The 57,671-nt window shown below is 34.9% G+C and carries 46 protein-coding genes and 1 pseudogene (1 of these 47 cut by a window edge); 27 read left to right on the top strand and 20 right to left on the bottom strand.

Annotation, left to right across the window (positions count from 1 at the left end; genetic code table 11):
- The 5 genes in view from B4F31_RS03340 to B4F31_RS03320 are tightly spaced (at most 21 nt apart) and all read right to left on the bottom strand, a layout consistent with a single transcriptional unit that may run on beyond the window.
- A protein-coding gene (locus B4F31_RS03340; protein ID WP_286760613.1) for an HNH endonuclease crosses the window boundary here: on the bottom strand, window positions 1–892 show its 5' portion. The gene continues 410 nt to the left of window position 1, outside the view; the window shows 892 of its 1,302 coding nt (coding positions 1–892); it begins with the start codon at window positions 890–892; its stop codon lies off the left edge, out of view.
- A 21-nt stretch (window positions 893–913) separates the two neighbouring features.
- Window positions 914–2,794 (bottom strand): Eco57I restriction-modification methylase domain-containing protein, encoded by a 1,881-nt coding sequence (locus B4F31_RS03335; RefSeq protein WP_286760612.1) that lies wholly within the window; start codon window positions 2,792–2,794, stop codon window positions 914–916.
- Window positions 2,791–3,564 (bottom strand): hypothetical protein, encoded by a 774-nt coding sequence (locus B4F31_RS03330; RefSeq protein ID WP_286760611.1) that lies wholly within the window; start codon window positions 3,562–3,564, stop codon window positions 2,791–2,793. The genes B4F31_RS03335 and B4F31_RS03330 overlap by 4 nt, the downstream gene beginning before the upstream one ends.
- The gene (locus B4F31_RS03325) at window positions 3,551–4,669 is read right to left on the bottom strand and encodes a hypothetical protein (protein ID WP_286760610.1); all 1,119 of its coding nucleotides are present in this window, start codon (window positions 4,667–4,669) and stop codon (window positions 3,551–3,553) included. Before B4F31_RS03325 ends, B4F31_RS03330 begins: the two co-directional genes overlap by 14 nt.
- Window positions 4,662–6,983: an ATP-binding protein gene (locus tag B4F31_RS03320; protein ID WP_286760609.1), complete on the bottom strand. Its 2,322-nt coding sequence runs from the start codon at window positions 6,981–6,983 to the stop codon at window positions 4,662–4,664. The genes B4F31_RS03325 and B4F31_RS03320 overlap by 8 nt, the downstream gene beginning before the upstream one ends.
- A gap of 265 nt (window positions 6,984–7,248) precedes the next feature.
- Here B4F31_RS03320 and B4F31_RS18190 point away from each other — a divergent pair.
- Window positions 7,249–7,518 (top strand): annotated as a pseudogene (locus B4F31_RS18190) (IS256 family transposase); the annotation flags it as partial.
- A gap of 290 nt (window positions 7,519–7,808) precedes the next feature.
- On the opposite strand, the gene B4F31_RS03315 reads toward B4F31_RS18190, so the two are convergent.
- Window positions 7,809–8,267, bottom strand: a complete 459-nt coding sequence (locus B4F31_RS03315; protein WP_286760608.1) for a HEPN domain-containing protein — start codon at window positions 8,265–8,267, stop codon at window positions 7,809–7,811.
- 2 nt (window positions 8,268–8,269) lie between these two features.
- Complete coding sequence (locus B4F31_RS03310; protein WP_286760607.1) at window positions 8,270–9,322, bottom strand: DUF262 domain-containing protein; 1,053 nt, start codon at window positions 9,320–9,322, stop codon at window positions 8,270–8,272.
- A gap of 338 nt (window positions 9,323–9,660) precedes the next feature.
- Between B4F31_RS03310 and B4F31_RS03305 the strand changes: the two genes are divergently transcribed.
- On the top strand, window positions 9,661–10,626 hold the full coding sequence (locus tag B4F31_RS03305) for an IS110 family transposase (RefSeq protein WP_286760606.1): 966 nt from the start codon (window positions 9,661–9,663) through the stop codon (window positions 10,624–10,626).
- A gap of 63 nt (window positions 10,627–10,689) precedes the next feature.
- Here the strand turns inward: B4F31_RS03305 and B4F31_RS03300 are convergent, their stop codons facing one another.
- The gene (locus B4F31_RS03300) at window positions 10,690–13,596 is read right to left on the bottom strand and encodes a TrlF family AAA-like ATPase (protein WP_286760605.1); all 2,907 of its coding nucleotides are present in this window, start codon (window positions 13,594–13,596) and stop codon (window positions 10,690–10,692) included.
- Window positions 13,597–13,750: 154 nt separating this feature from the next.
- On the bottom strand, window positions 13,751–14,131 hold the full coding sequence (locus B4F31_RS03295) for a hypothetical protein (protein ID WP_286760604.1): 381 nt from the start codon (window positions 14,129–14,131) through the stop codon (window positions 13,751–13,753).
- Between the two features lie 75 nt (window positions 14,132–14,206).
- On the opposite strand from B4F31_RS03295, the gene B4F31_RS03290 reads away from it, so the two are divergent.
- The gene (locus B4F31_RS03290) at window positions 14,207–14,440 is read left to right on the top strand and encodes a hypothetical protein (protein ID WP_286760603.1); all 234 of its coding nucleotides are present in this window, start codon (window positions 14,207–14,209) and stop codon (window positions 14,438–14,440) included.
- Here B4F31_RS03290 and B4F31_RS03285 read toward each other — a convergent pair.
- Entirely contained in the window at window positions 14,431–14,688 is a 258-nt protein-coding gene (locus B4F31_RS03285; RefSeq protein WP_286760602.1) for a helix-turn-helix domain-containing protein, read from the bottom strand. The two genes, B4F31_RS03290 and B4F31_RS03285, sit on opposite strands and share 10 nt — an antisense overlap.
- Window positions 14,689–15,406: 718 nt before the next feature.
- Here B4F31_RS03285 and B4F31_RS03280 point away from each other — a divergent pair.
- The 3 genes from B4F31_RS03280 to B4F31_RS03270 are packed head-to-tail and all read left to right on the top strand — an operon-like array spanning window position 15,407 to window position 22,668.
- Window positions 15,407–18,403, top strand: a complete 2,997-nt coding sequence (locus B4F31_RS03280; RefSeq protein WP_286760601.1) for a SusC/RagA family TonB-linked outer membrane protein — start codon at window positions 15,407–15,409, stop codon at window positions 18,401–18,403.
- A 10-nt stretch (window positions 18,404–18,413) separates the two neighbouring features.
- Window positions 18,414–19,805: a RagB/SusD family nutrient uptake outer membrane protein gene (locus B4F31_RS03275; RefSeq protein WP_286760600.1), complete on the top strand. Its 1,392-nt coding sequence runs from the start codon at window positions 18,414–18,416 to the stop codon at window positions 19,803–19,805.
- A 10-nt stretch (window positions 19,806–19,815) separates the two neighbouring features.
- Window positions 19,816–22,668, top strand: coding sequence for a M16 family metallopeptidase (locus B4F31_RS03270; protein WP_286760599.1), 2,853 nt, complete (start codon window positions 19,816–19,818; stop codon window positions 22,666–22,668).
- A 64-nt stretch (window positions 22,669–22,732) separates the two neighbouring features.
- Here B4F31_RS03270 and B4F31_RS03265 read toward each other — a convergent pair whose 3' ends face one another.
- The 4 genes from B4F31_RS03265 to B4F31_RS03250 all read right to left on the bottom strand — a co-directional run bounded on the left by B4F31_RS03265 (window position 22,733) and on the right by B4F31_RS03250 (window position 24,865).
- Window positions 22,733–22,999 carry a DUF6520 family protein gene (locus B4F31_RS03265; protein WP_286760598.1) on the bottom strand — a complete coding sequence of 89 codons (267 nt, stop codon included), beginning with the start codon at window positions 22,997–22,999 and terminating at the stop codon, window positions 22,733–22,735.
- 69 nt (window positions 23,000–23,068) lie between these two features.
- Window positions 23,069–23,533: a MauE/DoxX family redox-associated membrane protein gene (locus B4F31_RS03260; protein WP_286760597.1), complete on the bottom strand. Its 465-nt coding sequence runs from the start codon at window positions 23,531–23,533 to the stop codon at window positions 23,069–23,071.
- Between the two features lie 77 nt (window positions 23,534–23,610).
- Window positions 23,611–24,477: an AraC family transcriptional regulator gene (locus B4F31_RS03255; protein WP_286760596.1), complete on the bottom strand. Its 867-nt coding sequence runs from the start codon at window positions 24,475–24,477 to the stop codon at window positions 23,611–23,613.
- Window position 24,478: 1 nt separating this feature from the next.
- Complete coding sequence (locus B4F31_RS03250; RefSeq protein ID WP_286760595.1) at window positions 24,479–24,865, bottom strand: hypothetical protein; 387 nt, start codon at window positions 24,863–24,865, stop codon at window positions 24,479–24,481.
- 226 nt (window positions 24,866–25,091) lie between these two features.
- Between B4F31_RS03250 and B4F31_RS03245 the strand changes: the two genes are divergently transcribed.
- The 13 genes from B4F31_RS03245 to B4F31_RS03185 all read left to right on the top strand — a co-directional run bounded on the left by B4F31_RS03245 (window position 25,092) and on the right by B4F31_RS03185 (window position 38,319).
- Entirely contained in the window at window positions 25,092–27,515 is a 2,424-nt protein-coding gene (locus B4F31_RS03245; protein WP_286760594.1) for a bifunctional aminotransferase class I/II-fold pyridoxal phosphate-dependent enzyme/GNAT family N-acetyltransferase, read from the top strand.
- Window positions 27,516–27,618: 103 nt separating this feature from the next.
- Window positions 27,619–28,452 (top strand): RteC domain-containing protein, encoded by an 834-nt coding sequence (locus tag B4F31_RS03240; protein WP_286760593.1) that lies wholly within the window; start codon window positions 27,619–27,621, stop codon window positions 28,450–28,452.
- A 270-nt stretch (window positions 28,453–28,722) separates the two neighbouring features.
- Complete coding sequence (locus B4F31_RS03235; protein ID WP_286760592.1) at window positions 28,723–28,995, top strand: helix-turn-helix domain-containing protein; 273 nt, start codon at window positions 28,723–28,725, stop codon at window positions 28,993–28,995.
- A 164-nt stretch (window positions 28,996–29,159) separates the two neighbouring features.
- The gene (locus tag B4F31_RS03230) at window positions 29,160–29,717 is read left to right on the top strand and encodes a hypothetical protein (RefSeq protein ID WP_286760591.1); all 558 of its coding nucleotides are present in this window, start codon (window positions 29,160–29,162) and stop codon (window positions 29,715–29,717) included.
- Complete coding sequence (locus tag B4F31_RS03225; protein ID WP_286760590.1) at window positions 29,701–30,354, top strand: ATPase; 654 nt, start codon at window positions 29,701–29,703, stop codon at window positions 30,352–30,354. The genes B4F31_RS03230 and B4F31_RS03225 overlap by 17 nt, the downstream gene beginning before the upstream one ends.
- A 3-nt stretch (window positions 30,355–30,357) precedes the next feature.
- On the top strand, window positions 30,358–31,485 hold the full coding sequence (locus B4F31_RS03220) for a hypothetical protein (RefSeq protein WP_286760589.1): 1,128 nt from the start codon (window positions 30,358–30,360) through the stop codon (window positions 31,483–31,485).
- Window positions 31,486–31,612: 127 nt separating this feature from the next.
- On the top strand, window positions 31,613–31,900 hold the full coding sequence (locus tag B4F31_RS03215) for a hypothetical protein (protein ID WP_286760588.1): 288 nt from the start codon (window positions 31,613–31,615) through the stop codon (window positions 31,898–31,900).
- A gap of 270 nt (window positions 31,901–32,170) precedes the next feature.
- A complete protein-coding gene (locus B4F31_RS03210) occupies window positions 32,171–34,576 on the top strand; it encodes a TraG family conjugative transposon ATPase (protein WP_286760587.1) in 2,406 nt (801 codons plus the stop codon).
- 2 nt (window positions 34,577–34,578) lie between these two features.
- Complete coding sequence (locus B4F31_RS03205; RefSeq protein WP_286760586.1) at window positions 34,579–35,166, top strand: conjugal transfer protein; 588 nt, start codon at window positions 34,579–34,581, stop codon at window positions 35,164–35,166.
- A 5-nt stretch (window positions 35,167–35,171) separates the two neighbouring features.
- Entirely contained in the window at window positions 35,172–35,996 is an 825-nt protein-coding gene (locus tag B4F31_RS03200) for a hypothetical protein (RefSeq protein WP_286760585.1), read from the top strand.
- Between the two features lie 10 nt (window positions 35,997–36,006).
- Window positions 36,007–36,621: a conjugal transfer protein TraK gene (locus tag B4F31_RS03195; protein ID WP_286760584.1), complete on the top strand. Its 615-nt coding sequence runs from the start codon at window positions 36,007–36,009 to the stop codon at window positions 36,619–36,621.
- Window positions 36,611–37,528: a conjugative transposon protein TraM gene (traM, locus tag B4F31_RS03190; protein WP_286760583.1), complete on the top strand. Its 918-nt coding sequence runs from the start codon at window positions 36,611–36,613 to the stop codon at window positions 37,526–37,528. Before B4F31_RS03195 ends, traM begins: the two co-directional genes overlap by 11 nt.
- On the top strand, window positions 37,525–38,319 hold the full coding sequence (locus B4F31_RS03185) for a DUF4138 domain-containing protein (protein ID WP_286760582.1): 795 nt from the start codon (window positions 37,525–37,527) through the stop codon (window positions 38,317–38,319). Before traM ends, B4F31_RS03185 begins: the two co-directional genes overlap by 4 nt.
- 154 nt (window positions 38,320–38,473) lie before the next feature.
- Here the strand turns inward: B4F31_RS03185 and B4F31_RS03180 are convergent, their stop codons facing one another.
- From B4F31_RS03180 to B4F31_RS03165, 4 genes are all read right to left on the bottom strand, one after another.
- Window positions 38,474–39,319, bottom strand: a complete 846-nt coding sequence (locus B4F31_RS03180) for a M57 family metalloprotease (protein ID WP_286760581.1) — start codon at window positions 39,317–39,319, stop codon at window positions 38,474–38,476.
- Between the two features lie 310 nt (window positions 39,320–39,629).
- Window positions 39,630–41,204, bottom strand: a complete 1,575-nt coding sequence (locus B4F31_RS03175) for a type IV secretory system conjugative DNA transfer family protein (RefSeq protein ID WP_414706118.1) — start codon at window positions 41,202–41,204, stop codon at window positions 39,630–39,632.
- Between the two features lie 12 nt (window positions 41,205–41,216).
- The gene (gene mobB / locus B4F31_RS03170) at window positions 41,217–42,227 is read right to left on the bottom strand and encodes a MobB family relaxase (RefSeq protein ID WP_286760580.1); all 1,011 of its coding nucleotides are present in this window, start codon (window positions 42,225–42,227) and stop codon (window positions 41,217–41,219) included.
- Complete coding sequence (locus B4F31_RS03165) at window positions 42,211–42,750, bottom strand: BfmA/BtgA family mobilization protein (RefSeq protein WP_286760579.1); 540 nt, start codon at window positions 42,748–42,750, stop codon at window positions 42,211–42,213. Before B4F31_RS03165 ends, mobB begins: the two co-directional genes overlap by 17 nt.
- 506 nt (window positions 42,751–43,256) lie before the next feature.
- Here B4F31_RS03165 and B4F31_RS03160 point away from each other — a divergent pair.
- Window positions 43,257–43,415: a hypothetical protein gene (locus B4F31_RS03160; RefSeq protein WP_286760578.1), complete on the top strand. Its 159-nt coding sequence runs from the start codon at window positions 43,257–43,259 to the stop codon at window positions 43,413–43,415.
- Between the two features lie 125 nt (window positions 43,416–43,540).
- Here B4F31_RS03160 and B4F31_RS03155 read toward each other — a convergent pair whose 3' ends face one another.
- Both B4F31_RS03155 and B4F31_RS03150 read right to left on the bottom strand, forming a co-directional pair.
- On the bottom strand, window positions 43,541–43,990 hold the full coding sequence (locus B4F31_RS03155) for a JAB domain-containing protein (protein WP_286760577.1): 450 nt from the start codon (window positions 43,988–43,990) through the stop codon (window positions 43,541–43,543).
- Window positions 43,991–44,057: 67 nt separating this feature from the next.
- Window positions 44,058–44,405, bottom strand: a complete 348-nt coding sequence (locus B4F31_RS03150; RefSeq protein ID WP_286760576.1) for a single-stranded DNA-binding protein — start codon at window positions 44,403–44,405, stop codon at window positions 44,058–44,060.
- 868 nt (window positions 44,406–45,273) lie between these two features.
- Between B4F31_RS03150 and B4F31_RS03145 the strand changes: the two genes are divergently transcribed.
- The 7 genes from B4F31_RS03145 to B4F31_RS03115 form a co-directional block, all read left to right on the top strand.
- Window positions 45,274–46,008 (top strand): LytR/AlgR family response regulator transcription factor, encoded by a 735-nt coding sequence (locus B4F31_RS03145; protein ID WP_286760575.1) that lies wholly within the window; start codon window positions 45,274–45,276, stop codon window positions 46,006–46,008.
- Between the two features lie 240 nt (window positions 46,009–46,248).
- Window positions 46,249–46,425, top strand: a complete 177-nt coding sequence (locus B4F31_RS03140) for a hypothetical protein (RefSeq protein ID WP_286760574.1) — start codon at window positions 46,249–46,251, stop codon at window positions 46,423–46,425.
- A 47-nt stretch (window positions 46,426–46,472) separates the two neighbouring features.
- The gene (locus B4F31_RS03135; protein ID WP_286760573.1) at window positions 46,473–48,476 is read left to right on the top strand and encodes a tetratricopeptide repeat-containing sensor histidine kinase; all 2,004 of its coding nucleotides are present in this window, start codon (window positions 46,473–46,475) and stop codon (window positions 48,474–48,476) included.
- Window positions 48,473–49,147, top strand: a complete 675-nt coding sequence (locus tag B4F31_RS03130; RefSeq protein WP_286760572.1) for a response regulator — start codon at window positions 48,473–48,475, stop codon at window positions 49,145–49,147. Before B4F31_RS03135 ends, B4F31_RS03130 begins: the two co-directional genes overlap by 4 nt.
- Window positions 49,148–50,133: 986 nt before the next feature.
- Window positions 50,134–51,075, top strand: coding sequence for a TauD/TfdA family dioxygenase (locus B4F31_RS03125; RefSeq protein ID WP_286760571.1), 942 nt, complete (start codon window positions 50,134–50,136; stop codon window positions 51,073–51,075).
- An 84-nt stretch (window positions 51,076–51,159) separates the two neighbouring features.
- The gene (locus B4F31_RS03120; RefSeq protein WP_286760570.1) at window positions 51,160–53,547 is read left to right on the top strand and encodes an outer membrane beta-barrel family protein; all 2,388 of its coding nucleotides are present in this window, start codon (window positions 51,160–51,162) and stop codon (window positions 53,545–53,547) included.
- Between the two features lie 134 nt (window positions 53,548–53,681).
- Window positions 53,682–57,671 (top strand): amino acid adenylation domain-containing protein (locus tag B4F31_RS03115; protein WP_286760569.1); only part of this gene is annotated, 3,990 nt, incomplete at its 3' end.

Genomic DNA, 57,671 nt, shown 5'->3' with positions numbered 1-57,671 from the left:
GTTGTGATTTAAGAAAAAATAACCTTTCCCGGTACTCTTTTCCGGAGGAATGTTGAATCTGGTACTCCAACTGAGATTCTTCAGCCGAATCCTGGTCTTTTCTGTAATTGGTTTGGGAAGTATTAAAAAACTGTTGTAACAAATGTGATTCGAGGAATTCAGAGATATGCGACTGTTGTAATAGCAGAAATAATTCGGGGTCGATTTGGGCAAAAGCCACTGTTTCCTGTAAGTTTTTGAAACTCCTGATACTTCCCGAGCGGGTTATTCCTATTTCCATTCCCGGTTTGGCCACCAGCTGCCAGAAAGGTTCTGAACGCATATGGAAGAAGGGGAGCGCGAAATTCTCTGTATGACCCGTATCCACTAATTGGTTCCAAGTCTCCCTAAAGTTTAAAATAAGTTCTGGGGTAATAAATATTCGTTTATTTTGGATTTGGTTTCTGCGTATTCCTCTAATGACGGCGAGAAGCAAAACCGGCTTATGAGGTGCTTTACCTAAGTGCCCGCTTACACCACGTTTTAGTTTCCTAAAATAACTGAAATATTTATCGAAGTCTTCGGTTGATACAGCATCAGATTCAACTATTTTTTTTGGAGGTGAAAGTTTATTTTCTTTAAAAGAGGTTTTATTTATTAATTCTATTTGATGTGGTGTAAAATATTGATATCCAGCCAAAGAACTAATTCCGTTTTTAATATGAAGATCCTTGGTAATTTTTAAATATGGATTTGTAATGTAATCTTCCTTCGTTTTAAAAATTATATACCCTTTCAGATCGAAAAGTACTCCTGGGAATTTTTTTAAATTATGATACCATTTCCCATCTTTCCTGTATAGAGCATGAAAAGCTTCTATTTTAAGTAAATTACTTAAAGATTTTCCTGTCATTAATCTTTATATCTTGAAGATTTAAGCCGCCTCAGATTCTAATTTCTGTCTAAATTTATTAAAATGATCTAGATTTATTTCATACAGTCTTTCAAGAAATAAATCGATCTCATGTTGATCATCTGTATCAATTAGGTAATTTATTTGTTCTTCTGTAAAATCATAAATGCCAAAATTTTTGATATAGTTTCTGCTTAAGGAATAATATCCAGAACCATAAGGTTTACTTGTATTTACTATATAGAACCAAAATATTCTGGAAGACAAAACTTTCCTTAGATATTCTAAATCTCTTAGATCTTCCGATACGATTGCCAAGCCATTTACAAATAGCAAATTAGGTTCATTATTGATTACATAATTAGGAATATAGGGAGAGATATGTGGGAATAAAAGTTTATAAGAGAACGGTTCTAAAGACTGATTTCTTCCATATTGAAACCAAGTATTATATTCTGCACCTTTACCTTTATCTCTCTTAGCTAATTCATCTTTTTTCGATACTAAATAACGATAAGCATTCGGATAATTATTTGAGAATTGATTTTCATCAATAATATTTATTTGGTTATTGTTTAATGAATAGGGGAGTATTATTTTTTTTCGAAGTGTTTCAATAGAATCAAGTTTAATTAATTTATTAGGATTTACGATATCAACGCAACAATTCTTCTCAATTCTATATTCGATACCTTCCGACATTAAGTAATAAAATTGTTCATCCTCATTAATTGGGTTAAAAATATAAACCTTATTTTTTAATGTGGCTATTCCGTTACGAGACTTAAACTTTTTACCTAAAGGTTTGCCGATACCTTCAATTTTATCAATCAATTGTTGCTCCTCTAAATTCCAACCATTTTCTGAGCAAAGAGATTCATATGAAATCTTTTTTGAAGTAAAATTATTTTCTAGTAACTCACCAAGGTTTTTTAGTTTTACATAATTTAAATGAGTTGATGGAGTGTTTTTAAATAAGCATATACAAGTGTAGGTGGATTTAGAATCAAACACCTGGAAGGCTCCAAAATCTATAATATTCAAGCTTGAACTTATTTCCTGAAAATAACTTCTAAGTGCTCTTCCATTGACACTTTTAAAAAAAGTATTCATGGTGATATAGCCTAATTTTCCGCCTTCTCTTAAAAGAGATATCCCAATTTGAAAAAATGGAATATATAAATCAGGATGTCCAGTAGAGCATACCGACCAATTCTTAAGTAAACTCTTGGACTCGTCATCAATATTTCTAGAACATACATATGGAGGATTTCCAACTATCGCGTGAAATCCTTGAAAATTATCGATATGATCAGGCCACTGGAAACTAAGGGCGTTACATTCAAATAAATTAAATTCAAAATTTTCTTCCACTTCTCCCTGAGATATTGCAAAAAGAGTCAGTAGAATTTTAGATCGCATGATTGAATATTCTTGAATATCTAAGCCATAAATATTATCACGAAAAATTTCAAAATAAGTTTTTTTAGTTCTCTCATAGATGAATTGAGAGGCAGTTAATAAAAAACCAGAGCAACCACACGCGGGATCACAAATAGTAATATTTTCTATATCATTAGTATCATTTAAACAATTTTCAACAATATTTTCACGAATCTGCTTTGGCGTGTAAACAGCACCAGTCACAATTTTCTCTTGAGGTGAGATCACAAATTCAAAAACCTTGATAAGATCTTCGAACTCTCTGAATTCACAAATTTCCTTGAAATCCTTTAGGACATTGAAATCGTTATCATTTTCACGTATGTAATATTTATTAAGAAATAAATTATTTAAATTTTCTAGGTTGAACGAATCTAAGAAAGCTGAAACAATTAAACGGTCAACGTCAAATGGATCAGATGAGTAAGATTTTAGATATGATAACAAATCACTTTTCATGTATATAGTTGAGGACAGATTTCATGAGTATTCCATGTCGAAGCTCCATTAAGTTCACCTCTCCAATGGTTAGCTAAGGAGCAAAAATAAGGTTTTAATAGTCTATTTCTGTATTCTTTAACTAATGAAATATATTCTCCATTTTTCTTAAGTTCAGACCATATTTCTGGAAAGAAATTTGAAAGAACAAAATCAACTCCTAAAATAATATCCATTGGATAGTGCATCAAACGTGGGCTGTCTAGAATAATAGATTGACCGAAGTGGCGCTTCCCCTTATTTAATTTTCTGCCCCCGAATTGGAAGTGATATTTTGGATGTGAGGATAAGGGTTCTTTTTCTCCTTCAGGATGTCTATCTAGATGATATGAAATTATATGATCCTTATCATCTTTATATCCAATTACAATAATATTAAACTCTAAATGTTTCAAAGGGTCAGAATGAGAATAATCTTTTTGATAGGATGCAATTAGGTTTATATCAAATGAAAGTGTCATGCCATCAAGACCCTCAGGGTGTGTATGTTCCGGGGTTGACGTAAAACTAAATTCTATTGGATCAATCTTGTATCCATAAAAGGAATAATCAATCTCATCTGATTGTTTTACTTTGCTTACTTTCGTTTCATCTTTCAATTGGGAGGCGGCATTCCTAATTTGACCTGTATTAATATAGTATTTTTCTAAAAGCTTAGATAAAGTCAATAAATCTTCCGCCATTTCCAGCCTATGAATTTTCACATCTTTTGGAACTTTATTTTTTTTCATTTTTAAGCTCTTCAATTAATAATCGATATCTTTCATATTCTGATGGGTGGACATCCAGTCCTTCGTCAAAACCTATTCTATTTACGGCACCATGCTTAGAAATATAAGAGTAATCTTGCCAGGGTTTTGGTTCTGTTTTCATTGCAATTCTAAAACCTTCTCGAGGATCAAGAGGTTTATTAAAAGATTTACATAGAGTCCAATAGCGATAACTTTTGCAGGTTTCTATTCGCTCAGAAACTGAAAGATTAAGACCGGTATTTACCTTAATTCCTTCTAATCTTTCCAGAGCATCCAATGAAGCAAGGTTAGATCCTGTCAAATCCTTAAAAATGTTATTTACTAGATTCATCCACCATCGATTCCAACCATTTGCAAAAGCTCCCTTGAATTTAGCTTCGAAAAAAAAATCCTTTAATAATGAATTCCAATCAGGAGAAGATCGATCGATACCCAACCGGGCAGCTAATATTTCTTCACTAATTAAAGGACCTTCTATATATATAAGATCTTTTAAAATTGTTCTAGCTAATTCATGGGCAGGAGCATTTGGATTATTTATGAATCTTGAGAAAATACGATCATCTAAACTTGTAAGATCAGTATTTAAAACGTCACTTAAATCTTTTGATTTTCTTATTTTGTCATACCCTTCTATTAAAGCTACAATTTGGTCAGATACTGTTAAAAAATTTTCTTTGTCTTTTCTGAATCGAAGATCGAACAAATCATGGCTAGTATGATCGGCAGTATAAGATTTTTGGAGTTTATCATCAGTGGAGCAAAGAATAAATGGTACGTCCTTTATTTCCTTTTCCGTATTTGTAGCTTCAGTCCTCAAGTGTTGTGCTAAAACTGGTGCCTTCACATTTCCTGTCTCTCCGTCATCATTTGCTCGATCATCAAGTTGGTAATCAAATATTACTGCATCATAATCCCCAATTACTTCTAGAATTTTTTTAGAAATTTTGTCAAATGGGCCACTTTGAAATGGTTTGATAGACAAAGTTTCATTTTCTTCCAGTGTATCAATCATTGGCTCTATCTGAGAAAGGCCATGCTTTGATGCATCATCGTCAATATATAAAACATTATATTTACTCATTCTCAAGTTTAATTTCTGTTTTTGGTATTTCAATTCTAAATGTAGTTACAAAATCGCTGTCAGAATTTGTGACAAATACTTCTCCACTATAGCCTGATACAATATCCTTAACTATTTTAAGACCAAGACCAGTACCAGTGGTAATTTCACTTTCAGCAGCATCGGAATTTGAAGGTGAACTTGTAGTATAAAAAACATCAAAAACTAATTCCTGTTTATGCTCTGGGATCCCGTCTCCATTATCTGAAAACTCAACGAACACATCATTCCCAGATATCCCTGCTCGTACTCCAATTTTTCCTTGAACACCTTTTCGTTTGATAGCTTTTTTTGAGTTTGTATAGAAATTAAAAAGAATAGAAGCCCATTCTGAATTATGCATTGGACAAGTAAATAAATCATAACCTTCAAACCTAGGTTCTTCAAGTTTTATTCCAGTGCGTTCGGCGTCAGGCCTTATAACCTTATAAAAAGACCGTATAGCATCCTTCAGTGCTACTGGTTCTAGTTCTCGATTTACATTTTCAGATATGGCTTTATCGAAATAAGATGTATATGTGCTAAAAGAATTTAAGTTTGTTTTAAGTCTATTAGTACGTTTAGCATAAATATCTTGAGTTAATTTACGGTATAAGAAATCAATGTCCAGATCAAAAGCTCTTAAATGATGTTTTATTTCGTGGACAAACTCCCCAATTGTTAAACCTAAACTAGCTAATATTCTTAGCAATTGAACTTCTTGTAATAATTGTTCTTTTTCTTCCTCTTCACGTTTAGCACTTTCTCGTAATCTATTTGCAAATTCCTTATAATCTTCTGAGGAAAATCCTTTATTCTCCTCATCTGCCTCATGACTTGATTTGGATTCTTGAGGATCTTTTTCCTCACCTTTATTTTTATTAGCAGCTTGTTCGAAAATGTCTGCTACTTCATCAATAACCTGTTTTGGTTTTTTTTGATCCCAATCTTTTTGAGAGGAACGTTTCTTTCTACCTCTTATAGCTCCAATTTTGATTGTAGCATCTGTCAAAACTTTATAGGCAAATTCTTTTAGCTCCCCGAATGCTTGATTTTCTAGAAGCCCCTCTCTACTAGATAATTCTTGAAAAAGCTCACCTTCTTGATCAAGGACTTCAATAAAGCCATAGAAATTGTTGTTGCCGTGGGGAGTTAGAATTATCCGTCTTCTTACAGATTTATCCAACCCTAACCAGTCGTTATCTTTTTCAGCGTAAGGTAGGACTCTGAAACCATTTCTATAAAGTCTTATTCCCCCGAAATCTTCTGCGTTCTGTCTTATAGCTGTCTCTACTTGCTTAGGCACCAATCCCTTATTGTAAATAAAATAATAAGCCTTAATATGGATATTTTTTAAACTAGTAAACTTTTTATAGTCCTCATTTTTACTATTTGCTCCTATAGTATAGAGCTCATCCTCTAATTCAAAATGTTTGCTCGTTAAAGAATAAAAACCATCGCCTGCGTTATCTACGTAGCCTTCAATTTCGGCAGTAGCGTTTTTATAAAAAACATTTTCCTCATTAACTATCGCTTTATCATTTTTAAAAAAGTTTACTTTGAATCCTGGATCATCTTTACTTTCTTCAAGCCGTTTTGATAAAGGAAAAGGTTGTAGCAATTCTGATATATAGCGAAAGGCTCTTTTAATAGCAGGAATTGACCAAACATCTCTTAGATCATCAATTATTAATGTAGTTCCCTCATCCTTGACTTTTGGAATTTCTTCTATTTTATTTGAAATAAGAAGAAGATTAGAATCCATTTCAAATTTATCCCATTCGATTACCACTTTCAGAGCTTTATCTGAATTAAATGTTTGAGTAATTACTTGAAGTTTAGATCCGAGCCGTTGTGTAGCAAATCTTCCAATTCCTTTTTGCCCTGCTCTGGTTCTTTCATATCGTGTAGAAAAAGGGTTGTGAAATTTGTCGCTAGAGGAGATAGTCATAAAACCTTTTATGAGCTGGTCTTTGGTCATTCCAACTCCATTGTCTTCAATAATTAATCTGCCACCAGGTTTATCACAATCTGAAAAAGATAAGTTTACAACTTGGGCATCTGCATCGTAGGCATTTTTCACTAATTCCGCAACTGCAGTTTCATGTCTGCCAACTAGCTCTTTTCCTAATCTGTTTATAACTCCCGCATCTACAGAAAAACGAACATTCTCATTATCTAATTGAGCAATCTTATGAGAAAGCTCTAAAATTAGGTTATTATCAGATTTATCTTTAAGGAGCTCCTTGTTTAAATCGTCCTTCAAAGCTTTTAACTCGGAGGCAATATTTTTCATGGAATTTATGCTATTATTTATCCGATCGGAATGATCATAGTTTTTATATTCTTCGAATATAAGTATGTTCATTGAATAATTTGATATTTGGTAAATCTACCTTTAAAGAAAAAGATAACTAATAAAAATTAAAGTAAAAAAGCTAACTCATTAAATCATTGAAAATCTTTTTTCGATCTGAGATGCAAGAGGATATGCATTGCTGTGTTCTAAATAGGATATTGGAATAGAAGAATATTCCGGTATTCCTTAAATAATTATTATAGATTGGAAGCATGTCTACAATCCACTTAACGAGCACGTTCCTAAAGCTGCTCTGAAAGTTTTGACAGAACTTTGGGAAAGTAAATATTCTTATGCTGTTAAGAGTTAGAGCGTAACTGGGAAGATCTCACGGTATTTTTTAGGTTTTCCCTAGAAATAAGAAAAATCATTTGTAAGAAAAGCCTCTAAAAAGTGGTCAAAGCTTATACGGAACTGGGGTGTTATCTTGAATCAGTTCCTTATGATCTATTATAAAAGCGTCAGGCTTTAAAAAGTCCAACCCCTAATATTTTAACTTTATATAGTGTCTTTAAAAAACGTCCCATCTTTAAAAGGAGTCTAAATTCACCGTCGAAAGCCTTATTGCTACTGAGTCTTTCCAGAAGAGCTCAGTAACTCTTGAGACTAAAGTTTTGAATATAGGAATAAAGTTTTATGAAATTTGATATACCACATAGAGTACGCGAATTTGTCGGATTAGTATTTTTTTGTATGTCAAGTAAATTATTTTTTTACTAACGGTGCCGCTTATTGGCGATGAACCATCTTTTTTGGCGGTAGTTATCTTATAATAATAGAATCAAGTAGTTCAATAATTTTTTTCATATTTGAGTAATGAGTTTTCATATTTCCAAAGGTTATACTATCAGGATTGCCATGCGCTATATTATTTCTATTTGATATTACTGAATTCAAGGAGCTTTTCAGATCCGGAGTTAATTTGCCTTCAAATTTTTGCCACCAATCTGGAGAAAATGAATTTAAAAACCCATCCAATTTTCTATAATCAATATTTGTGAAATTCTTGTTTTTAGCTTTTACATGTTTAGCAATTGGTTGTGCAGAAGTTGAATCAGCAAAATCACCAATTTGAGATTTAATAAAGCTTTCAAACAGACCTGAAGTTTTAACACATAGGTATTTTGCAAAATGTCCTTGTATTTCCTCATCAGTTAAATTTTCTGCTGTATCAAATAATGCATCCAATGAGGAAATTTGGTTTCTAATCCTGTAATGCATATTTATATACTGTTAAAGGCTTCAATACTCTTCGATATTCTTCCTTTTACTGAACTTTCGCTTGAGGTTCCACTTTCAATAAAGGCTTTGTAATCTTCCTGCTCTAAGAGCCAATTGTATTGTTGTTCTAATAATTCAATATCAGGATCAGGATTGTCTTGAAGTCTTTTGGCAACTCCAATCATAACGGAATCGTATATTGCAGCATTCATTCTATTTCCAGTTCTGAAAGCATTTTCACCGAGCGCATCGTGAATTTTTTTTATAGAATTAGTAAATAGGGCTCGTAACTCTTCTTCTGAATGAGTTTCTAAATTTCGATTCATTGACATGAAATTATTCATATAAGATTTCAAGATTTTTTTGTAATCAGTATATCCAAAATATAGAGTGTAAAAGCGAAGTATAAGTTCTTGCTCTTTCATTCTTCTATTTGCTTTACCAAAAATTTCTCTCCATTCTTCGATTTCCACCAATTCGGAAAGTAATTCATTAAAACTACCATAGTAAATACACGCTCGTATCTCTTGTGGTTGAAGTGGTGTGCCACCAGTATTTAATCTTTCAAATATCATGTAGATACTACTTTCCTCTTCTGAAGGAGTATCTTGTTTTACTACAGTAGCATGAAGAATTGAGTCGTCTAATCTATTTTGATCAGCTTCTTTCAAATTATCATATGTAAGTCCTTCTAAATCTGCCTGAACTCCCTTTAACCTGAATTTTTTCTCTCCAAATACACCTTTATAAAAATTTGCGATACTTAACATTCTCTGTTGTCCGTCAATTATTAATAAACGTCCTGTTTCCTCTTCTTTTGAAAGAAACACGCCTGGTACGGGCAATCCTAAAATTAGTGATTCAATAAATCTTGAGGCTTGTAAATGAGTCCAAACATATTTCCTTTGAAAAGGAGGTACGAAGATTTTTTCTTTTTCTATTCTAGCGACAACGCTATCTACTGTATAATCAGCTCCATAACTTGTTATTGAATACCTGAATTCTTCATTTTCCTCAGTAGTTTCATCTATAATTTCAAATTCTTCTTCAGTCATAATTTTTTTGTTTATAATTACCGCCAACGGCTGCGATTATCGCAAGTTTCGGGAGTAGGAACGCGGACTTGTCGGCTTAAGCATTTTTATTTCTTGGTTTCTAAAATTATAATCTTTTGACTAAACCCGTCTTAAGTTTGATTTCCTAACTTTAAGATATTAATAGGAAAGAACAAAAGAGAGGAGTAAGGTTATAAAACCCGTGGGAACTTGAGATTCCGTAAATATTGATAATCCCCTCTTTTTTCTACTTCAATTTCGTTTAGTTCTATGAGACCTGGATCTCGTTTTTAAGTCGATGAAAACCAAAGTAGTTGTCCTTTCTCAATCATTTTTCTATGAATAAAAATAATGAAATTTATGGAGTGGACATCAGTAAAGGAGTATTTGATGTGGCCAACTCAAAAGGGAAGCATTTTCAGTTTAAAAATTGTGGTTCGGGCTTTAAAGGCTTTTTAAAGATTTTAAGTAAAGAAGACCTGGTAGTTATGGAAGCTACAGGATATTACCACTATAGATTAGCACAGTTTCTTTACGAACAAGAAATAAAGGTCTCGGTAGTAAATCCTTTATCGGTGAAGCGTTTTATACAAATGAAGCTCTCTAAGGTTAAAACCGATAAGTCTGATGCCAAATCGATATGTGAATATGCAAGCGTCAATGAAGTTCCATTATACACGGCAAGAGACAAGAGCCAGGCTGAAGCCCTCCAGTTACTTCGTTTAATAGATATTTATACCAAACAGAGTACTGCGCTGAAGAATAAAATTCATGGTGAGAAGGTACTCGGAAAACCCTCCAAAGTCGTTTATCATTCGCTAAACCGATCGCTTAAAATGCTACAAAAGGAGCTTAAAACTCTTGAGGATCGCTTATGTGAGATAGTTAAAGAGGAGCAACAAAAGATGCTTACACTTCTAAAAAGTATTCCAGGAATCGGCAACAAAACAGGTATTATGTTATTAGTATTAACCAATGGTTTTACCAATTTTGAAAATGGGAATCAGTTATGTAGCTATGCTGGAATTACTCCAATTATTCGTCAATCAGGATCCACTGTCCGGGGCAAAAGTAGAATCAGTAAAATGGGTAATCCAAAACTTAGAAACTTACTGTTCATGTGTAGTTTTACCGCCTGTAAACATAATAAGGCCTGCAGGGATATCTATGAACGAATAATCGCCAAGGGTAAAAGTAAGAAGCTCGCGCTAATTGCCGTATGCAATAAACTGCTAAAACAGGCTTTTGCAGTAGCTACATCAGGTTTACCATACGATGAAAATTATGTGCCAAAATTGGGATAAAATGCTTGGAAATTAGCTTAGTTCTTTATTTGCGATGAACCGATGTTGGCAGCTGCTTTTGTTCTAATTTTTTAAGGCATATTTCTTCTCTCTTTGTCTGAATGCTTCATCGCCTCCTTCTAAAATATCGCAGACATGTTCACGTATTCCTTGGCTATAGAGTATAGACTTTTCGAGTTCATTCTTTTCAAATGAATGTTCTAAAGAACCATTCACATACTCAAATCTATAATCACCCTCTTCATCTTCATTAGTTTGACCTTTTTGATTGGCAACAATTATATTTTCTGTATCAGTAGCAACAACTAGGTTAGCATTATGGGAAACAATTATTATCTGTCTTTCTTTCTTCTTTTCTTTAATCATTTTGCAAAGCAGATCGTATATCGTTCTGTTATCTAAGTTATCTTCTGGTTGATCAATTAATATTGGGAATTCAGAGGAGCTAATTTGGAGAAAAAGTATGAGTAATACTGTTCCTTTTTTTCCAGGTGACATATGTAAAAGGTTATCATTTTTATAAGTAACGTTGTAGTCAATTATAAATGAATCTTTAATAATCCCTCGGAGAACTTCTTCTAAATTGATATTTTGCTTTAATGGTAAATATTCCTCTTTAGAGTAATATAATTTTTGATCGGACACTCTCAATTGATTTTCAAAGAAATCGCATAATTCGGTATAATTAACTAAGTTATCGTTATAAAGAGTGTTGAAGAAGTGGTCTGAACCTATTGATGCTTTATTAATCTGATTGTATAGTTTCAAATCTTCTAATCTGTAAACTAATTTTGCGTTAAGTTGAATATCGGAACCAATACTATTCTTAGTGGAATTAACCTTATTAACTATTTCTTGATATTCGTTGTATCTTCTTTTAATTAGATTGGCTATTTGTTTTCTGGTGTTCTTATATTCCTCTAATAAATTTTTAAATTGTTGTTCTGAGGCAATTGCAGACTGAAGTTTTATTTTTTCTTTTTCGAGTTGTTCAGTAAGTTTTTTAAGTTCTTTTTGTCCATCTATTTTTTGAAGATATGGAGCTAGTTCTTTATTAACCTTATTAAGAATTTCATCATTAGCTTCTCTTTGTTTAGGTAATTGTAATTCTTGAATTTTGGATTTAAGATTTTCTACTAGTTGATCATAGTCTTTTTCAATTTGAGATTTTATGATTTTTAGATCTTTAGAAATTTCACCATTTTCTTCTAATATTCTATCAATTTGTCCTTTTAGAAATACATCTTCTTGCTCATCCATTTTACCGAGTAAACTAGCTCGATTATTTAAAATCTCATTTAGTACTTTTTGTAGACTGTTGTTTTTAGTGATTAAATTTCTTTGTTCTGCTTCCTTTAAAGATTTTGTCTCTAATAGATCATTATATTTTTTGAATGCTTCCTCGCTTAAATTAGAAGCTTTCTGGCCTTTTGCAATATCTGATTGAATTTGAGTAATGGATTTTCTAATAGTAGCAGAATTCCCTAACTCTTTTGATTTTTTTTGAACTTCTAAAGCTTTAGATCTAATTTTTAAATATTCACTTAATAACCTATCTGCTTCAGAATTAAGATTTTCAATTTCTTCTACTTTGTCATCGTAAAAGCCTTTAAATTCTGAATCCTGCATTAATATATTTTTGATCAAAGAATTTAATTCTTCTTTATTGTTTTTTTCGACCAAATAATTAATGTATAGCTGCGGAATGTATGTGATTTTATGAAGTTTATTCGTTGGTTCTAAGTCTGTGAAGAAATCCTCGTCCCCGTTTTTCCATTGAACTTTGAAATCAAAATTTGAATCAAACTTATATCCTTCAAAGGATAATCTTTTTGATGCTCTCTGAACTTGTTCTGGGTCAATGCTCTTTGCCATTGAATACATAAGAAGAGACTTTCCTGAAGATTTTCCTCCGATAATTGAATTTAAATTTTCATTTAGTTCAATTGTTTTCGAGCCGAATAAATTTCCTTGATCTATGAACTGTACGTTTGAAATTATATGCCTCTCATTTTTAACATCAGGCTTTAAAGCTTGAATTCTAACTCTATCCTCTGGTTCAAATAGTGTTTGTCTCAAACCATCAAAAGTTGGGTCTGCCTTAACCCAGCAAAACCTGTTATCTACGGGATTAAAAATACGATCATTGGAATGAGCATCACATCCATGAAAACATGGCTTAATTGAACCACATTTTCTGATTACCGTTTTTACATCATCTACGCTCTGGCCTATAAAATAATTCTTATCTCCTTCATTAGATGAAAATATTGCATCCGAAAATTGATAAAAACTTTGTCTCGTTGCATCTAATTGTGAGACAGTTTTATTTATAAAAAAATCTTTGTGTTTAATTATTCCGGTAACACCATCATTACTTTTGTTTGAAACAATGATTATAGTGTTCTCTTTTAATTTTGGATCATTTTTTAAAACTTCAGAAAGTGTATCCAATGTAACTACATATTGCTCAACACCTCTTTTATATGCGTTTTCTTCATCCAGGAGTTGATCATTTGTATGGTCTCTTCCAAATCTTATAAGTTCATTTTTAGTAGCAGAATAACTACTATTTGAATTTGAAAACTTTAATTTTCCAAGAAATCTATTTTCAATTTCTTGATCAATTGCTGGATTAAATAGACAATGCAGATTTATTGGTGTAGCTGATCCCGTAACAGGGAGAACTCTCATTTCTATGTTAGGTATTATTAAATCAAATTTCTTTGTTATTGATCCATTAGCAACTAACTGTTTAAAGTTGAAATAATTTTCAATACTTAAATAATCTGTTATTCCAAGAACTGATATTGGTTCAGTGGATTCATTTATGGAAATCACATAATTGTTCCATTTCTCTTCTAAATTAGAACCTACAAATTGATCATTTTTTTTTGTTCCTGGAGTGTGTATATGTAAATCCCATTTTCTCCATTCGGAGCCTTTTTTAAATTTATTGTAATCCTTCATATTTGGTTAGTAGGTTATTTTCTTAAAAGTTGCTGCCAACTTCTTATACCAGCCATATTATAAGCCTTTATAAGAAATATTTCGGGATAAACGCAGTTTTGCTAAAAATAGAGCATTCAATTAGAAAGATGTTACGGTAAACCGTAAAACATACCTATTCCAACATTATTTTAAACTCTTTTGTACTAGCTCCATCCTTAGAAGGTTCAAAAATGCTTAATTGTTTAGGGTTTTCTTGCTTAGGAACAATAATGAGTTTCTCCGACCCAGAGATATTCTTAGTGTTACAATAATACCAGAAACAAACACCGAAGTTTCCAAATTTCTTCTCTTCTATTTCAACTACGTTCAATGTTTGAATATCTTTATATTCCTTCCCTTGCGAAATAATTATAATTTCATAATCATTAATTTCTATCGTTCTTTTCATAAATTCAATCTCATAGGACTCTATGATATGGGCTGTTGCCGAACTCTTAAAAGTTTGGCCATTCATAATGACGGGGAAGAGAAGAAAAATTATTAATTTAAACACTTTAATCAGTTTATTGGAAAAGTATTGATAGTATTTCCAAACTACCAGGTGGTTTTTCCCCTAATTAAAAAAGTTATGACACTTTATGAATTTAAATTATTGCCAGAGCAAGAGCAATATCGCAAACTTTTTAATGAAGGTGATTTTATAACCTATAGGCTGGAACCAACCGCAAGGTTCTCCTTGTATGCCTTAGATAAATTCTTTGTAGAAGTTGAGTATGATCCGAAAAGCAATAAAATTATAAAAATGGTAAGTTTTGTAAGTGGTAAAAAGTTAGATGCTTATTCATCTAAATTCTACTTTTGACTAAAATCATTTTTATCTATATCGAAATTAAATAAATCACGAGGGTGAACCTCGAGTCCTCTAGAGAGTTCAATTATCGTGGAGAATTCAAAACTTTTTAATCCTTTTTCTATTTTTGAGATAGCACTAAAATCAACATCGCATTTTTGGGCAAGCTGTCTGTAACTAAGACCTAATTCGATTCTTCGTTTAAGAATATTTTCTCCGAATTTTTCGAGATAAAGTTGATTTAGTTTGATACTATCCATTTACTATTCCTTATAAATAGCAAGCTCATAAAATTTAACAAAAAAAGTGTAGGTCGTTTAAGCTACACTGTCAAATCTTTTATATATTTACCATAAATAATATATTTGCGAAACTTCTTAAAGTAAAATATTAGAAGCATTCGCTTTGAATCTCGTACTAGAAAACTGGTAATTTTTAAGCACACGGGAGAATAAGCAGATTGCTCACGACCCGGGCGTGGGCTCTCTTATTTGTGTGTGGGTATACCAGTACCTCTAGTACAATAAGTTGAGCTTTCACGCCCTTTTTGGTTTCAAACTCTTCTTAATTTTCAAAGTAATCTTCTTCAATTTATAAACTATAAGTCTCGCTTTTTTGTCCCTACATAATAATAGGCCAAAGTGGCCGGCAGTAACTAATACTGTATTCGCTAATTCTTGATTGCGGGATCAAGGAATTCTTATAAACAATCCCGTGGGTTGCTGTTATGTGCCCTATTATTAATAACAGCTTTGGGTGGGGTCTCTTTGAGGCACTGGGAATAATTATTTGGGTTAATAGGTGTTAACGGATAGGGCGGTTAAGTTTTAAAAAAAAAAGAAATTGATTATGAAAAGAAAAGGGAATTAGCCTTAGTTAAAGGTGTTAAGCCAAAAAGCCTTCCCCTAAGATTGCCGTCTGGTGGGGAAGGCCTAAGCTTAAATAAAACAATGTTTCATTTAAATCACACGTAAAATTATGAAAAATAATTATTCGCGCCTTAAATGGGTGGCGCTAATTATTCTTGGCGGGATATTCTTCTTCCTGTCCATGGCTGCAACTGCGGCAACCACTACTATATACTCTTTTCAAGAACAGGAAGTTTCCGGGATAGTTAGGGATCAGAACGGTCTACCTATTCCAGGGGTTACCATCACGGTTAAAAATACCAATAGAGGAACAGTAACTAATCTTGATGGTGAATATGAAATTTCAGCTTCATCCAATGGAACTTTGGTCTTTTCCTATTTAGGGTTTAAAACTTTTGAATTGGAAATAGATGGTCGGGTTGAAATCAACATCCAACTAGAGGAGGATATAGCCTCTCTGGCAACCGTGAAAATAAATGCGGGATATTACAATACAACCGAGCGCGAAAGCACTGGTAATATTTCAAAAGTTTCCGGGGAAGAAATTGAAAAACAACCACTGGTTAATCCATTGCAAGCCTTGCAGGGTAGAATGGCCGGGGTGGAGATTCTTCCAAGAGGGGATTTGCCCGGGCAGGCCTCAAGAATTCGTATACGGGGAACCAACAGTTTACGGGAGGAAGGTAACTTTCCATTATACATTGTAGATGGAGTTCCTATAAATTCAACCCCTCTGGATAGTCGATCTATAGCGGGATCGGGAACAAATGGATTTGACCCTTTAAATACCCTAAACCTTTCCAATATCGAAAGCATAGAGGTTTTAAAGGATGCTGATGCTACTGCCATTTATGGATCAAGAGGTGCCAATGGAGTAGTTCTTATTTCAACAAAGAAAGGTACTGAAGGAGAGACCAACTTTGAAGCAGCATTGTCAAGTGGTGTTTCCCAATTACCTAATAAGATGGATTTATTAAATACATCAGAGTATTTACAAATAAGGAGGAGAGCTTTTGAAAATGATGGGGTAGAACCAACTCAATTCAATGCGTATGACCTACTTCTATGGGATCAGGAAAGATATACTGATTGGCAGGATTTTTTTTACGGAGGAAATGCGCCGGTTACAGATTTAAATGTTAGTGCAACTGGAGGCAATGCCAATACAACCTTTAGGGTAGGTGGTTCTTATTATACTCAAGGGTCTATATATCCAGGAAGTTATGATTATAACAAAGTAACAGGCAGCTTAAATTTAAATCATATCACTAATGATGAGAAACTGAGAATTAATCTCTCGGTGGGTTACGGAGTAGATGATAATCAACTTGCCGGCAGTATTGATGTCTCATCAGCTCCTTTTAGACTACCTCCAAATGCTCCCAGGGTTTTCAATTCAGACGGTAGTCTGCATTGGGAAGAATGGGCGGCAGCCGGACAAAATAATCCATTAGCTGGTTTTTTTAACCAAAGTGATACGAGGGTAAATAATCTAATTTCCAGTTTGAGCCTTACCTATAAACTGGCAACTGATTTCAATTTTAAAATTAACGCAGGTTATACCAATCTTCAGAGCAAAGAATTAGTAAAAAGACCTTCACGCTCCTTTAATCCGGCCTGGAATTACAATGATGATTCCCAGCATCTAGATATCAATAGAAGTTCTTGGATTCTAGAACCTCAGTTAACTTATAGCAGATCCATTGGAGACGGAATATTGGATTTGATAGCCGGTGCTACTTTTCAGCAAAATCGCGACTCAAATTTAGAGTTAATAGGATCGGGTTATGTCTCAGAAGCTTTAATTGGAAATTTAAATGCGGCAGAGGATATAAACAGTACTTTGCATTTAAACACTCAATACAGTTATAATGCAGTGTTTGGTCGTTTGGCCTATAATTTTAAAAGTAAATACCTGGTGAATCTTACAGGGCGCAGAGATGGCTCTTCTCGTTTTGGCCCCGGTAAACGCTTTGCCAATTTTGGCGCTGTGGGTGCCGCCTGGATTTTTACGGAAGAACCCTTTATAAAAAAGTCATTGCCATTTTTGAGTTTTGGAAAACTAAGGGGAAGTTATGGTACTACCGGTAATGATCAAATAGGTGACTATGGTTATTTGGATGCCTACGAGGTTACGCCAGGACCCGGCGGGTTATTTCCTACTCAGTTATTTAATCCTAATTATTCTTGGGAGGAGAATAAAAAACTGGAAGCCGCCTTTGAAGCTGGTTTTTTCAAGGATCGACTGAACTTTGGTGTTAGCTGGTATAGGAATCGTTCTTCGAATCAATTGGTAGGCTTTCCGCTTCCTGCAATGACTGGGTTTAATTCTGTTCAGGCAAATTTACCGGCTACGGTAGAAAATTCAGGTTGGGAAATAGAATTATCATCATTGAATTTCAACGCTCCCAACTTCCGGTGGAGGACTTCTTTTAATATAAGTATTCCTGAAAACCGGCTGGTAAGCTACCCTGGAATAGAATCTTCAAGTTATGCCAATAGGTACAGGGTGGGAGAGCCTTTAAATATCGCTTTACTTTTTAAATACGGTGGTCTGGATCCTGATACCGGTTTTTATACCCGAGAGGATATTAACGGGGACGGCAGGTTTGATTATGAAGATCGCGTAGTTACAAAGGATTTGGGCAGGCAATATTTTGGGGGGATTAATAACTCCATTAGTTATAAAAGTTTCAACCTTCAGTTTCTTTGGCAGTTTGTGAAGCAGGAAGGCAATTTGTTCAATTTTAATGCCGGAAATTTATCTAATCAGCGCCAGGAAACTTTGCAAGCTTTGGAACCCGGAAGCAGATATCAAAGGGTCTCCCAATCCATCCAAGGCTTAATAGGTTACGCCTATGTTCAGACCACCCCATTTCCATATACAGATGCTTCTTTTCTTCGGCTTAAGACCCTGACCTTAGGATATGAAATACCTACAAAGGTTTTAAACAAGGTAGGTGTTAAAAAAGGTTCCTTGTCTTTACACGGTCAGAACTTGCTTACTATAACCGATTATAAAGGTGTAGATCCTGAAATGCCAATAGGCGGAACTTCATTCGCCGGTCTTAGAACCATAATTGGCGGAATTAAACTTAACTTTTAAAAACTCGCATATGAAGACTTCAAATTTTATAAAATTAGGTTACGCTCTTTTTATTTACGCTTTCTTGGTTTCCTGCGAAGATTTTGTTGAAATAGACACCCCTACACACAGAATTGTTGGAGAAACAGTTTTTAATGATGAAGCAACGGCAGAAAGTGCCATGCAGGGGATTTATAATCAATTAATGAGGGCAGATTTTAGCGGTGGTTGGCAAAACAGTATCACTGCACTTGCAGGCTTATCATCAGACAATCTTGAGGCTCTAAGGCCAGCTAATGTAAGTTATCAAGAATTTGATCAACACGAAATTCTTCCTGAGAATACAGGAAACCTGGCATTGTGGTCTAGTGCTTATAATATCATCTATATGGCCAATTCTATTATTGAAGGACTTCAAGACTCAGAAATTGAAACAGGTGTCCGAAACTCCCTAATGGGAGAAGCAAGGTTTATAAGGGCTTTTACCTATTTCCACCTTACGAATTTATATGATGAGGTACCTCTATTACTAACCACTGATTATAATCAAAACGCTAAAGCTTCAAGAAATTCATCAGAAGCGATTTACGCGCAGATAATTCTTGACTTAACTGAAGCCCGGGAGCTTCTCTCAGAGGAGTATAGAAACGGTGAGCGTACTACAGTAAACAAATTCGTCGCCACTGCTTTATTGGCCAGGGTGCATTTGTATCTGGAAAACTGGCAGGAGGCTGAAGAGTTGTCCTCGGAGGTTATTTCTGAAACCGGCACTTATGAAATTTTAGACAGTCTAGATCAGGTATTTCTTCCTAATAGCAGCGAAGCTCTTTGGCAAATTTCGCCAATCGGAAGAGGAAATAGCCTTACGCATACCAATGAAGGTTCCATTTTCATTATCCATCCTAACTCTCCGGCATCCTCAGATTTTAAACTTAATGATTCTTTAGTCGCAGGATTTGAACCTGGCGATTTGAGACTAAGCTCATGGATCGGTTATCATCAGGAGCTGGAAGTATATTATCCATTTAAATATAAAGATCAAAATAGCAATAATAGCATAACAGAATATTCAATGGTAATGCGGCTGGCAGAGCAGTATTTGATAAGGTCAGAAGCCAGGTTAAGACTTAATAACGCTGAGGGAGCCGTTTCAGATCTAAATGTCTTGAGAAAAAGAGCAGGGATGGAGCCTATATCAGCGCAAGTAACAGATGGCGAAACTTTACTGAACCTAATAATGATTGAGCGGCGGCATGAATTATTTTCTGAATGGGGGCATCGATGGTTTGATCTTAAGCGTACCGGAACATTTGCGGATGTTTTTGCTTCCAATCCATTATGGGAACCTACTGATGTATGGTATCCAATCCCTGACCAGGAGCGCATGAACAACCCCAATCTAACACAAAACCAAGGTTATTAAAAAAAGAAAAATGAAAAATTTATTCAGTTATAGTTATTTATTCCTACTGGTTTTAGGGATGTTTTCCATTGAAACTTATGCTCAACCAGGAAGAAATTTAAAACAGGATTCTACTCTTATAAAGAATACTTTGCCAAGTGGATTTACTTATTATATCAAGGATGTACCGGAGGCAGGGGATAAAATTTTTATGCGATTTTTTGTTAATGCCGGAAATCGTGTAGAAACACCAGGCCAACGTGAGGTTTCTCATGCGATTGAACATTTAGCGTTTAGAGAAACCAAAAACTTTCCGTTAGATTTTCACAATTATACTGAACTTTTTAGAAAAGTTGGAATGAAAGGACTTGCACGGGATATTTATGCTTTTACTGGGACGACGGGTACAGAGTATACCTATAATGCAAACTCTAATTACCCCGAAAGTGTCGATCTTGGAATTCTGTGGTTTGAGGATATTTTAAATGGTTTAGCACTCACCACGGAGGATATCAACATTGAACGGAGGACATTAATACAGGAAAGAGAGGGGAAGTCAGGTATGAAAAGAAGGATCGAACGTACAACCCAAAGTAGACTCTTTGAAAAGTTATTTCCTTGTGAAATTAGTCAGGAGATGTACCGAGAAAAAGTAAATAGTTTCGATGCTGATAGTCTGCGGGCTTATTACCGGGACTGGTACCAACCACAACATGCGGGGCTTGTATTTGTTGGAAATATAGACGATGTTGAAAGTTTAGAAAGAAAAATAAAAGAACGTTTCTCTGGGATAAAAAGCGAAAAAACATCTCTAAAAAAACCTAATTGTAATTCTCAATATTTTGAGCTTCCGCGGCAGTTCGAAATTATTGAACGAACTGCGGATCCAACCGGTCATTATGTAAATAATGAAACGGATATACACTTGTTTTATCGAGATCCATTGGTTTGGTCTAATGAAAACTTTCGGGGTACCAAACAACAAATGTTATGGGAGTTAACAATTAAAGTATTGAGAAATAATCTGCAAGAATTAACCCAATCGTATACGAATAATTTTGATGTGGAAGTGGTTAATACTTTAAAATATAAGAATTTACCAGCTGTAACTTCAGTAAAAATAATATCAGAAGAAAAAAATATAGGCTATGCAACTGCTGAGGTTATGTCCCGAATCAATGAAATTAAAACCTATGGTATTAGTATGCAGGAATGGGAAAATTTAAAAGAGAGCCAAATTGATTATCTGGAATTTGTAGGTAGAAAGCTTGATGAAAACCCTCAATTCTGGATCAATGAAATCAAAGAAAATTTTTGGAATGATCAGTCGCTCTCCCCTGAAAAGTATGAATTATTAAAGTCCTGGATGAAACAATTGACGCTTAAAGATTATAACAAAATTTTAAAAAAAATCTTAGGGGAGATGCCTCAAGATATAGGTGTAATTATTCCCAGGGATGGGAAATTCAGCTATTCCGAGTCAGCGTTTAGATCCTTAATCAAGGAAAATTTAGACAAAGAGGTAGAAAAAAGTATTGTGAAAACACCAGGACAGCTATTGAGCAATGAGGCACTGAAAAATTTAAAAATACCCAATACCTCTTTAGAAGGAACAAAAATAAAGGGAGGAGCGAAGTATATTCTAAATAATGGAGTTCGTATTTATTTAATAGATGATGGGGGCTCTGGGGAGAAAATAAATTTATGGGGTTTTTCTCCAAAAGGTGCTTCTGTTTTACCCGATTCTAAATTATTTACTGCAAGTAAAGCTCCTGAAATGATTAAACATTCTGGAATAGGCAAGTTCAATAAATTTGAAGTTGACAGGTTTCTTGATTCTGTTAGGGATTTAATACAGGTAAGACCTTATATAAATTTTAATGAGAGTGGAATCAAAGGAAAAGCTGACTATCAGAATTCAGAGATCCTTTTACAAATGGTTTATCTTTATTTTTCTGATCCCCGCAAGGATAAAGAGGCTTTTGAGCACTGGAAGCGAAAAGAATTGCAGAATTATTTGTACCCACCATACAGCCTTCCTCAGGCGGATTTTAATAATTTTACGGATCTGTTTTTTGGAGGATCGGAAGCTGATTTTCTTTCAGGTACTAGCCACTTTGAAGGGACAAGAAAGACAAATTTAGATGAAGCTTTTGAATCGTATCAGACCTTATTTAACGATATCACGGATTTCACCTTTATTATCAGTGGTAAATTCGATGAAGAAAGCTTACTGCCGGAAATCCAGAAATACTTGGGAAATCTGAAACCTCTAAAAACTAACGCTCTTGATCTTGTACAAAGAAGCAATAAGAATCAATTTCCTGAGGGGCCAATTTTTGAAAAAATCAATAGATCGGATGACTATGAAATGAAGAATGTAATATACTCCATCAAGTATGTTCAAAAACCGGCGGAATATGACTGGAAAAAGCATCTTCAGGTGCAGTTAATTTCTGAATTGTTATGGGAGATGGCTATTCAATTACGTACTGACCAAGATTTTGCGCTCTATGAAATTTTCAATGGGGGAGACTATAATCACGATCTGTCTCTTTTTAAGGTTTCTTTAAAATTAAGTTGTTTACCGGAGGAGCTGGAGGAAATAAAAATTGCAGCCAGGGAAATTTTTGAAAATATGAAAGAGGGAGATATAGAACAGTATTTGTTTGATAAAGTAATTGATAGGTTAACTGGTTATTATGTAGGTGACGGTCGATATCACAATCCAGAAGAAGAACTACACGATCATTTAAGATTTGGAAATAGTTTAATTGATTTAAAAGAAAAGGAAAACTTCCTTATGAATTATTCTAAGGAGGATCTTGTTGAATTTGCGAATTCTTTTTTGGTAAGGGAGAACCAATATGAATTTGAAATGTAATTTCCAGAAAATAATAACTTAGAATAAAAAAGGGCACCTGTTTCAGGTGCCCTTACAATTTAATTTATGGAAGAACTATATAGTCACCACCACCTTTTTTTACTGAAGAAAGGTTTTGGGCATCATATAGGGTGAAGGGACCTTCTCCGGCCTTTATCACTTGACAGGTCTCTTCTCCCATTCCGCAATCCTGTTCAGGGATTGCTTCCCAGGTTCCATTCCTCTGAATATAATCATTCTGAGGATCAGCTTCCAGTCCAACAGTAGCGAAGGACATTCCTATGGCAAAAATAAATGCCATCATTGGTAATATAAATTTTCTAAGGTTCATAATATTAAGTTTTATGAATTAGAATTATGCCTACTTTCTTTTACAGGTGTTCAGCTCACATTCCTGTTCTTATCGCGATAAAATCTTTTTACTTTTTATAATGGTTAAAAATGAGATTGTCAGAATTAAATTGAATAGATTAAAATAGAGGTAATGTTCCCAGGAGAATTGAGCAATTAATCCTGTACAGCTACAAGGCATTACGTAGGCATTTAGTAGATTCCATATGGAATAGCCCATATAGAGGACGCTTAAAGCAAGAGCGAAATAAATTCCAACAATCCGAGTTTTTTCTATACCTATAAAGGCTGCTATAATAATTTCAATAATTGGAAAGCCTGTGGCCAGAACTGTAGATGTATCTTCTTTTAATAAAAAGGGTTCATTGAGCCATAGATTAACGAAAGAGGGATCCGTTAGTTTCACAATACCTGAAAAGCTAAATAGCAGGATAAAATAGAATACAAGAACCGATAAAAAAAACCCGGGTGATTTATTCGTTTTAAATATTAATTGAATTTCCTTGAAAGCCATTTTTCGTATTTTTGAACTGATATAAAGTTCGTGAAATACTGTTTACCATTAAGTTGGATGTTTGACTGTAAGGTGATTTAGCGGCATTTGGAGGGAGTTATCCCGAAATGTTTTTTAAAAGCACGCGAGAAATGTGCATCACTTTTAAAACCACACAAATCACCAATTTTTGACTGAACTGTATCAGTTCCTTTTAACAGTTCTCTGGCTTTTTCCAATCTTTTAACAAGGTGAAAGCGTGCCATAGTAGAACCATATAAAAGTGGGAAACCACGTTTTAAAAGCGTAGCATTTGTATCCAGATAATTGGTCATATAATCCATTCCTGGGAAAGGCTTATGCAGGTTATCCATCAAATAATGATAAGCTTTTTCTAATAGGTCTTTATTCTTTTTGATGTCAAATTTTAGGTTGGTTGAGCGGGTAAGCTTTTCAAGTCTTAATTTTTTTAATTCTGTGAGGGGAATTTTCCGGACAGAGGACAGTATATAAACATCAGATTTTTTGGATAAAGGGGTTACTTTAGAATCAAGGGTGGCTATTAGGTCATCTTTTAATTTAAAATTGAGGAGAAGTGGTTTTTCAAACTTCCGGGAACTGAAGAATTCCTGGATTTTGTTAACTGAATAATGATCTAAAAATCCATAAAGGTTATTCAAAGCCTCCTGATTAATCAGCATGTCGGGGTAACTATTATAGTCAATTACTTTTAAATTCTGGTCTATTATAAATATTAAATGCTGCAGGTTAGACGTATTATTATCCGGGGAAATATTGGGAAAAACATTTTTCAGTTTACCTCCAAGCATATTTAGAAGGACTGCAATTACCAAATTTTTATCTTTAAAATATTTCGTATTAATCCGTCTGTCATAATCACCGGTAGCAAAAGCAGTGATGAGGCTTGCTATTTGATCCAGTTGTTTATCTTTTTTGTGGTACATATCAATGTCTTTTTGGGTAATTGCTGAGGAATTCTTTAGCCTTCAGCGGATCTTCAAAGAGACGGGTTGGAACGGTAGGAAGACTGGTCTGCAGGTAAAAATCAGCAGTAAACGCAGAATGCGGATATTTAACTAGCAAGGCCACGGCGGTGGCCAGCTCTGAGCCCTCTTTGGCAAGATAGTCCATAGCTGACTTATCGGCCTGTATCACCTCTCTAAGGTCACATAAAACCGGGTAGGATTTAGTGTTCTGTATCGATATGCGGAGTCTTACTAGTTTTTTTGCCATATCCAGAGAAAGATTCTCGATAGGCAAATAAATAAAGTGTAGAATATCCTGTTCGATATAAACTTTTGCATAATCATTATGTGCCGTTTTATTATTCATTCCTGTGCCCGTTTGGATTATGTTAATTTAAATAAATATTCTTGATCCTTAGAGTAAAACATTTTACTCCCAGGCTCATATGGAGTCAATTGACCTCATTTTATTTTGTCTTTTAGGGTCAATATTTGATTAATCAGTGCATTTCGAACATTTAGTAGGTATAAAAAAATCGCTTCTTTCAAAACTTTATTTAGTTTAAAGTCATAAATTTTTAAACAGTGGGGCAATGGCAAAAATTAAACACAATAATTTCCTAGATACTGTGGATGAGGTTATCACAAATGCTAAGGAAGCTGGAGTAGTTCATCTTAATGCGGAGGGCAGAAAATTAAACGGACGAAAAATTACGATTAACGGAAAATCTTCTTACCATTTCGGGACTACCGGTTATCTTGGACTTGAACAGGATGAGCGTTTAAAATCGGCAGGTATCGATGCTATTCGGCAGTATGGAACACAATTTCCTTTATCCAAAACTTATATTTCACATCCTTTATATGCTCCCTTAGAGGATAAACTATTAAGGATGTATGGGCATCCCATTATTATAACTAAAAATAGTACGCTTGGTCATCTAGCAGTAATTCCTACTGCGGTGAGGGAGGGTGATGCAGTTATTTTAGACCACCAGGTACACTGGAGTGTACAAAGTGCGACTGAAGTTTTAAAATCCAGGGGCATACCGGTGAGGATGATCAGACATAGCAATATGGAAATGCTAGAACGCTATATTAAAGATTTAAGGAGTAAAGTTGATAAAATATGGTATATGGCAGATGGGGTATATTCTATGTATGGAGATTACGCCCCTTTAGAAGAATTGATAGAGTTATCCAAAAAGTATCCGCAATTACATCTTTACATTGATGATGTTCATGGAATGAGTTGGAAAGGAAAACACGGTTCGGGTTATGTTATGTCTGTATTAAAAGAACTTCCGCAAAATATATTATTATTCGGCACTTTAAGTAAAACTTTTGGAGCTAGTGGTGCGGTGCTGGTCTGTCCTGATGAAAAATTGCATAAAAAGATCAAAAATTTCGGAGGACCCCTTACATTTTCAGCCCAATTGGAACCGGCTTCAGTTGCTGCGGCAACTGCTTCAGCTGAGATTCATTTATCTCCTGAGATCTATGATTTACAGTCAGATTTAGCGGCTAAAATTAATTATTTCAATCAATTACTTGAGGCATCAGATCTGCCACTGATACATAAAAACGACTCTCCTGTATTTTATATTGGAACGGGCTTACCGGCCACCGGATATAATTTTGTAAGTAAAATGATGACGGCCGGATTTTTTGTAAACCTCGGGCTATTTCCAGCTGTTCCCGTTAAGAATACCGGTGTTAGGATAACTATTTCCAGGCATAATGAACTACAGGATATAAAAGCATTGGTAGATGCGATGAGCTATTACTTTCCCTTAGCTCTGGAAGAAACCCATACAGATCTGTTCAAGATTTATAGATCATTTGGAATGTCGGAACTAGAAATTCCAAAAGGTAATTTTGTAGAAACCCAGGTAAATGAACTTAACCTGAAATATACCAACACTATTCAAAAAATAGATAAGAAAAAGTGGAATTCCAGTTTCGGAGGTAAAGGTACTTTTGACTGGGAAGGGCTTTATTTTTTAGAGAAGGTATTTACTAACAATAACCTTAAAGAACATAATTGGGGTTTTCATTACATTATGATCAAGGATAAAGATGATCATGTGGTGCTAGCAGCCTCCCTCACCAGTGCGCTTTTAAAAAACGATATGCTTTCCAATGTTAATACCTCAAAGGCCATTGAAGAAATTCGCGAACAGGATCCTTATTATATGACCGACATAGTTCTTTCATTAGGTTCGGTTTTTTCAGAAGGTGCGCATTTATTTTCGGATGAAAACCATGCACTGCAGGATCAAGCGATGCGATTATTTATTGAGAAGCTTGAAGAAATAAAAATTAAAGTAGGGGCTAAACTTATTATTTTGAGGGATTTTGAGAAAGCTAATCCATGGAACACCTTCTTTCACGCGCAAGGATTCATTGCTATGGATATGCCTGATGCATGTGAACTTACTAGTCTCAATTGGAGCGATGAAGAATCGTATATAAATAGCCTTAGTAAACGTTCGAGAAAGCACTTTAGAAAAGAAATAAAAGCATTTGAAGATGATTATACAATATCATTAATAAAAGATCCTACCCCAGCTGAAATTGATCACTTCTATTCATTATTTGAACAGGTTTGGAGACACAATCTGGGTATCAATACTTTTAAGTTTCCGAAAAAGTTATTCTTCGAGATGGGCAAAAACCCAAAGTGGGAATTTTTAGTTTTAGGGCTTCGTTCAAATGATACAATCCCTTCAAAACAAGCGATAGGGGTAATGTTCTGCACAAATTCTGAAGGTACGTATATTCCCAGTTTAGTAGGAATGGATTATGATTATAACCAGAAGTTCAACACCTATCGCCAATTACTTTATCAAACAATCAAAAGAGCTAATAATCTAGGCTATTCTAAAGTTGATTTTGGTCTAAGCGCCAGTTTTGAAAAAAGAAAATTAGGAGCAACTTTAATTCCTAAAGTAGCTTATGTCCAGGCCGATGACAATTTCAATCTTGAAGCACTGGATTGGCTAAGAAAAGAATAACAGCCCCTTCTTTGAAGCATATTTTTTAATATTTCTTCCTTAAAAAACCATATTGAAAATAGCGCAGCAACGGTATTATTTGTTTTCCTTTAAAACGCATCTCATGTTCGAGAAAGCAATTTCTATGTTTACTGACCAGGTAAACCGGATCATCACTTCGGAAAGTACATCACTTAAAAAAGCCGAACTGGGGATCCGGCTATGCAACCGTACCCTTTCGGAGCTGCAGCATATGGTAGAAAAAGAGGATTTTGAGGATTCAGCTTCAGAAATCAATTTTTTTAAGAACATCAAACCAATACCGATGAGCTACCTGATCTATTTCACAGAGGTAAGGACCTGCGAGCTCAGTTTACCAAAGGCCGGGGATAATCCAAAGATCAGGTTTTTGGAAAAGGAGGTAAAAAAGATCAACAAATTCTTCTCGGAGACCAGGGATTTTGTGAATTATATGGAACAGTCCCACAAGTATATGGACCCACAATATTTTACCAGAAACAATCTCGACAATTTTCCTTTTGCGCCAACCATTAATTATTACCAATACCCGGAGTTCTCGACCTCTCACGATATGTTATGGGCAATGGTACAGGCGATGTATAAATTCATTCATTATATCCGGGATAAGCTTCAAAAATTACAACCGGGAAATCCTGCGCTTTACTCAGAAAATCAACCAAAGCTTCTACTTTGGTCTGGATCTAAAACTGCTCTAATTGAGGTTGTTTATGCTCTATACGCTGACGGAGCAATAAACCACGGCAATGTTGAAATAAGCACCATTATTTCTGCCTTTGAAGATTTCTTCAATACCAAATTGGATCAGGGTTATAAAACCTATTCAGATATCAAAGCCAGAAAAGGTGATAGGACAAAATATCTGAAACAATTGATATTAAAATTAGAAGCGAAGATGAGACGTGATGATGAAAAGTGATTTTCGAAGTAAAACGTAATTACGTTTTTTATTTATATCGAATTTTTTAGATAAAAGGAAGCAAAAACGGCTTACTTTCTTACTTTCCGGCTATCAAATCAGGTCAAATTGCATCAAAAAATATAAGTGTTAAATTTTCCCGTAACTACGTCTTCCATTGGGAAATATATCCTTCAAAGCAATCCAACTTTGTACTTACGAAAGTCAAACCAGTAGAACCCCATCTCTTAAAAAAAGCATGGGATGGGGCTTTACACAAAACGTAATGCAATGGCAACAAGTATTATTACCACCGAAGATCTGGCAAAATTGAAAAAAGAAATGCTGGTTGAGATCAAAGATCTATTAGTTGAACATGGGAAGATGACTCCTAAAAAGTACCTCAAATCCACAGAGGTACTAAAACTCCTCAAAATTAGTCCGGGAACGCTGCAGGGGCTTCGTGCCAATGGCACATTACCTTATAGCAAGGTTGGAGGTATCATTTTTTATGAAGCCGACAAGATCGCGAAAGTCATGGAAGAGCGAAAGGTTCAACACTAGTTAGCAGTTGTATGAACTATATAAGACTTCTTACCGATGTTTCCGAGAAATTCAAGAGGGATGATCGACTTAATGCGACCCACATTAGTATCTATTACGCACTTTTTCAGTATTGGAATTTGTTCCGCTTCAGAAAACAGTTTTTTGTACAACGAGAGGAAATTATGCAGGCCTCCAAGGTGGGATCTTTAACGACCTACCATCGTTGTATTCGGGAACTCAGCAAGTGGAATTACATCACCTATCTCCCTTCAAAAAATCCCTTAAAGGGCAGCCAAGTGATGATGTCCATTTTTTGGAGTAGTAGTAAACAAGTAATGGATGAGCTGGAAACCAGTGATAAACAGCAGGTAAATGAGTATGATTCCAGTGATGGACGCCTCGGGGATAAGTCTGGGACCAGTAATGAACAAGCGCTGGTATATGAAACAAACAATAGTAAACCTACTAAAGAAACTAAACATACCAGAGATAGGCCCAATGCAGATGAAGTAATTAATTTTTTTAAAGAACAAAAATGGTCTGTTCAGGAAGCCTTGAAATTTTATCATCACTACGAGGCTAATGGATGGAAGGTGGGCGGAAATCTCCCGGTTCAAAATTGGAAATCCCTTGCTCATAGTTGGGTTCTTAAGGCAGAGGAGTTCAAAAAAAATAGTCGTAAGGAAGCTCCTGATTATTTAAAAACCACAAAAAACAAAGATTATGGTCAACCCTTGTGAAATTATTGAAGGAGGCGTAAGCTATCACATCGGAAAAATTAAAGGCAAAAAAGTCTGTTACGATTTCCAGAAAATGTTGGAGTATTTGGAGATCAAGGGGAAGCTTTTATTCAAGGAATTTAGAATTTACTCTGAAGATGAAGCTTTGCTATTTCAGCTCTGTAATTATATGATCGCCGATTTAGAACAATGTGAGAAGTTCCAAATGGATCCAAAGAAGGGCTTGCTTATTAGCGGCCCGGTAGGATGTGGAAAGACCAGTATTTTAAAATTGCTCCGTCACCTGGTTCCTCATCAAAAGGCTTATCAGGTTATCCCCAGCCGGAATATCGTTTTCTCCTTCAATCATTTGGGTTATAAGACCATTGAGGATTATGGGAATTCCGGATACCTGTGTATGGATGATTTGGGGGTGGAACCTATGGGAAGATATTATGGGCAGGAATGTAATGTAGTGGGGGAAATTTTGCTCTCCAGGTATGAGCTTTTCCTAAATCATAACGTCAGGACCCACGCCAGTACCAACCTCATAGCCGAGGAATTGGAGGAGCGCTATGGCAACCGAGTACGTAGCCGTATGCGTAAATTATTTAACCTGGTCAATTTTGATAAGAATTCGGCCGATAAACGCAAATAAATTATGAGAATAGCAAGTTATAATATCCAGAACCTGTTTTTCAGGGATGAGTCACTTCTTGGAACCGGGCACAGTAAAAATTTTATGGACTGGCTGGATGAATTTGAGGCCATATTAAGGAAAGGCTTAAGGCTAAATGAGGATTATCGAAGGCTTAGGGAATTGTCTTTTCTAATGGGGCTTAGTAAAGAACACCCACAAAAATACCTTGTACTTAGAAAACACGGGGACTTTCTACACGGAAAAATAGTGGCCTCAGCCCGGACTTTGGAAAAAGATTTCAAGGCCGGTCATAGCTGGATCAAAATGACCAGCCAGATGATTCCACGAGAATCGGTCATCCATAAAGCTAGAGTGATTAGCGAGATTAACCCTGATGTTCTTCTATTGCAGGAGGTAGAGGATCGCGCCAGCCTGATTAGCTTTAGAGATAAGTATCTGGCTGATTTTAACTACCGGGATTGCTACTATTTTGAAGGAAATTCCAACCAGGGTTTAGGTTTTGGAATATTATTAAGGAAAGGCTATAGCCTTTCGGTATGCCGCAGTTATTGCAACCCAGAAGATTCAGAAGGAAAGCCGCTTTTTGATACCGGCTTGCAAATACTATGGCTAAGGGATCCAAAAAACCAGCTTTTTAGGATACTTCAAACCAATCTCTCCGGGCTGGAGAAAGGGGAGAAAGCTGATCAAAAAAGAAGGAATCAATTGAGCTTTATCAGCAAAGTCTGGGAAGAGCAACTGGATATGTTCCACGATCTTTTAATATGTTGCGGGGGTTTAGGCCGGCCATCTTATTGTGAATCCCTCTCCGAACTTATGATAAAAAAGGAAATCCGCAATATCCTAAAAAGCGGATGTTTCAAGGCAGACCGGGATTATGGAAAGGCCGCCTCCTATTTCAGCCTGGGTGCGTATCAAAAGGGGATCAATCTCCGGGAAACACAATACCTTTTATATAATAACACTCCTTCGGCTGAGCTTTTAAGCTGCGGTCTTAACCGCAGGGGAATCTGGTCAGGTAGAACGCATAACTGGTATTGTTATCCAGGTATAAATAGCGAAGTGGCCCAGGCTGGTATGCATCCTTTGCTGTGGGCAGACTTTTTGTTAACGCCCGGTGACAAATAAATAATTTTACAACACGTTGACTTTTAATACTATAAAAATCAGGAAATTGAAGGTTAAAGTGTTGTTTATTAAATGATTATAATGGGCTTAAGTTTTAGTTTTCCGATGAACTTAAAACTTATACTCTATGAAAAACGTTTTCTACCCCAGCCTTTTTTTGTCCCTTTTCAGTCTTCCGATGTTCGCACAGATCGGAGGGATTGAGCAATCCGTAGCCGATATTTCGGATACCATCCGGGCGGTGTTCCCCATCATCCTGGGTGTTATTTTCCTGGTAGGTTTTCTATTTAATGCCGGGCATTTCTTTGGAGAAAATGCAGACCTTAAAAAAGGCATCACCAGGGTGCTTGTTTTTGTACTTATCGCAGGAGCGGTAGTTGGAATTTTCACTTACCTCATAGGTATGGTAGTCTAATGAAAAGCTACGCGGTATACCGTAATATCCGCAAGAATGCTGTGATCTTCGGGTTGGCTGTTAGCAGTTTTGCGATCCAGATGGCTTCTGTGATCGCATCACTGCTCGTGATCATTTTCGCTTTTAAGCTCTTATTAATGTTAGCGCTGGTGGTGTGGAATTTCGGGTTGTATATCACTTTACTTCGAATACACACTTTGCCATTTACCCAGGTAAGCTCAAGGCTTCCTTCACTTATTTCGAATAAACAAACAGGATTAAGCAAGTACTATGAATATTAATTTACAGAATTATTACCCGATAATTGACCAGCAGGAACACCTGATCTTTCTGGCCAACGGAAATGTTGCTTTGGGTTACGAGCTGGAGCTTCCTGAGATCTTTTCCCTTTCAGAAAAAGCTTATGAAAAATTACACAGCAATTGGTTTCAGGCATTAAAAACACTTCCTACGAATAGTGTTGTCCATAAGCAGGATATCTATCTCAAAAAAGAATTTGAATCTAAGGAACTAGCGGGGGATACCTTTCTCTCCAAAGCAACTCAAAAGCATTTTCAGGGCAGGAAATTATTGGATCATCAAAGCTATATATTCTTCATCTGGCCATTCAACAAATCTTTTTCCCGCCCCAGGATGGCTAATCCATTTGTAAAAGTTCCAAAAAAGCTGCCTGTTAAAATGAATACCGAAACCCGGCAATTTATGGCAGCGGTAAGTGATTCTGTGGGTTATTTGAATAATACCGCAAATATAAGCCTAAAGCCCATTTCAGAGGAAAAGGCCATTACTATTACCAACCAGTATTTCAATGGATTTCATAAAGGAAGTGATACCGATATAAAATTAAAAGACGGGGAACTGCGCATAGGCAGCCAAAGGCTTGGGATACTAGCCATAAACCACGAGTCTTGTTTTGGCCAGGGCGTACAAACCAGCAAACCACATTCCCGCTTTACTTCGGATGAGATCAGTTTTCATAAGGGGTTTTTGGATGATTTTGGTTTGGAATTATATGAAGATCATATTGTCAATCAGGTGTTTTTTTTGGATGAGCGTTCCAGGTGGATTACCATCTTAAATAAAAAACGCGAGGAGCTATTAAAGAGTGTAAATTTTGGTACCCAAAATAAGATTTGTTTATCACAGATCGAGGAAATTCTAGAGACTATCGGGAAGGATGAGCAGTCCCGAATTGTAAGGGGACAGGTAAACATTCTATTTTCCGGCAAAGATCAAAAAGAACTAAGCCGGATAAGTTCCACGATCAAAAGTGGTTTTAAGGAATTGGATATAAAACCTTATGAACCGGCCGGGTCTTTATTATACCAGTATTTTTTAAATAGTTATTTCGGACATAGTCCGGCATTTTCTAATGAGGATCTCTATGTGACCGATCTTAAGCACGCTTTATGTTTATGGATCAATAATACCGGTTATCGCAGCGATGAGGAAGGTGTTCTCTTTAATGAACGTTTATTTAATTCTCCGGTCATTAAGGATGTCTGGGATAGTGATAAAAAACGGATAAAAGCCAGGAATTTCGCCATTTTCGCTCCCACAGGAGAGGGTAAATCTTTTCTGGCTAATAACATTTTACGACAGTTTTTTGAAGCAGGCACCCGTCTGGTTATCATCGACCTTGGTGGATCTTATTCTAAATTCGCTAAACTCTATCCAAAGGATCATATTATCCTGCGTTATGAGCACGGAAAGAATTTAGGGATCAATCCTTTTTATATAACAAACCCAGATGACCTGAGCCCGGAGCGGATTGAAGACCTGTGTGGTTTTTTGATGGAGCTCTATGCTTCCGGACTCAAGGTCGCCAAAGAGGGACAGGTGGCTATAAAAAAGATTCTTCGATTTTATTATGAGCAGGAGTCCGGTCCTTATTCTCTGGAAGGTTTTTACCGGTTTGTAGCTACAAACCAGGAGACTTTTGAATCTAGTCTTGGCATTGGGAAAGATTATTTTGACACCGTGCAATTCCTTCACATCATGTCAGAATATGTTGGTAGGGGAATGTATGGTTTTCTCTTCGAGTCCAGTGAAGACCAGGCTTATAAATTGGAGGACAAACGCCTGATCATCTTTGAATTGGACGAGGTAAGGGATAATAGGGAAATCCTTTCGGTCATGCTCAAATTAATTAAATCGGCGGTACAACGTACGATTTGGAAAAATCCCGGAGAACGGGGCATTATTCTATTCGACGAGTTTGCCAAGCAGCTTAAGTTCGACAATGTTTTGGAAAGTGTGGAATTCTATTACCAGGCTATTCGCAAACAGGAGGGAGCTATTGGAATCATCTTACAGTCGATAAATCAACTTCCAGAAAATGCTACGGCAGCTAGTATTCTTGAAAATACTCAGGTTATTTATAGCCTTCATAATGAAAAGGGATATAAGGATCTTGTTCGCAGGCTTAACCTAAGTGCCCATGACTTAAACCAGCTACATTCCATTCGCAATGATCTAAAAGGTAAACGTAAGTATACCGAGATCTTTATCAAGATAGGCAAAGAGTCCAATATTTTCCGATTGGAGGTGCCCCCGGAAGTATACGCTGCCTATCTCACTGATGGAAAGGAGAATCAGGCTATTCTAGAAATTTATGAACGGACAAAAAATATGGAAGCAGCCATCTTAGAATTTTTAACCACTAAAACAGAATAATCATGAAAAAAAGAAAAAAACTTAGAACATTTGCCTTTGCATTGACCCTATTTTTATTATTGCCTGCAGGCGCTGCCTGCCAGGGGATGCCTGTGTATGATAATACCAATTTTTTGGCCCTTGGGCAATCCCTTATCGAATCGGCTAAGCAAACCTCGGAACTTTTAAAAACCGCCCGGTTTTTAAAAGAACAAAAGGAGCGTATAGAAAAAGTAAATGCAGTGATCAAACAGCTTAGAACGGTCCGGGAGATCGTGGAAAATAACCAAAGCTTATACGAAACCGTTAGGAGTGACTTAAGAGAGATTATTTCCTCACCATATATCAGCCCGGAGGAAGTGGACCGTATTAGCGAGTCCTTTAACAGCCTTATGGAAAATGCTCTGGAGGACCTGGATTTTATGCAGCAATTACTCACTAGTGATATCCTGAATATGGATGATGCACAACGTTTGGAAGTACTGGAGAACCAGCGGATGCGATCCCGTGAGGTTATCCGGGAGATCGGTTTAAAAAAGCAACGTTACGAGATCCTAATTGAGTTCAGGCGTATCAAGGAGGAAATTAATCGGCGACAAGCCCAATATTAAGAATCATGGATCTGGGTCTGGAATATGTAGATGCGGTATTTACTACCATCAAAGAAACTGAGTTCTCTCAGTATACCATTACGGGAATGAAGGCACTTGCGGTATTCCTTTTTCTGGTAAATATTATAAAGAAATACCACGAAGGAGCTGTGGCCAGGGACGGATATACCTGGGGACTGAGTCCTTCGGAGCTTATCAAAAATTTTATGGTGGTGCTGCTGGTTATTTTTTCGGACCAGATCCTGGCTGCTTTTGATGGTATTCTGGTAGGTATTGAATCTAACTTCAGGGATACAGCGCCTGCTCTTATTCCTTTACAGTTACAGGATGTAGAGATCGACCGAGATGTAGGTTTACTGGAGGCAGGGAGCAAAGCTTTAAGTTTACTTTTCGAATATCTGGTTACCCCGTTTTATGCTTTAAAAATGATCGCCTTTATTTTAGGCCTATTTCTCTGGATCATGGATCTGTTTATATATCCGTTATTTCTGGCGGAGCGTTTTTTTATTCTGGGCTTGATGCAGGTGTTTTTTCCGCTGGTGATCAGTTTATCCGTGTTCGAGAAATTTCGTGAGATGGGCTACCGGTTTTTCAAACTTTATGCAGCGGTTTATATGATCGTACCGGCTTTCTTTCTGGTCAATATTTTTATCAACCAACTCTACCTGGCGATCAATACTGAATTCTGGCCTGGTCTAATCGGCAGTAATGGGGAAGATAGCATACTGGCCCCGGTCATCCAGTTAGGCTCGGTAGCTTTTATCGTATTATTAAAATTCAAGCTCTACCACAGAGCCATTACTTTCACCTTCCGAATCTTTTCCACTTAAATCTTAAGCTATGAAAACACCTTATACCCATATTTACAAAGTCTTACGTCTTAACCGTTTTATAGTACTTAGCGTTTTGTTGATGGCTTTTTTCAGTAGTATGATCTCTCTATATCAGGTTCGTCAGGTACAGCAGGATTTTTTGAATAAGGCTTTTGCCATTAGTCCGGATGGAGGTATACTTCCTCTAGAAATGGTAAGTCAAAAAGACCAGTTAGCGGTGGAGGTCAAATCTCATTTAGATCAGTTTCACCGATATTTCTATGATCTAAATACCAGTAATTATAAAGAAAACATAGCAAAAGCCTTATGGCTCGGCAACAGTTCTGTAGATCAGGTGTACCGTCAGAAAAAGGCAGATGGGGTTTACAATCGTTTGTTGCAGTATTCCCTAGTACAAAGGGTGACTAAAATAGAATCTACGGTGAACCTGGCGCAAGCGCCTTATACATTCGAGGTGACTACCTGGTTTGAGATCAATCGGGGGAGTTCCACGGAAAAATACCAGTTAGTGACCAGTGGAGAGCTCATAAGGGTAGACCGTAGTTTTCCAAATAATCCACACGGGTTGCTGATCACTAATTTTTTTGAAAACCAATTAATAAAACAACGTGATGAATATTGATAGAAAAAAAGCTGTTTTTATAGGAGTAGTCGTATTAATAACCTGCTTTATTGTGGCTTACGGCTTTTGGGGGATGGAGACTGATGAGAAGATGACGGAAAAGAAAATTAGCAATCCGGATGTGCCGGCATTAATTGGGGAGTCTGAGGAATATCAAAGTCGAATGGAGGCTGTGAACCAGTTGCGGGAAGAACGCGATCGGGTTCCGCCAAGTTTATATCCAGATATGGACTTCGAGGCATACGAACCTTACGACCCTTATCTGGGAGAAAATGAAAAGACCAAGCTAATGGACAGCATATTAAAGAGTGGTCCGGAGCCTGATGAATATCATTTTGAACCTGTCACATCCTCCTTTAAGGAAAAAGATACATCAGGTATTACGAGTGTCATCAAATCAACTAATTCACCTGACCATATTCCAGGGGAGGGGCATCTGGAATTTTTCTTTGTTTCAAAAGACCAAAAAAGCATATCTCTGGAAGATAGCTCTGCAAGATTTCGGGTTAGTGTAAATGGGGATCAGGTTGTACGAAAGGATGAACGTTTAGAACTTAGAACAATTGACCCTATAAAGATCGGAAAAGACAGCCTTGCTTCCAATAGTCTTATTTATGCCAGGTCTGGTTTTAGAGCTAATCGCTTATTACTTGAACTTACAGGAAATTCCATACCGGGAGGGAAATTGGTAGCTTATGATCTAACTGATGGACTTGAGGGAATCTATATAGAAAACTCTTTTAGGAGCCAGGCAACCACCGAGGTGCTGGATGATGTTATTCAGGATATTAATATTTCGGGAGTTCCCCAGGTTAGGGGATTGAAAGCAATTTTTCAGCGGGATAACCGCAATGTAAAAGTCAAAGTTTTACATCAACATCAATTAATCTTAAAACCGGCATTATGAAAAATCTAGTACTATTTTATTTATTGTCATTGCTACCCGGGCTACTCACAGCCCAATCGGGAACTATATACTGTAATGAATTTCAAAATACAGTAGTCATAAGCCCGGAGCCTATCGTGCAAGCCGTCACTGGTTCGGAGTCTTTTGTTTTTACCTATGACAAAACAAAGCCTGATATTCTGGGCTTGTTACAGGGGACCCCTGGGTACCAGAGCAATTTAGTTTTAAGGACCCTGGACGGGGAGATCTATACATACACCTTAAAATACAGTGATAGTCTAAGCGATTATTCCTTTCAAATAAAGAGGGTAGACAAGATCAGGTTAAAAGATTCCAGTGCTATCGAATCAAAGCCACTTCCTGAAAAAAGCGCAGAAATTAAAGATAGAAAAGAAACCTATTATCAGAAACTTTCAGCTTATTTCGCGTCGAAAACTAAAAAGCGCTTAGCGATAAAAAGGAAAGCAGGAATACGCATCGAGGTATTAGGAATGCAGCATCATCGGGATGAAGTATATATAACATATCGCATAAAAAACCGGTCGAATATTAGTTTGGAGATCGGGGATTTAGCTCTTTTTAAGATACAGGGCAAAAAATCAAGAAGAAGTTCTTATCAAAAAATTCAGTTTGAACCAGTCTATAGGAAAGAAGTTCCTAAAGCGGTAGCGGTCGGAGAGGTGCAGGAATTTAGCGTTGTTTATTCAAAATTCAGTTTAGGAGAACATCAAGAACTTCATTTGGAACTCATTGAAAAACGAGGCTCAAGGTTTTTTGAGCTTTCATTTTAAAACTCAGAGATTTAATTTACCTGTGTTTTCTTTTTAGATTTTTTCAGGAATAAATTCAATCCTAAATTTTGAATTTTCTATAAAAAGAAATGGATGTCTTTATTGACATCCATTTCCTTCTAATTTAGCTAAGACAATTTTAAATTGTCTAACATTAATAAAGATATTCCAGAGCTACTTCATCATAGTAACCGAAATTTCCTGATTCGTTTGAGCTAAAGCAAGCAAGCATTAATGAATTAGAATCATAACCTTCAGGAGTTCCTGGTATATAAACTGCCCCATCAGATCCTGCAGCTTCACCGCTTTGTCCACAGCTCTGTCGGCTAAACCAATCAGTATGGCGTAAACCTACCGAGTGGCCTATCTCATGTGTAAGCACGTGCTCATTGGTTGAAGTGCTGTAATTTTCCATTCCGGAGAAGATTTGTACATATTTGTATGGATCTCCACCGCTTGGAAAACCAGCAACTCCACCAGCCTGACCATTAGAGTTTTGATATACCACAATGTCATAAGGCCCATAATTAGTACCAAAAGTTAGCGTGAAATTAAGCCCGATATTTAGGGAATTGTAATTGTTGATGGCGCGCTGTAAGGCAGTACGCTGCTTTGAAGTTAATCCCTGACCGGAACTAGCTGTAAACCCGATTACATTCACGGTTCGCGGACTCGATACCAGGTTAAAGGTACGGTATTGCTTATCAGTTATGTTTGCAGCACTCATAGTTTCTAACTGCTCCTGATCCACTACAATATCACCTTCAATAAGGAATGACTCTTTAGTGTTTCCATTGGGAAGTAAAAAGTCTATTGCCTGAGCATCCTGAGTATTAAAGTGTAAATCAGCAATTTGTTTGAGATCTTCCTTTGAAATTTTTGTATCCTCTAAGGTCTCCTCCATTTTAGTTTCTTCTGGAGCTGCTGTTTCTTCCTTTTCACAGGAAATTAGTAATGCACCTGTTGCCAGGATGCCTAATAATAGTTTTGGGGTTTTCATAAAATGTATGATTAAAAGATTAATAGAATGGGAATTTAAATCTTAAAAACCAGAAAGTTGAAACATAAACCTTACTAAAAGTAAGGGAAAACCTTACTTAGTATTTCAGTGTTGGAATATAATTTTAATAGAGTTTTTTTAAGAATAAAAAAGTGAGAGTAAAATATTAGGCCGCTTTGGTTTTGAAGAAAGATGTTTCCAAAAAGTACTGAATATTACTCAATTAATATATCTCAATTTAGAGATAGTTTTTCTAGATTGATTTTTATCTGAACTTAATTAAATTGCCCTCCTGAATTTAAATAAATATTCACTTAGAATTTAGCAAATCTTCCACATCGGTATAAATACTCGCAAAGCGGGTTTCCAATTCATTAATAGAAAAATGTTTAAATTTTTCAGGTAGCGCCTTTTTAATCTTGGGGTACTTGAACTGGACTTTTTTCTCTTTCCCATCGGCATAGGCTACAAATTCTCCTGGTTTAAGTCTGAAAAAAAGATCTGCCCGCAATTTAGAAACCTCTCTTTTAGTCTTTGTAATCCTGGTGTCAAAATTCAGGCCTGCCCCTTTACTGATACTGACCGTATCTCGTTTTACCAGTTCAAAAAACTTCTCATAATAAGCAGCGGTTACCGGGTCATTAACTTTTCCGAAGAACTGGTAGGAAAGGTTCGCAAGGATTGCTTTGCTAGCTTTCTCGCCGTAGAGTAAATCATTTTGTACTTTATCCTGGAGGATGTATAATGTAGCGATATCATAACTTCTAAGAGTAGCCGGTATTCGGTGCATATGAAGCAAGCGGATAGTTGGGGCTTCCTCCATTAAAATGAAGGCGCTTTTACGATCTCTGACACTCATTTGTTTGATAACCGTATGCAGAATCATTGCAATTACCGGTGAATAGGCTGATTCATTTTTTGGATTATTTACGATTGAAACAACAGCCGGATTTTGTGGGTTATTTAGGTCCAGGGAGATGTCGTGACCGGAGAGGCAAAAGAATATTTTTCGAGTGGTAATCTTTTTAAAAGCATTGGCCAAGGTGCCTTTTACCGCTGCCGTTTGCCGTTCAGATTCAATTCCACTAATAAAGGCATCCGCCATGGCTCTGGAAGTGATATCTGAACTTAAAAATTCAATAAGCTGCTCACTATTCATTCTTTGATAAAGCGCTATAAGATGCGGCAGGGTACAAAGTTTTGGATGATGGGTTTTAAGTTTCCAGATCATTCCACATAGAATTCCTTCTACGGCATCATTAAAGAAGCGGGTAGTACCGCTGGCATATTGCTCTTTTTGTTCGAGTAAGTTTTCCATAAGTACCCTGGCGATTTCATTGACACTTTCCTCATCGGGAAGGTATTGTGGAGCAATAGGATTTACTTTGTGATAAACAGGATCAAAAGAGATAATCTTGAATGGGAGATCGGAATTTTTAAAAAGAGGATAGGCTAATTCGGTAAGTTCAAAATTCTTATAGTCGTGAATGATCCCGCAGAAATTATTTCGCGACAGGTGTTTTAAAAAATTATAGACTACACTTTCGGTTTTTCCGCTTCCGGCGGCGCCCGTTATCGAAACCCCCCGTTTTAGATTTTGAATAGAAAGGCTACCTGATTCCAGGGCAAATTTTACGCGATATTTTGAAGCAACAGAACTCTTATAATTTGATTGAAAACCATAAATAATCAGTAGGATAAGTATCAGGGGAAGGCTTGCGTACATAATAATGATATAACCTTCTTTGGGGTATATCATAAACAGGGCATAATTAGAAACGGCTATAATACCAAAGCACTGAAAAAAGCTTAACTGATTGAGGCGGTTTAATAATGCGAATCCACCACCGATTATAGCATAGGTAATAAAGAAATAGAGTATCATATATTTATAGGTTTAATAACCAATAGAACTGGATTTTAAACCGAGCTCTATAGCTTTTTGGAACTGTTTTACGGCAAACCGGATCTTGGCATCCGGAATTTTAGAAATCTCGGTATTTAGTATTCCCATCGCAGCTTTCCGCTCGTTGGTTGGAAGCTTGAGAATTATGGAATAGTACTTTTGAGGAGATTGCAGGTAGGTTTTTCTGGCGCTATATTGCTCCACAAAATTGCGTTTATAATTAAACTTTTGGTCGAAGGTTTTCTCTGCCTTGTCAAAGAAGCGATCTCTGTCAAAACCGCGCTTCACGATCTTTCCGTGCAGGGTCACTTCGGAAGCTTTATACTTACTTCCAGGGGAAAGGCTAACGGAGTTAGATTGATCTTTACGGCTCACGATAAGGTGAAGGTGAGTTTGATTCCCTTGTTTAGGCATGCCTTCATCGATGAGTTTCCCTTCAATTTTATGAGGAGCTTCCTTTTGCAGGCTTAATATTTCTTTTCTAATAGTATGGGGGTGGCCGGGAATTTCACCGCGTTGCACTTTTCGCAGCTCATTCTTTAAATGAGCTATCTTATTGTTATAAGGGGCATTTTCCCGGACTTCTTTATCACGTTCTTTGAAAGTTCGGGAGAATTCAATTTTTGCATAATACTTTAAATCGGAAACCTGAACGGGCCGACCATTGATTTCCCGGTTGAAGGAAGCGGCATAATCCTTCATCACTTCCCTGGTGTATGCTTTAAGTTTTTCCGGGTCATTTTTGATATGATGCAATTCTTTTTGGGAGGGATTAATGGTCAGAGAGTAATATCGGGGTTCGGTAGTTTTAAGCTTTGCTGTATTTCCATCGATCTCTTTGATGACCTGATCGCGTGTAATTTTCTCCTGGGTTTGATTAAAAAAGTATTCCTGTGCCTCCGGCAGGCGGTCCGTATTTTCCTTTTCCAGGTAGTCTACAAAATCGGCTACGCTACTGGAGAAGGCAGGGTCTATTTTCTGTGGGCTAATCGTGATATACATGATATTTATATTTAAGGGATTTCAGCTCATCATATTCCATATTTGCTTTTAGGTAAGGTTTTCCGAAAGTAGGTTTCACCAGTTCTATATTTTTGAGGATCGCTTCAAGGTCTTTTTTTTCAGGTGGGGCTTCAGGTAATTTTTGTATGATAGGTTTATGAGCCAGGGTATTCTGCAGTGCCTGTTCAAAAGAGGGTGGTAGTTTCTTTTTAGCTTTTTCAGGCAGGCTTTCAAATAGGGCGGCAAGCATAGCTTGTGTAGGTTTGGTTTGGGTATTTTCTATAGCTCTTACAATAGCAATAGAAGCATTGATCCTTTTCTCCAGGTGATTTTCCAGGGACTTCATATTGGGTCCGAGATGTTGGGTAGGAGAGAGCCTGTTCGTTTCAAAAAAGTCCAGCATCAGATCCAGGCTTGCTGATTGTCTAAGTCCTAAATCCTTAGTGAATTTTCGGAAGCGTTTGGCTACCGAAGTTTTAATACTAAGGTTTTTAAAGGATTCTTTTTTGCTTTGATTTTTCATTTTTTCGTGAAAAAATTGTGGGTATTACTGGGCTTAGAAAATTTTTCCGTGAAAAATTCCTATCCCATTTCACTTCCCTACAATATTTAACTTCAATTGATATTAAATAATGCCAATCATTACAGAAAAAAGGACTTAACATCGCAGCGCGTGTTACCCTCTTGCTTTCCTTTTTGTCCCGAAGTCGGGACGATATTTTTCTTAGAATACAGCATTAATCGAATAGCTATAAAAAACCGGAAAGTCCGGTATTTATAATTTTGTTTTATTTTAAATAGGATCAGCGAAAGTCAGAAATAGTATCCTATAGTTATTCTAAATGGGAAAAATTTATATTTAAAAGTATAAAAAAATAAATAATTTAAAGCTCTGATAATAAATAATATAAGGCTATTATTTGCATTGTATCTAATAGGTTTTAGTTGATGTTAAGTGGTAAATATTAATTTATTTTTTAGGCATAAAATCCTATATTCGAAACCAAATCCAATTATAATTTTATAGAAATGAAATTAAAAATAAGCTCCCGGGATGCTAAATTTTATCTGTTAGGGATTATAAGTGTGTTTTTATTCGCAACGGTGTATGACTGGGATGAAAATGTCAAGGCATTTAAGAAAGGCTATGAAAATGGTAGAAATGCCTGGGTTAGTGATTCAGAATAACGGAAAGAATTTAAAATAGGGTCGTTATAAAACTAGACGAGTAATAAAAACGACCGACCTGACCTAATAATAAAAAGCCCTTTCTAAATTAGAAAGGGCTTTAAGTAGGCTAAGATTACATGGTATTATAGGATACCATCATCGGCAAAGCTATAATAATTACCTTCGGGATTCAAGATAAGATGATCTAAAACTTTAATATCAAAAAAGGCTGCGGCATTTTTAATTTTAGTAGTTAGGGATTTATCAGGAATACTAGGGTTTAATATACCTGAGGGATGGTTATGCGCCAGTATTATAGCAGTAGTAAGACTTTTTAAAACCACTGCAAACAGTATTCTAACATCAACCAGGGTTCCGGTTATTCCCCCGCTAGATAATTGATAAATTCCTTTTACTCGATTATTATTGTTCAAAAGCATCACTTTAAAACTTTCGTAAAGTTCAATATTGTTTTTATCCCAATTACTGAATAGTACTTCAGCTGCGGTCTCAGAGGAATTGATTTTCGGCAATTCACTTACTTTAATATTTCCGCAGTAACTCACATTTATTTCATTAACTTTGGTTTTCATAGGTGTTCTATGTTATAAGTTTGTATTAAAAGAGGGCTCACTTTCGACGATGAAGCCCTCTTTTTTATTAAATTGCCTCACTGGATTTATTCCCTAATAATAAAACTTCGTTGACTATTACTTCGGTAACGAATTGTTTTACGCCGTCTTTATTCTCATAAGATCGTGAAGTAAGCTTTCCAGAGATTGCGATCTCTTTTCCCCTGCCGACATATTTTTCAATAATATCGGCTTGATTTCCCCAGGCCACAAGATTATGCCAGTAGGTTTGTTGTGTTTTCTCGTCTTCTACATAGTAGAATTCATTAGTAGCCAAAGAAAATCGAGCGACTTTTTTACCACTTTCGAAGTTGATGATTTCTGGAGCATTCCCCACGTTTCCGATTAACTGAACATTGTTTCTTAGATTACTCATAATTAAAAGATTTAAAGGTTAAACATTGATTTACTTATTATATCCGGAGCGTTTTCCTTTTTTGATTTTTTTACTTCACTACCGGTTTTATTGTTTTGAAATGATTTCATAATTGTATTTTTTGATTTACTTCCTATAGAGCCGTTTGCTGTTACCTTTTTTGATGCTTATACATTTTCAAGATTTAGAATTAGGGAAGATTTATAAAAAGGAGGGTGTAACCTGACTGGCTTATGCAATCTGGACTAAGTTCTAAATCTTGGTATTTTGCATCACAAAAAAGGTAATAACAGCTACAGCCTGGAAGTAGAGAAAACACTGAAATTGAAAAATAATCGGTAGTGAAGTAAATGGAAACTTGAGATTTAGATTTAACAGAATCCTCGCAATAAAAATTCGATCAAACAATCATTTAAGACTCATTTTATCCTATTCAAGGATAAAAATAGAAACAGGCCAAGATATTACATACTCATCCTAGGAAACTCTTATTAGAATGCTGAGCAAAAATGAAGGTTGTAAAAACACAACACTAAACGTTTGTGTTGGCTATTTTTTAAATTACTAATTGCTTAAAGTCCTGTAAAGAACTTTTTACTATTAAATAGGCATTGTTTTAATGCTTATATCATCAATCGAAACTATATCATACGCCATTGAGAAGTAGAAAGCTATTTTTAAAAAACTGAGAAAATAGATACACTTTTTTACTATCATTTTCCTTACAAAGGAGATTTAAAATGTAAGGTCTAACCGTAACTATATTAAGGTCATTGTAGGTAATGAAAATAGTTGTCATTGTAATTTTACCTAAGAATAAATTATAGTCTAAAATCCATTAATAATTAAATTTCTTTAAGTCCCCTGCATGGAATTTCAATTTTCTATTATTAGCGATGATTCTGATCTGATCGGTCGTCTATTAGAAATGCCAGGACAATTTGAAGATTTTAATTGTATAGGGTACACTGGGAATGAAGAAAAAGCCTGTGATAATATCTTAAGTTTTCGACCTCAGATCGTTTTTATAGACCTAGATAATGAGCGGTTATCTGATCCGTTTGCTTTTGTAAATCAACTTTATCAATACATAGATGAGCTACCGCGGTTTATCGCAATTTCCAGAACCAAGGATCATGCTTATAGAGCATTGAAAAATAATTTCTTTGATTATTTATTAAAACCATTATTACTATCCGAACTAAGGAAAACACTAATGAGTTTTAAAAAAAAACATAGCAAAAGAGGGCAACTGTGTTTAAAGTCTTACTCCGACTATCAATTTTTGAATTTATCAGATATAGTTTTTCTAAGAGCTGATAATAACGCTACTGACTTTCATCTTGCTTCCGGTAATAAGGTTGTAGGGTTTAAAAGTATGAAGGTATATGAAAACCTTCTTCCTTCAACTTTTCTTAGAGTTCATAAAAGTTATATGATAAACAGAGATTTTATAAAGCGCATAAGCTTTTCTAAGAACAAAATTAGTCTTGAATATCAGGCCGGATTAAAGGAGATTCCTTTTAGCAAATCATATAGTGCTGAGATTACTAAATTAAGGTCTTTACTGATGCAGGAAAATCTCTCAGTCATAGATGTATAATAACTGCTCCGACACCTTTCTTTCCAAACACTATTCACCCTTCAAATAATATCATTCACCATCCCTAGTGGGCAACTGACCATGAAGGAACTTTTAACCTCTACTTTTTTAGGATCCTGACTTAGTTTTGAGGTGTTAACAGTGTATTAAGAATTCTTAATTATTCAAGATATTCCTCTTTTTCAATTAGTGGAGATAGAGGAGTGTATAAAATGTTCAATCTATAAAAATTTTATAATAATGAGGTTAATTAAGATGTTTTCCGCTATTTTCATAATGAGTATAATAAGTTTAGCTTGTGAGCCAGAGGCGTTGCCTGAAGAGCAACCTAAAATGGATGATCAAATAATTAAGTTAGAAAAAGCAGCCTCTGGGGATGAAGATAATCCAATCATTGATGATAGAAATGGCGATTAGTCTTCCAAATTTCAATTAATTATATTTTCCTATTTTTACCTGCATAAATGCAGATTAAAATACCACCTTATTTAATATTTCTAAATGTTTTCTTCCTTCTCTTTTCTTGTAAAGAGAAGGAGAAAGCTTTAGATTCTAACAAGCAAGAAAAACTGGCTGAAAGAATAATTTCTACGGATGATATTAATCAGTACCAGCGACTTAAAAACGACTTTTTACACTTACCTAATGATTCCTTAAAAAATACATTGATCTCTGATATCAGTTATGCTTTTTATAAGAAGGGAGATTCTTTAAAATTTCGAGAATGGAATAAATATTTTTATAATTCTTCAAAAACCAGGAGTAACCAATCGGGAATTGCGGCCTCCTATTGGGATCTTGCCAATTATTTTTATCAAGAAAATTTTATAGATAGTTCTTATTTCTATTATAATCTTTCTTCTAATCATTATTTGGAAGCCAATGAGAAACAAAAAGCCGGTAAAATGTTACTTAATATGGCAATTTTACAAGAAAAGGTTAAAGATTATATTGGCAGTGAAAATACCACTTTTCAGGCTTTAGGACTAATAGAAGACACTCCTAATAACCAAAATTATATTTATTCTGCAAACAACAATTTAGGTATAATTTACAATGGATTAGGAGAATATTCTGAGGCTCTTACTTATCACCTCAAAGCTCTTAAAATTTCGGAAAATCTAAATGATCCAATAAATTCTGGAAGATCCTTAAATAATCTAGGAGTTGTATTTCAGAAATTAGAAAATCATTCGAAGGCTATTGATAGTTATAAAAAAGCACTTTCTATAGATAGCATTTTTTATAAAAATACTAAGCTTTATGCTATGCTTTCTGATAATTTAGGCTATTCAGAATTAAAATTGGGAAATAATGAAACAGCTTCATTTCTTTTACATAAGGCTTTAAAAATCCGTGATAGTATTGGTCATGAGTCCGGTATTATAATTAATAAACTTCATTTAGGTGAGTATTACCTTTTAGGTGGTGATACTACTCAGGCTCTTCGATATATTAAAAAAGCGAGACTTTTGGCTGCAGAAACACAAAACAATCGAGACCTACTTGCATCAAATCAACTCTTGGCCAAAATAGAACCTCAAAATGCACAAACATACTTGAACAGCTATATTACTCTTAACGATAGCTTATTGCGAGAAGAAAGAGCAGTTCGGAATAAATTTGCGAGAATAAGGTTTGAAACCGATCAGTTTATAGAAAAGGCCAATACCTTGAATCAGCAAAAAACCTATTTAACTGTGGGTATTTTGCTAGTACTCCTTCTATTTTTTCTTTCCTATATTATTCAGCGTCAAAATTCAAGAAATAAAAAGCTGGTATTAAAGAAACAGCAGCAAGATTCTAATGAAAGAATTTATGATTTGTTATTACGTTCCCAACAGAAATTTGAAGAAGGCAGTAGTTCAGAAAGAAAAAGAATTTCAAGGGAACTACATGATTCTATATTAAGTAAATTTTTTGGTATAAGGCTCAATTTGGAAGTTTTAAATAATAAAAAAGATAAATATGCTGAAAAGAAACGAACACAGTATTTAGAAAGTCTTAAAAGTATAGAAAATGAAATAAGAGGTATCTCTCACAAATTAAATATTGATGAGGATTTTTCTGACACTGGTTTTATCGATATTCTGAATGAATTATTTGCAGAGTTTGAGAATACAGAAAAATTACAGGTTATTTTCAGTAATAGTCCTGAACTAAACTGGGGGAGTATTAAAAATAATATAAAAATTAATTTTTATAGAATTATGCAGGAGGCACTCCATAACATAAGAAAGCATGCTACTAATGCTACAGTTGTAGAAATTAATATAGAATTAGCTAAGGATAGCTTAATCTTGAAAATTCGAGATGATGGTGAAGGATTTGACGTTAGGCGTCGCGATAAAGGAATTGGTATAAAAAATATTAATGAAAGAATACAGGAATTAAAAGGAGAATTTGATATTGAATCTAGTACAAAAGGAACCAAATTAAAGATTTCCATTCCTAAAGAATTGATATGAATAAAGTTGTAAAAGTTTTGATGGTGGATGACCATCCGCTTATTGTTGAAGGATATAAAAATATTCTTCAAGAATTAAGCTCGACAGAATATAAAATTATTTTTGAAACGGCAAATGATCTAAAGGAGGCGTATAAGAAAGTAAAACAGAGTGTTATTTCAGAAATTCTCTTTGATCTAATTTTCTTAGATATTAATTTGCCGGAATATACTGAGAAAAACCTATCCTCAGGAGAAGATTTGGCAGTATACGTGAGAAAAACTTCTCCAAGTTCAAAAATTGTTTTTTTAACAATGCATAATGAAAATTACAGACTTTATAACCTTGTTAAAAATATAAATCCTGAGGGTCTTTTAGTTAAAAGTGATGTTGGATCAAAAGATTTAACGAATGCTTTTCAAAATGTGATTTCGGATAAAATTTACTATAGTACCACAGTATTAAAATTATTGCAGAAACAAGTAACAAATGACTTCGCTTTAGATCAGTTTGACCGACAGATTCTTTATCAATTATCATTAGGGATCCAAACTAAAAAATTACCCCAGGTCATTCCACTTTCCTTGCCGGCTATAGAAAAACGAAAAAGAAATTTAAAAGATGTATTTGGCCTTGATAAAGAGGGTGACCTTATCTTATTAAGGAGAGCAAAGCAGTTGGGGTTTTTATAGATTGATAATTTTATAAAATAAGGTAGTAGTTTATTTAAAAATAGTTTACTAAACTAGTATAAGAAGTAAACTAAATCTTGATTTTAAAACAAGAAAAGCTCTGAAAATTGCATATGTTAATCCGTTATTTTGCCAAATGTGTAAAGGTAAAATAGTAGGGTTTGGACTTAATAAAGTCTAACCTTTTTTCCTATTAATTGTAGGGAGCTGATTAAAATAATGCCCAGGTTTTAATAGGTTTAGATCATTTCTAGGTAGCTTCCTTTGTAGCTAAATATTCAGTTTCATGATTCTCTAACCTGAGGAATACCTTTTAGTTTTCTTAATTTTTCCATTGAAATTTTAGAAAAAACTGATGGTATAAAATTTTCTTATTTTCGGCTTACTAAAAGAAGACGGTAAGTTATTCCCTATTTTTCCAATAGCTATTTGTGGCCTTAGATTACTTGGATTCCAAGCATTGCAAAACTCTAAAGACATTTTTGGCAATCCGCTTATTAGGTTCATTTCAAATATATCTTTTTTAAAAATATTTTTCAAGAATTTTGTAGAAAATTATATAACCATAACTATTAACGCTGAAAATTTGGTGTAATTAACGAGAATTTTGTTAAAATCACGATACCGCACTTTCTGGTGTTTACTTATACATTCGTTGTATTCCATAAAAACATAATTCCATCTTGCTATATATAACTGTTTAAAATCCAGGATTTCAACAGTATTCTGAATCATCATAAATAAACCTGTCTCAATTTGGTCTTCAATGTGTACTATGACAATTTATAAGAAACCTAACCATTTGCAAAATGAACCATAACTTTTGTAAGGTTTCACCTTACCTATCCTTAAGAAGTTTTTAAGACTTTTGAAAAATCGTCAACGAAATTATTTAGCACCTTAAAGTATAGTGATAAGAAGGTGTTTTTGCTAATTTCTATAACGTTGTAATTTAAGATAGAAATAATAGAAAATTATAGGATTAAATGGATAGTTTGTTTGAAGATGAGTATGATTTACCTTACGTATGGAAAAGTAAAGGAAGTGAGATTCAGGAGATATTTAAAGACGATATAAAAAGTGTAGAAACTCTTTTGGATAAAAATGGAGCTATTTTATTTAAGGGGTTTAATGTTGATAATGCTTCAAAATTAAGCAATGTAGTCGATAGTTTTCCTGGAGACACTATGAATTATATTTCCGGAAATTCTCCAAGAACGAATATAAAGGAAGCGGTATTTTCATCTACTGAATACCCTCCCCACGCGCATATTTCTTTACATAATGAAATGTCGTATGCAAATAAATGGCCTAAATTTTTATTTTTTTGTTGCGAGGTAGCTCCTTCGAAGGGTGGCCATACCATTTTAGCTGATAGTAGAAAAATACTTTCTTCTCTTTCGAAGGACTTAATAACAGCATTTCGTGAGAGAGGAGTTAAGTATGTAAGAAATTTGAATAATGGTAATGGTTTTGGTTTGTCTTGGAAGCAAACTTTTAACACGGATAACAAAAAAATAGTTGAGCAGTATTGTAATGATAGTGGAATAAAATTCAAGTGGAGCTCTGACGGAAGTTTACAATTAGTCGAAGATAGACCAGCAACTATAATTCATCCGCAAACCGGTGAAGAGGTATGGTTTAATCAGGTGGATCAGTTTCACCCTTCTACACATGGTTCAGAAATTTATCACAATTTACAACAACTTTTTAATAATCCAGAAGAAATGCCCCAGTATGCATTTTTTGGTGATGGGCAAGAAATATCTTTAGCAATGTTAAATGAAATCCGCGAGGTCTCAGCTGAGAATACGCGTTACTTTAACTGGGAAAATGGTGATTTATTACTAGTTGACAATATTCTTGTTTCACATGGTCGTGACTCTTTTCAGGGGCCTCGAAAGGTTCTGGTTTCAATGATTAAATAACAGAATCATTGAAGTAATCCACTTTTCAATTAATGAAATCGCTAAAAATTCCAAGAGACGTTATTCCTTATTAAAAAAATGTTCATGAAGATTTTCTTAAGCTTAATTATATTAATGAATTTTTCAATTCTAACCGCTCAGACCAGTATTAGTGGGACAGTAATTGATATAAAATCAGAGTCCCCCTTGGCTTATGCTGAAATAGTATTAATTGGAACAGATAACGTGGTAGTTTCCAGTATCACGGATGATGCAGGTGTATTTAAAGTGGATGTTCCGTATGGTGATCAATATACCTTTCAAATCAATCATTTGGGCGAAAAAATTTATGAAAAAACTATAACTGCAGAGGATAAGCTATTGGATTTAGGACTTATCCGCGTAGAAACTATTCTAATGATTGATGCTATTATTCTAAACTCCAAAAAGAAATTAATTGAGAATAAGGTAGATAGATTGGTTTTTAATGTGGCTAATACAACAAAATCCTCTCGGGGAGATGTGATGGAGTTGTTAAGAATAACGCCGGGAGTACGCGTGGAAAATGATAATATTTCATTGATAGGAAAAGGCGCACTCCAGGTAATGATTAACGGTAAAATATTGAAATTTTCCGGAGTCGATCTTATTAATTTTTTGCGGTCGTTTGCTTCTGAAGATATAAAGAAAATAGAAGTTATAAATAATCCTCCTGCTAAATATGAAGCATCAGGTGATAGTGGTTTAATAAATATTGTGCTTAAGGGAGCACGTATGGATTCATGGAATGTGCTTCTAAAAGGGACATATTTACAAAGAAAACGCCCTACCTGGAGATCTTATGCCATATTTACCTACCGGAAGAATAGGTTAAGCTTACAATCCAGAATTGGATATAATCATCAATATATAAGTATTTTAGAAAAGCGTAGGATCCTTTATGATGAAAGTGATTGGAGTATAAATGAACCTGTAAACATAGAGACGGAGGGTTACGTGGCTAATATTAATTTAGCCTATAATTTGACTGATCAATGGGAGATAGGCGGGGAATATTATTACAACGGTACACTTATGAATCTTAATAGTCCTAAAACTACATTAATTAGTCCTAGAGGGACGGACGAAGTAGAACGGAAAATTTATACTAATCATTTTGAAACTCAAGATCCAGCGAGGCATGTAGTTAACTTTTACAACAATTTAGATTTAGACAGCTTAGGGAGAAATATTAAAATTAATTTTGATTATTTATTAAATGATAATCCGAATTTGATGTTATATAACGGTAATTCGGAAGGTGTCAATTTCGATACAGAATATTTTAGATCTTTAAATCAAAGTAATGATTTAGTAGAAAATTATTCGGGAAAAGTTGATGTAGAGTATCCTTTTGAAACAATAAATTTCAGTTTTGGAGGAAAATTTTCAAATTCAAAATCTACCAATGATATATCAACATTTAATAGCGGATTTGTTGATAATCCAGATATTGAAATTTCTCCTATTTATAATGATTTTATCTATAGAGAAAATATTCAGGCATTATATTTTTCAATGGATAAAGACTTTAATAATAAATGGTCGGGAAAATTTGGTTTAAGATTCGAAAGAACGGATGTTGACGCTCAATCTAATTCTTTGAACTTTAGCAGAGAGGACGTTTACAATAATCTTTTTCCCACATTATATTTGTCTTACCAAGCGACTGATAATTCATTATTCGCAATTAATTACGGGAAGAGAATCAACCGACCTGGTTTTTTCTTGTTAAACCCCGCTACATACTACATAAATCCATTCGAAAAATACAATGGCAATCCGTATTTAAAACCTGCGTTGATCCATAATGTTGAGTTTTCAAATGTATACAAAAACTTAGTTAGTAAAATATACTATAGTGAGGAGAGCAGCAATTTTGGGGAAATTCCTTTACCTGATAACTCTACAAATATCACGATGTATTCTTATGAAAACTATATAGATAGACAAAGAATTGGTCTATCAGAGAATTACACTTATGAAAAAATTGATTGGTGGACTGCGAATTTCAATTTTGATATAAATTATTCATTTTCAAGCTTTAATCATCCTCAAAATTTTAAAGATCAATATGGGATTAGCTCTTATGTATCTACAAATAATGATTTCACTTTGAATACAAAAGAAACAATTATAGCGGGATTAAACTATTGGTACAGTTTCCCTGGTGTTGATGGTATTTTTAGAACAGAATCGTCTAATGCACTTAGTCTTTCATTGCAGTTCTTATTACTGGATAAAAACCTTAGTATAACTATGCTTGGGAATGATATTTTTAAAACTGGTCTTCAGCGAAGAAATACTAATATTAACGGGGTTTACCAAGAAATGGACAACTATTATGATACCAGGCAATTTCGATTAATGGTGACTTATAAGTTTGGGAATAAAAACATTAGCGCTAAAAATAATGATTCAAATAATAAAGATGCTCAGAGTCGTCTTTATTAAGTTAGACACATTATTAGTGTTATAGTCATTTGAAATAATTATCTGACTTATTATGACCCAAACTTGAATTGGGAAGCTCTAATTTCTGAATGTTAGAGTATAAAAACTGAATAAAAACAAAACATTACTATTATATGCTTACCCAGGATGACAATTCAATTCAAGAATATTGGTTAAAAAAGTTACAAGCAGGTAACGCAAATGTAAAAAAGGGACAGAATGGTGATGTATGCTCTTTTTTGAAAAAAAGTGTCAACAATACTTATTTATCAAAAGCTACAAGTGATGAGGATATATCTAAGTTTACGATTTTTCTAGCTATTTATTCTACATTAATTCGTAGATATTTTAGTGAAGTTAATCATACAATTTATTCGCCCAATAATCTTCAGTATAAAGACTTAAAGAAAGAAATACCACTAATCTATACATCCGATGACTCAAGAGATTTAGATTTAAGATCATATATAGAACAGATTAAGATAAATGTAAAGGAAGTTTATAATTATGCTAAAGGGCTAGAAGAAAATTTACCTGAAACTTTTACTGAAGAGGAATTTATTAACTCAACCCCTTATTCTTTTATATATCAAGATGAAAATTCAGGATTAAAATCAAATTCAAATTTTTGTTTAAAAATAGCTAAAATTGGACAAACAAGTTATGAATTCTTTCTTACTTATTCTAATAAGTTTGTTGATAATCAGGTTGCTAAACATTTTCTAAATCAATTTGTTGAAATTGTAGAAAATTTAAAATCTAGGATTTTTGAATCTATTGATTGTTTTCCTTTTTTATCTGAAGCGGAGAAAACAAAGATACTTAATTCCTTCAATGAAACTGATAAACCTTTTCCGGCGAATAAAACGATTATAGATTTATTCGAAGAGCAAGTAATGAAACATCCATTGAAGGCAGCTTTAGAAATGAATGCAAGTTCACTTTCGTATGAACAAATTCATTTTAAATCCGATCAAATAGCTTTTTATTTGAAAGAGCAGGCTAAAATTGATCATAACGAGGTAGTAGGAGTCTTACTACCGAAGGACTTCGAAAGTATAATAGTAATTTTGGCTATTTTTAAATCTGGCGGCACTTTTCTTCCCATCGATATCGACTATCCGGATTCTCGAATAGAATATATTATAAAAGATAGTGGTCTCCGAACCCTCATTAGCACTAGGGGTTCCGAGATGCAATATAATAGTTCTAACAATATTTGCATTGAAGATATATCAGATTATACGGGGAAATTTGATGAGTTAAATGTCATGATAAGGCCTGAAGATCCTGCTTATATGATATATACCTCTGGATCTACTGGTAAACCAAAAGGAGTTAAGATAAGTCATAAGAGTGTCATAAATATGTCTTATGACCAGATTAATCAATTTGGTATATCCCCAAATGATCGGATAATATGGTTTTCTGCTATTGCTTTCGACGCAAGTATCTCCGAGATATTGATGTCATTCCTTTCTGGGGCTACTATGGTGATTCCTGATGAAAAAATAAAAAATGACGTTGAAAAATTTAGTTTATTTTTAAAAGAAACTGAACCAACTGTAGCAACTTTCCCCCCTAGTTTTTTGAATCACCTAAAGGATGAGTGTCTAAAGTCCTTTAGAGCTATAATAACCGCTGGGGAGCCACCAATAGTGGATAAGGCTTTTCATATTAAAAGTCAAGGAATAAGGTATTTTAATGCTTATGGCCCTACCGAATGCTCTGTATGTGTTTCTATTCATGAAATAATTTCCAATCATCAAAATAATGGCTTTTTACCTATAGGTAAACCTATAGCGAACATGAGAGTTTATATTTTGGACGAAAAGAGAAATCCCGTACCTGTTGGTGTTAAAGGGAAGATTTACGTTTCTGGTATTGGTGTGGCTTCTGGTTATCATGAAAGAGATGCATTAAATCAAGAAAAATTCATACCTAATTCTTTCGATGAGAGTGGTGTAATGTATGATACTGGTGATATGGGGCGATGGTTACCCGAGGGTAATATTCAGTTTCTAGGACGTTTAGATGATCAAATTAAACTAAGAGGTTACCGAATAGAACTTTCAGAAATCGAAACATATATACTTAAGTTTTCGTCGAAAATTAGTCAAGCTTTAGTTGAGGTAAAGACAATTAATGATTCTAAGCATTTGGTTGGATATTATACCTGTAATTCAGCTCAAGATCATAAAGATATAAAGGAATTCCTTAGTAAGGAACTACCTTCATATATGCTTCCTAGTAAGTTTATTAGGCTAGATAAGTTTCCCGTTACGGTGAATGGGAAAATTGATAAAAATGCTTTACCTGATCCTTCAAAATTTGATCAAAGTGTTATAAGACCTACAAATAATTATCAAGAAGAACTTGTTAAAATATGGGAACAGATTTTAGGAAGAGAAAATATAGGAATAGAGGATAATTTTTTCGCATTAGGGGGCTATAGTTTATTAGTAGGACAGGTAATTAATAAAATTCAGAAGAGACTAAATAAAAATATTAGTTACAGAGATTTTTTTGAGAATCCAACTATAAAGGAATTGAGTAGCAATTTTCTTGAATATGAATTTAAGCCAATTCCTTCTACTTCACTAAAATCAAAATACCTAGTTTCTGATGCTCAATTCAGAATTTGGGTGCTAAGTCAAATTGAAGAAGGAAGCCAAGCTTATAATATGACTGGAGCTATTCAGTTGAATGGAGTTTTGGACATTCCTCGATTAGAAAAATCTATATCTAAAGTTATAGAGCGTCACGAAATTTTAAGAACAAATTTTCGATTTGATGCTGAAGAAGGAGAACTTTATCAATATATAAATAATATTGAGAATGTTAATTTCCAATTTCAAAAAAAGGATCTGAGTCATGGAAATAAGAAGGACATTGACAAATATATTGATACAGAACTTCAAAAAACATTTGATTTAGATACTGATTTATTATTGAGAGGTCATTTAATTTATGCGGATTTAGAAAAAACGATTTTAGCTTTTTCTATGCATCATATAATTGGTGATGGGTGGTCTATGGAGTTATTGATTTCTGAATTAATTACTAATTATAATGCCTTTTTAAAAGATTCAGATTTTGAACTACCAAGTTTGAATGTTCAGTTTAAAGATTATTCTAGTTGGTTGAGAAACCAATTAAACCATGAAAAGTTTAAAAAATCAGAAAAATACTGGCTATCTCAATTTCAAGGTGAACTTCCTTCTTATAATTTACCTAGTTTTAAAAGAAGGCCAAAGGTTAAAAGTTACAAAGGTAATAGGTTGAGCCGTCACTATTCTGCAGATTTTTCTTCTAAAATAAAGAAGTTTGCTAAAGATCATGATGCTACTTTGTTCATGATTCTTATTGCAGGAGTAAATACTCTTATTTATAGATATACCAATCAGAGGGATATAATCCTTGGAACACCAGTTGCCGGGCGAAATCATACCGATTTGGAGAATTCATTAGGTTTATTTTTAAATACTTTAGGTATAAGAACTGAAATAAAAGACACCTATACTTTTTTGGATCTTTTGCAAATTCAAAGACAAATATTGTTAGACGCCTATGAAAATCAAGATTATCCATTCGATAGCTTAATTGATAAACTGCAATTGAATCGTGATGCATCGCGTTCAGCATTATTTGATATAATGGTTGTATTGCAGAACCAGAATGGGTTAAACAATAGTGCGTATGATACCAGTTTTAAGGATATGACTTTTGAGGCATATGATACGCAAAAGAAATTTTCTCAATTCGATATAAGTTTCATTTTTGAGGAATCTCCTTCTTTGAAACTTACCGTTGAATATAATACCGATATATACGATGAATATCTTATTAATCAATTATTCGATCACTTCGAAAACATTCTAGATCAATTTATAAATCAACCTTATTCTCAAGTTAATAATTTCTCTTATTTAAGTGAAGAGGATACTATGCTTATTGAACAGGAGTTAAATGCATTAGATGATTTAAATGAATTAGAATCTGGAATTAGTAAATCATTTGAGTCTCAAGTAGAAAAGACTCCTGATGCTGTGGCCCTGGTCTTTGAGGGAGAGGAGCTGACGTATTCAGAGCTGAATAAGCGCAGTAATCAGCTTGCTCGTCAT

This window comes from Salegentibacter sp. UBA1130 (assembly GCF_002311535.1).
GTDB classification, from domain to species: Bacteria; Bacteroidota; Bacteroidia; order Flavobacteriales; family Flavobacteriaceae; genus Salegentibacter; species Salegentibacter agarivorans.
Note: the sequence above shows the minus strand (reverse complement) of the source record. Positions and strands in the feature narration are given on the sequence as shown.

Coding starts and splice junctions, on each gene's coding strand:
- B4F31_RS03280 (WP_286760601.1), top strand. CDS start 15,407: ATGAAAAATAATTATTCGCGCCTTAAATGGGTGGCGCTAATTATTCTT.
- B4F31_RS03175 (WP_414706118.1), bottom strand. CDS start 41,204: ATGATACTCTATTTCTTTATTACCTATGCTATAATCGGTGGTGGATTC.
- B4F31_RS03270 (WP_286760599.1), top strand. CDS start 19,816: ATGAAAAATTTATTCAGTTATAGTTATTTATTCCTACTGGTTTTAGGG.
- B4F31_RS03220 (WP_286760589.1), top strand. CDS start 30,358: ATGAGAATAGCAAGTTATAATATCCAGAACCTGTTTTTCAGGGATGAG.
- B4F31_RS03185 (WP_286760582.1), top strand. CDS start 37,525: ATGAAAAATCTAGTACTATTTTATTTATTGTCATTGCTACCCGGGCTA.
- B4F31_RS03205 (WP_286760586.1), top strand. CDS start 34,579: ATGAAAAAAAGAAAAAAACTTAGAACATTTGCCTTTGCATTGACCCTA.
- B4F31_RS03240 (WP_286760593.1), top strand. CDS start 27,619: ATGTTCGAGAAAGCAATTTCTATGTTTACTGACCAGGTAAACCGGATC.
- B4F31_RS03210 (WP_286760587.1), top strand. CDS start 32,171: ATGAATATTAATTTACAGAATTATTACCCGATAATTGACCAGCAGGAA.
- B4F31_RS03200 (WP_286760585.1), top strand. CDS start 35,172: ATGGATCTGGGTCTGGAATATGTAGATGCGGTATTTACTACCATCAAA.
- B4F31_RS03275 (WP_286760600.1), top strand. CDS start 18,414: ATGAAGACTTCAAATTTTATAAAATTAGGTTACGCTCTTTTTATTTAC.
- B4F31_RS03290 (WP_286760603.1), top strand. CDS start 14,207: ATGACACTTTATGAATTTAAATTATTGCCAGAGCAAGAGCAATATCGC.
- B4F31_RS03125 (WP_286760571.1), top strand. CDS start 50,134: ATGGATAGTTTGTTTGAAGATGAGTATGATTTACCTTACGTATGGAAA.
- B4F31_RS03320 (WP_286760609.1), bottom strand. CDS start 6,983: ATGAAAAATATTGCCTCCGAGTTAAAAGCTTTGAAGGACGATTTAAAC.
- B4F31_RS03330 (WP_286760611.1), bottom strand. CDS start 3,564: ATGAAAAAAAATAAAGTTCCAAAAGATGTGAAAATTCATAGGCTGGAA.
- B4F31_RS03195 (WP_286760584.1), top strand. CDS start 36,007: ATGAAAACACCTTATACCCATATTTACAAAGTCTTACGTCTTAACCGT.
- B4F31_RS03225 (WP_286760590.1), top strand. CDS start 29,701: ATGGTCAACCCTTGTGAAATTATTGAAGGAGGCGTAAGCTATCACATC.
- B4F31_RS03155 (WP_286760577.1), bottom strand. CDS start 43,990: ATGAAAACCAAAGTTAATGAAATAAATGTGAGTTACTGCGGAAATATT.
- B4F31_RS03165 (WP_286760579.1), bottom strand. CDS start 42,750: ATGAAAAATCAAAGCAAAAAAGAATCCTTTAAAAACCTTAGTATTAAA.
- B4F31_RS03140 (WP_286760574.1), top strand. CDS start 46,249: ATGAGGTTAATTAAGATGTTTTCCGCTATTTTCATAATGAGTATAATA.
- B4F31_RS03335 (WP_286760612.1), bottom strand. CDS start 2,794: ATGAAAAGTGATTTGTTATCATATCTAAAATCTTACTCATCTGATCCA.
- B4F31_RS03305 (WP_286760606.1), top strand. CDS start 9,661: ATGAATAAAAATAATGAAATTTATGGAGTGGACATCAGTAAAGGAGTA.
- B4F31_RS03325 (WP_286760610.1), bottom strand. CDS start 4,669: ATGAGTAAATATAATGTTTTATATATTGACGATGATGCATCAAAGCAT.
- B4F31_RS03315 (WP_286760608.1), bottom strand. CDS start 8,267: ATGCATTACAGGATTAGAAACCAAATTTCCTCATTGGATGCATTATTT.
- mobB (WP_286760580.1), bottom strand. CDS start 42,227: ATGTATATCACGATTAGCCCACAGAAAATAGACCCTGCCTTCTCCAGT.
- B4F31_RS03300 (WP_286760605.1), bottom strand. CDS start 13,596: ATGAAGGATTACAATAAATTTAAAAAAGGCTCCGAATGGAGAAAATGG.
- B4F31_RS03265 (WP_286760598.1), bottom strand. CDS start 22,999: ATGAACCTTAGAAAATTTATATTACCAATGATGGCATTTATTTTTGCC.
- B4F31_RS03230 (WP_286760591.1), top strand. CDS start 29,160: ATGCAGGCCTCCAAGGTGGGATCTTTAACGACCTACCATCGTTGTATT.
- B4F31_RS03260 (WP_286760597.1), bottom strand. CDS start 23,533: ATGGCTTTCAAGGAAATTCAATTAATATTTAAAACGAATAAATCACCC.
- B4F31_RS03250 (WP_286760595.1), bottom strand. CDS start 24,865: ATGAATAATAAAACGGCACATAATGATTATGCAAAAGTTTATATCGAA.
- B4F31_RS03120 (WP_286760570.1), top strand. CDS start 51,160: ATGAAGATTTTCTTAAGCTTAATTATATTAATGAATTTTTCAATTCTA.
- B4F31_RS03245 (WP_286760594.1), top strand. CDS start 25,092: ATGGCAAAAATTAAACACAATAATTTCCTAGATACTGTGGATGAGGTT.
- B4F31_RS03215 (WP_286760588.1), top strand. CDS start 31,613: ATGAAAAACGTTTTCTACCCCAGCCTTTTTTTGTCCCTTTTCAGTCTT.
- B4F31_RS03150 (WP_286760576.1), bottom strand. CDS start 44,405: ATGAGTAATCTAAGAAACAATGTTCAGTTAATCGGAAACGTGGGGAAT.
- B4F31_RS03135 (WP_286760573.1), top strand. CDS start 46,473: ATGCAGATTAAAATACCACCTTATTTAATATTTCTAAATGTTTTCTTC.
- traM (WP_286760583.1), top strand. CDS start 36,611: ATGAATATTGATAGAAAAAAAGCTGTTTTTATAGGAGTAGTCGTATTA.
- B4F31_RS03285 (WP_286760602.1), bottom strand. CDS start 14,688: ATGGATAGTATCAAACTAAATCAACTTTATCTCGAAAAATTCGGAGAA.
- B4F31_RS03130 (WP_286760572.1), top strand. CDS start 48,473: ATGAATAAAGTTGTAAAAGTTTTGATGGTGGATGACCATCCGCTTATT.
- B4F31_RS03310 (WP_286760607.1), bottom strand. CDS start 9,322: ATGACTGAAGAAGAATTTGAAATTATAGATGAAACTACTGAGGAAAAT.
- B4F31_RS03160 (WP_286760578.1), top strand. CDS start 43,257: ATGAAATTAAAAATAAGCTCCCGGGATGCTAAATTTTATCTGTTAGGG.
- B4F31_RS03255 (WP_286760596.1), bottom strand. CDS start 24,477: ATGTACCACAAAAAAGATAAACAACTGGATCAAATAGCAAGCCTCATC.
- B4F31_RS03145 (WP_286760575.1), top strand. CDS start 45,274: ATGGAATTTCAATTTTCTATTATTAGCGATGATTCTGATCTGATCGGT.
- B4F31_RS03235 (WP_286760592.1), top strand. CDS start 28,723: ATGGCAACAAGTATTATTACCACCGAAGATCTGGCAAAATTGAAAAAA.
- B4F31_RS03180 (WP_286760581.1), bottom strand. CDS start 39,319: ATGAAAACCCCAAAACTATTATTAGGCATCCTGGCAACAGGTGCATTA.